General features: G+C 68.0%; 36 protein-coding genes and 1 pseudogene (2 of these 37 cut by a window edge). 17 read left to right on the forward strand and 20 right to left on the reverse strand.

From position 1 onward, the window contains the following. Positions 1-461, reverse strand: the 5' portion of a protein-coding gene (gene ctaC / locus GLP40_RS15105) for an aa3-type cytochrome oxidase subunit II (RefSeq protein WP_154788499.1). 658 nt of this gene lie to the left of the window's left edge; 461 of the gene's 1,119 nt are visible here — the first part of the coding sequence; the start codon lies at positions 459-461; its stop codon lies off the left edge, out of view. Positions 462-930: 469 nt separating this feature from the next. On the opposite strand from ctaC, the gene asnB reads away from it, so the two are divergent. After that, positions 931-2,898 carry an asparagine synthase (glutamine-hydrolyzing) gene (gene asnB / locus GLP40_RS15110; protein ID WP_328290185.1) on the forward strand — a complete coding sequence of 656 codons (1,968 nt, stop codon included), beginning with the start codon at positions 931-933 and terminating at the stop codon, positions 2,896-2,898. A 230-nt stretch (positions 2,899-3,128) separates the two neighbouring features. Here the strand turns inward: asnB and GLP40_RS15115 are convergent, their stop codons facing one another. Further along, complete coding sequence (locus GLP40_RS15115) at positions 3,129-4,748, reverse strand: amidohydrolase (RefSeq protein WP_154788500.1); 1,620 nt, start codon at positions 4,746-4,748, stop codon at positions 3,129-3,131. A 133-nt stretch (positions 4,749-4,881) separates the two neighbouring features. Between GLP40_RS15115 and GLP40_RS15120 the strand changes: the two genes are divergently transcribed. Further along, a complete protein-coding gene (locus tag GLP40_RS15120; RefSeq protein WP_154788501.1) occupies positions 4,882-6,309 on the forward strand; it encodes a DUF1254 domain-containing protein in 1,428 nt (475 codons plus the stop codon). 701 nt (positions 6,310-7,010) lie between these two features. On the opposite strand, the gene GLP40_RS15125 is transcribed toward GLP40_RS15120, so the two are convergent. From GLP40_RS15125 to GLP40_RS15135, 3 genes are all read right to left on the reverse strand, one after another. Then, a complete protein-coding gene (locus GLP40_RS15125) occupies positions 7,011-7,757 on the reverse strand; it encodes an adenosylcobinamide-GDP ribazoletransferase (RefSeq protein ID WP_154788502.1) in 747 nt (248 codons plus the stop codon). Between the two features lie 216 nt (positions 7,758-7,973). After that, positions 7,974-9,845 (reverse strand): nicotinate-nucleotide--dimethylbenzimidazole phosphoribosyltransferase, encoded by a 1,872-nt coding sequence (gene cobT, locus GLP40_RS15130; RefSeq protein ID WP_328290186.1) that lies wholly within the window; start codon positions 9,843-9,845, stop codon positions 7,974-7,976. 65 nt (positions 9,846-9,910) lie between these two features. Beyond that, entirely contained in the window at positions 9,911-10,876 is a 966-nt protein-coding gene (locus GLP40_RS15135) for a helix-turn-helix domain-containing protein (protein WP_154788503.1), read from the reverse strand. 85 nt (positions 10,877-10,961) lie between these two features. Between GLP40_RS15135 and GLP40_RS34470 the strand changes: the two genes are divergently transcribed. Beyond that, on the forward strand, positions 10,962-11,084 hold the full coding sequence (locus tag GLP40_RS34470) for a hypothetical protein (RefSeq protein WP_268867122.1): 123 nt from the start codon (positions 10,962-10,964) through the stop codon (positions 11,082-11,084). Continuing rightward, positions 11,081-11,311 carry a hypothetical protein gene (locus GLP40_RS15140; protein ID WP_154788504.1) on the forward strand — a complete coding sequence of 77 codons (231 nt, stop codon included), beginning with the start codon at positions 11,081-11,083 and terminating at the stop codon, positions 11,309-11,311. Before GLP40_RS34470 ends, GLP40_RS15140 begins: the two co-directional genes overlap by 4 nt. Before the next feature lie 68 nt (positions 11,312-11,379). On the opposite strand, the gene GLP40_RS15145 is transcribed toward GLP40_RS15140, so the two are convergent. Next, positions 11,380-12,027 (reverse strand): DUF3043 domain-containing protein, encoded by a 648-nt coding sequence (locus GLP40_RS15145; RefSeq protein WP_328290187.1) that lies wholly within the window; start codon positions 12,025-12,027, stop codon positions 11,380-11,382. 237 nt (positions 12,028-12,264) lie between these two features. Here GLP40_RS15145 and GLP40_RS15150 point away from each other — a divergent pair, with 237 nt between their 5' ends. The 3 genes from GLP40_RS15150 to GLP40_RS15160 all read left to right on the forward strand — a co-directional run bounded on the left by GLP40_RS15150 (position 12,265) and on the right by GLP40_RS15160 (position 15,039). Further along, complete coding sequence (locus tag GLP40_RS15150) at positions 12,265-12,615, forward strand: HesB/IscA family protein (protein ID WP_033089671.1); 351 nt, start codon at positions 12,265-12,267, stop codon at positions 12,613-12,615. 443 nt (positions 12,616-13,058) lie between these two features. Then, positions 13,059-14,024 (forward strand): carbohydrate kinase family protein, encoded by a 966-nt coding sequence (locus tag GLP40_RS15155; RefSeq protein ID WP_328290188.1) that lies wholly within the window; start codon positions 13,059-13,061, stop codon positions 14,022-14,024. Between the two features lie 301 nt (positions 14,025-14,325). Continuing rightward, the gene (locus GLP40_RS15160) at positions 14,326-15,039 is read left to right on the forward strand and encodes an MBL fold metallo-hydrolase (protein WP_154788506.1); all 714 of its coding nucleotides are present in this window, start codon (positions 14,326-14,328) and stop codon (positions 15,037-15,039) included. Between the two features lie 421 nt (positions 15,040-15,460). Here GLP40_RS15160 and GLP40_RS15165 read toward each other — a convergent pair whose 3' ends face one another. Beyond that, the gene (locus GLP40_RS15165) at positions 15,461-16,561 is read right to left on the reverse strand and encodes a branched-chain amino acid aminotransferase (RefSeq protein WP_154788507.1); all 1,101 of its coding nucleotides are present in this window, start codon (positions 16,559-16,561) and stop codon (positions 15,461-15,463) included. A 99-nt stretch (positions 16,562-16,660) separates the two neighbouring features. Between GLP40_RS15165 and GLP40_RS15170 the strand changes: the two genes are divergently transcribed. After that, positions 16,661-17,506 (forward strand): hypothetical protein, encoded by an 846-nt coding sequence (locus tag GLP40_RS15170; protein WP_154788508.1) that lies wholly within the window; start codon positions 16,661-16,663, stop codon positions 17,504-17,506. A 173-nt stretch (positions 17,507-17,679) separates the two neighbouring features. Here the strand turns inward: GLP40_RS15170 and gcvT are convergent, their stop codons facing one another. The 4 genes from gcvT to GLP40_RS15190 all read right to left on the reverse strand — a co-directional run bounded on the left by gcvT (position 17,680) and on the right by GLP40_RS15190 (position 21,685). Beyond that, positions 17,680-18,780: a glycine cleavage system aminomethyltransferase GcvT gene (gene gcvT, locus GLP40_RS15175; protein ID WP_328290189.1), complete on the reverse strand. Its 1,101-nt coding sequence runs from the start codon at positions 18,778-18,780 to the stop codon at positions 17,680-17,682. Between the two features lie 140 nt (positions 18,781-18,920). Beyond that, complete coding sequence (locus GLP40_RS15180; protein ID WP_154788509.1) at positions 18,921-19,937, reverse strand: alpha/beta hydrolase; 1,017 nt, start codon at positions 19,935-19,937, stop codon at positions 18,921-18,923. An 83-nt stretch (positions 19,938-20,020) separates the two neighbouring features. Further along, entirely contained in the window at positions 20,021-20,713 is a 693-nt protein-coding gene (locus tag GLP40_RS15185) for a hypothetical protein (RefSeq protein WP_154788510.1), read from the reverse strand. A gap of 348 nt (positions 20,714-21,061) precedes the next feature. Then, positions 21,062-21,685, reverse strand: a complete 624-nt coding sequence (locus tag GLP40_RS15190; RefSeq protein WP_328290191.1) for a hypothetical protein — start codon at positions 21,683-21,685, stop codon at positions 21,062-21,064. A 94-nt stretch (positions 21,686-21,779) separates the two neighbouring features. Here GLP40_RS15190 and GLP40_RS15195 point away from each other — a divergent pair. Both GLP40_RS15195 and GLP40_RS15200 read left to right on the forward strand, forming a co-directional pair. Further along, positions 21,780-22,958: pseudogene (locus GLP40_RS15195) on the forward strand (Fic family protein). Positions 22,959-23,278: 320 nt separating this feature from the next. Further along, a complete protein-coding gene (locus GLP40_RS15200) occupies positions 23,279-23,689 on the forward strand; it encodes a hypothetical protein (protein WP_154788511.1) in 411 nt (136 codons plus the stop codon). A 424-nt stretch (positions 23,690-24,113) separates the two neighbouring features. Here GLP40_RS15200 and GLP40_RS15205 read toward each other — a convergent pair whose 3' ends face one another. Both GLP40_RS15205 and GLP40_RS15210 read right to left on the reverse strand, forming a co-directional pair. Then, positions 24,114-25,907, reverse strand: coding sequence for an AMP-dependent synthetase/ligase (locus GLP40_RS15205; protein ID WP_328290192.1), 1,794 nt, complete (start codon positions 25,905-25,907; stop codon positions 24,114-24,116). A 273-nt stretch (positions 25,908-26,180) separates the two neighbouring features. After that, entirely contained in the window at positions 26,181-26,690 is a 510-nt protein-coding gene (locus tag GLP40_RS15210) for a hypothetical protein (protein WP_154788512.1), read from the reverse strand. A gap of 215 nt (positions 26,691-26,905) precedes the next feature. Here GLP40_RS15210 and GLP40_RS15215 point away from each other — a divergent pair, with 215 nt between their 5' ends. From GLP40_RS15215 to GLP40_RS15225, 3 genes are all read left to right on the forward strand, one after another. Beyond that, entirely contained in the window at positions 26,906-27,145 is a 240-nt protein-coding gene (locus GLP40_RS15215) for a hypothetical protein (protein WP_154788513.1), read from the forward strand. A 1,014-nt stretch (positions 27,146-28,159) separates the two neighbouring features. Next, positions 28,160-28,462, forward strand: a complete 303-nt coding sequence (locus tag GLP40_RS15220; RefSeq protein ID WP_154788514.1) for a hypothetical protein — start codon at positions 28,160-28,162, stop codon at positions 28,460-28,462. Between the two features lie 485 nt (positions 28,463-28,947). Beyond that, complete coding sequence (locus tag GLP40_RS15225; protein WP_154788515.1) at positions 28,948-29,103, forward strand: hypothetical protein; 156 nt, start codon at positions 28,948-28,950, stop codon at positions 29,101-29,103. Between the two features lie 11 nt (positions 29,104-29,114). Here the strand turns inward: GLP40_RS15225 and GLP40_RS15230 are convergent, their stop codons facing one another. Then, entirely contained in the window at positions 29,115-30,017 is a 903-nt protein-coding gene (locus GLP40_RS15230; protein ID WP_328290193.1) for a LysR family transcriptional regulator, read from the reverse strand. A 131-nt stretch (positions 30,018-30,148) separates the two neighbouring features. On the opposite strand from GLP40_RS15230, the gene GLP40_RS15235 reads away from it, so the two are divergent. Further along, positions 30,149-30,460, forward strand: coding sequence for an EthD family reductase (locus GLP40_RS15235; protein WP_154788516.1), 312 nt, complete (start codon positions 30,149-30,151; stop codon positions 30,458-30,460). Between the two features lie 373 nt (positions 30,461-30,833). On the opposite strand, the gene GLP40_RS15240 is transcribed toward GLP40_RS15235, so the two are convergent. Further along, entirely contained in the window at positions 30,834-31,727 is an 894-nt protein-coding gene (locus GLP40_RS15240; protein ID WP_154788517.1) for a LysR family transcriptional regulator, read from the reverse strand. A gap of 230 nt (positions 31,728-31,957) precedes the next feature. Here GLP40_RS15240 and GLP40_RS15245 point away from each other — a divergent pair, with 230 nt between their 5' ends. From GLP40_RS15245 to GLP40_RS34830, 3 genes are read left to right on the forward strand one after another with little or no spacing between them, the layout of a single operon-like run. Continuing rightward, positions 31,958-32,194 carry a hypothetical protein gene (locus GLP40_RS15245; protein ID WP_154788518.1) on the forward strand — a complete coding sequence of 79 codons (237 nt, stop codon included), beginning with the start codon at positions 31,958-31,960 and terminating at the stop codon, positions 32,192-32,194. Continuing rightward, positions 32,191-32,706, forward strand: a complete 516-nt coding sequence (locus tag GLP40_RS15250; protein ID WP_154788519.1) for a thioesterase family protein — start codon at positions 32,191-32,193, stop codon at positions 32,704-32,706. Before GLP40_RS15245 ends, GLP40_RS15250 begins: the two co-directional genes overlap by 4 nt. A 58-nt stretch (positions 32,707-32,764) precedes the next feature. Next, the gene (locus GLP40_RS34830) at positions 32,765-32,893 is read left to right on the forward strand and encodes a hypothetical protein (RefSeq protein ID WP_407671597.1); all 129 of its coding nucleotides are present in this window, start codon (positions 32,765-32,767) and stop codon (positions 32,891-32,893) included. A gap of 123 nt (positions 32,894-33,016) precedes the next feature. Here the strand turns inward: GLP40_RS34830 and GLP40_RS15260 are convergent, their stop codons facing one another. The 5 genes in view from GLP40_RS15260 to GLP40_RS15280 are tightly spaced (at most 8 nt apart) and all read right to left on the reverse strand, a layout consistent with a single transcriptional unit that may run on beyond the window. Further along, positions 33,017-40,492, reverse strand: a complete 7,476-nt coding sequence (locus GLP40_RS15260; protein WP_154788520.1) for a non-ribosomal peptide synthetase — start codon at positions 40,490-40,492, stop codon at positions 33,017-33,019. Next, on the reverse strand, positions 40,489-50,925 hold the full coding sequence (locus GLP40_RS15265; RefSeq protein ID WP_154788521.1) for a non-ribosomal peptide synthetase: 10,437 nt from the start codon (positions 50,923-50,925) through the stop codon (positions 40,489-40,491). Before GLP40_RS15265 ends, GLP40_RS15260 begins: the two co-directional genes overlap by 4 nt. Continuing rightward, positions 50,912-51,757 (reverse strand): 3-hydroxyacyl-CoA dehydrogenase family protein, encoded by an 846-nt coding sequence (locus GLP40_RS15270; protein ID WP_154788522.1) that lies wholly within the window; start codon positions 51,755-51,757, stop codon positions 50,912-50,914. The genes GLP40_RS15265 and GLP40_RS15270 overlap by 14 nt, the downstream gene beginning before the upstream one ends. Next, a complete protein-coding gene (locus tag GLP40_RS34835; RefSeq protein WP_328290194.1) occupies positions 51,754-56,124 on the reverse strand; it encodes a condensation domain-containing protein in 4,371 nt (1,456 codons plus the stop codon). The genes GLP40_RS15270 and GLP40_RS34835 overlap by 4 nt, the downstream gene beginning before the upstream one ends. An 8-nt stretch (positions 56,125-56,132) precedes the next feature. Further along, positions 56,133-57,671 carry the 3' portion of a non-ribosomal peptide synthetase gene (locus tag GLP40_RS15280; RefSeq protein WP_154788523.1) on the reverse strand. The gene runs 294 nt beyond the window's last position, so 1,539 of the gene's 1,833 nt are visible here — the last part of the coding sequence; its start codon lies off the right edge, out of view — the gene reads right to left on this strand; it ends in the stop codon at positions 56,133-56,135.

Here is a 57,671-nt window from a genome sequence, read left to right on the forward strand (position 1 = left end):
ACGTCCGGGTTGCCGACCTTGTCGGTCACGAAGTTCTGAACGACCACGGTGAAGTAGAACAGCACCGCGATGATCACGAACGGGATCGCCGTGTAGCTCAGCTCCAGCGGCACGTTGTAACCGGTCTGCCGCGGGAACTCCGGGGAGTTCGGCTTCTTGCGGTGGAACGCGACGGTCCAGAAGGTCAGTCCCCACACCAGCACGCCCATCGCGAGGGCGGCGAGCACGGACCATGTCCACAGCTCACGCATCCGGGTGGCCTGCGGCGTGATGCCCGAGGGCCAGCCGAACCGAAGCCACGGGTTGTCGATCGAGCAGCCGGAGACGAGCATCGCGGTCATTCCCAATGACACCGCCAGCCCGGCCCGCCGAAGGATGCGGCCCCGCCGACCCTGGGCGGGTCGTGCCCCTATCGCCTCGCTCGCCTTGTGCGCCACGCTCAACGCCTTCCTGGTCGCCATTCCGACACCGCGTCGCCCGGACTCCCTTCCGCCGGACGACACACTTTCAGCACAGTTTGGGAGCTCGGGGGAAGGATACGCGTGAACGCACAACCGACCCTGAGAGTTTCCCAAGTACTACGCAGCGTAGACCAAAGAACGGCCCCCGTTGTGACGGGGTCCAGTTCGACACGCTCTGTCCAACTCGCCTCCGCTTCGCTCCGGCTGTTCGCAGCCCTGTCACCTCGGTCTTCCCTTCCTCCGCTCCGCCAAGGCGCAGGTCCATGGAGCCATTCGCTCCCGCTTCCGCTCCCAGCGCGGGGAAGCGCGGCGCGGTCCGGACCGAGGCGGGGTGCGAACTTTTCGGTGTTGGATACGGGGCTGAGCGGGATCCGCCCCGGTACGGCATACTCGGGCGGTAGGTTTCGCGTCCAGCGTGCCCGTGCGGGCACGCCCCAATCCTTAGATCTGGAAAGAGGTTCTCGGCGCAGTGTGTGGTCTGCTCGGATTTCTGACAGCTACAACGGCTACTACTCCGGATGGGCGGACGGTCGAGACCACCGCGGCACAGGTGTACGAGGCCCTGCACTGCCAGCGGCACCGCGGCCCGGACGAGCGCGGCACCTGGAACGACGAGCGCATGATCTTCGGCTTCAACCGCCTGTCGATCATCGATATCGAGCACTCGCACCAGCCGCTGCGCTGGGGTCCGCCGGAGAACCCCGAGCGGTACGCCATGACCTTCAACGGCGAGATCTACAACTATCTCGAGCTGCGCGCCGAACTGAAGCAGGCGCACGCGGCGGAGTTCGGCGATGAGCCCATGTTCCGCACCGAGGGCGACGGCGAGGCCATCATGGCGGCCTTCCACTACTGGGGCGCCAAGGCCCCGAGCCGGCTGCGCGGCATGTTCGCCTTCGCCATCTGGGATACACAGCTGAACAAACTGTTCCTGGCGCGCGATCCGTTCGGCATCAAGCCGCTGTTCATCGCCACCGGAGACGGCGGCACCGCCTTCTCCAGCGAGAAGAAGAGCCTGCTGGGACTGCTTCCGGCACTGGAGCTTTCCGACGATCTGGACCCGCGCGCACTCGAGCACTACACGGTGCTGCAGTACGTGCCCGAGGCCGAGACCCTGCACAAGGACATCCGCCGCCTCGAATCCGGCTGCTACGCCTGGGTCGAGCCGGGCGAGACCCCGCGGGTGACCCGCTATTTCAACCCGCAGTTCCGGGTGCAGAAGTTCGCGGCCGGCAGCGAGGCCACGCGGTATCGGGAGATCGCGGAGGCGCTCGAGGATTCCGTCGCCAAGCACATGCGCGCGGATGTGACCGTCGGCGCGTTCCTCTCTGGCGGCATCGACTCCACCGCCATTGCGGCGCTGGCCATTCGCCACAACCCCAACCTGCTCACCTTCACCTCGGCCTTCGAGCGCCAGGGCTACTCGGAGGCCGATGTGGCCGCCGAGACCGCCGAGGCCATCGGCGCCAAGCACTACATCCGCATGGTCTCCCCCGAGGAGTACGCGGCCGCCATCCCCGAAATCGTCTGGTACCTCGATGAACCCGTGGCCGACCCGGCGCTGGTACCGCTGTACTTCGTGGCCCAGGAGGCCCGCAAGCACGTCAAGGTGGTGCTCTCCGGCGAGGGCTCCGACGAGCTGTTCGGCGGCTACACCATCTACCGGGAACCGCTGTCGCTCAAGCCCTTCGACTACCTGCCCAAGCGGCTGCGCAAGCTGGCGGGCATGCTGTCGGACCGGATTCCGGAGGGCACCCGCGGCAAGAGCCTGCTGCACCGCGGCTCGCTCACCCTGGAGGAGCGCTACTACGGCAACGCCCGCAGCTTCAACGACGCCCAATTGCGTTCGGTGCTGCGGGAATTCCGCCCCGAGTGGACCCACCAGGACGTCACCGCCCCCATCTACGCCATGCAGGGCTACCACTGGGATCCGGTGGCCCGCATGCAGCATCTGGACCTGTTCACCTGGCTGCGCGGCGACATCCTGGTCAAGGCCGACAAGATGACCATGGCCAACTCCCTGGAGTTGCGCGTCCCCTTCCTGGACCCCGAGGTCTTCAAGGTCGCCGAGAAGATCCCCGTCGACCAGAAGATCACCAAGGAGACCACCAAATACGCCCTGCGCCAGGCGCTCACGGACATCGTGCCCCCGCACGTCCTCCACCGCGCCAAGCTCGGCTTCCCGGTCCCCCTGCGCCACTGGCTGCGCGGCCCCGAACTCTACGACTGGGCCCGCGCCCAGATCACCGAGTCCGGCACCGATCACCTGCTGAACAAGCAGGCGATCCTCGCCATGCTGGAAGCCCACCGCACCGGCCCGGTCGACCACAGCCGCCGCCTGTGGACCCTCATCGTCTTCATGATCTGGCACGGCATCTTCGTCGAGAATCGCATCAAGCCCGAGATCCAGGAGCCGACCTACCCGGTCAACCTCTGATCCGACGCAACAGACGGGAGCGCCTTCCTACACGGAAGACGCTCCCGTTTGCCTTCGCGCGCCGCGCGATTCCTGCCCGGCAGACTATGGGCACCTATTCGGCAGATTATCGCCCGAGACCGCGACCGGGTGGTTCCGGCTGGCAGGTTCTCTCGAGACGAAATCGCCTACCCATCAGACCGATTCATCAATGCGGTACTCACCCACTGATCACGGTGCACGGCGCGACCTCACGCCTGGAAGGTTGGCGTGCCGGCGAGATAGGTGGTGTGGACGCCGATGCCGTGCCAGTCATCGGGGTCCACGGCGCGGGGATCGCGGTCCAGGACAACGAGATCGGCGTACTTGCCGGGGGTGATGGAGCCGGCGATGTTCTCGGCGAAGAGTTGCCAGGCCGGGTTGATGGTCTGGGCCTGGATGGCTTGATCGATGGTGATGCGCTCCTCCGGAGCCAGAATGCGGCCGGTGCGGGATTTGCGGGTGACGGCGGCGGCCATATTGCGCAGCGGCTCCTCCTGGGTGACGGGGCTGTCGTTGTGGAAGGAGATGCGGATGCCGGCATCGAGGGCGGATTTGGCCCGGACCCAGTGGCCGCCCTTGTCTTTGCCGAAGAGGTCGTCCTCGAGGACGTCTCCCCAGTAGTAGAGGTGGTCGACGAACAGGCTGCAGGTGACGCCGAGGCGGGCGGCGCGCCGGTATTGGGCGGCGGTCATGGCGCCGCAATGTTCCAGGCGCAGACGGTGATCCGGGCGCGGGTGGGCGGCGAGAGCCTGCTCGTACGTATCGAGGATCGTGTCGACACCCAGGTCGCCGTGCACGTGGCAGGCGATCTGCCAGCCCTGCGGGTAGTAGGCGCCGACGATCTCGTCGAGTTGCTCCCGGGTGTAGTTGGCGTGGCCGCGGTGGTCGTGGCCGAGGCCGAGGGCCTGGGTGGCGGGGGTGTTCAGGTACGGGAAGGAGGTGTCGATATTGCCGACCCACGGGGAGCCGTCGACCCACACCTTGATCCCGATCTGCTGGAACAGATCGTCGCCGTTGACCAGCGGGTAGTCGGTTTTCAGTGCGGTGGTGGACATTTCGTAGACGCGCATGCGGACCGTGGCGAGGTTCCGCTCGTAGAGGGCGGCGACCACGGGTCGCATCTGGGGTGAGAACCCCATGTCGCTGCACATGGTGACCCCGCGCGCGGCCAGGCTCGCCTGCTGCTCGGCCAGCGCCTCGGGCCCGGAGACCGCGCCGAACAGGATGGGCCCGGCCACCGCGAGCACACCGGGAGCCTCGTAGACCTTGCCGGTGAGATGCCCGCCGGCGTCCCGATCGAGGCTGCCGCCCACCGGGTTCGGGGTGGAGTCGGCGAGTCCGGCGTTGTTCATGGCCGCGGTATTGGACCAGGCCAGGTGGCCGGAGTTCTGCCAGATGATGATCGGCCGCTCGGGGCCGAGTTCGTCCAGCCACGCGAGGGTCGGATCGGGCAGCCCCGGCTGCAACAGCACGTCCCACCCGTAGAAGATGACCGGACGCCCGGCCGGGGCGGCGGCCAGCGCACGCTTCATGGTCCGCAGCACGTCGTCGGCGGTCGGACAGGTGGTGACCGGCCGGATGTCCACGACCAGGTCGGTGAACATCATCTGGTCCTGCGTCGGGTGCGTATGCGCCTCAACGAATCCCGGCAGCAATGTTCGGCCGCCCAGGTCGACGATCTCGGTCCCGCCGCCGCGCCGGTCGAGGACCTCGTCCCCGCCGACCGCGATGATCCGGCCGTCGGTCACGGCGATGTGGGTGGGATTCGGGTGGTTCGGATCGACGGTGACGATCGGTCCGCCGGTGAATATCGAATCGGCCGAGCTCATATCCGTGCTCCTTACGCCGCCGCGGCAGTACGGTAACCAATAGCCAACCAGTATAAATGCAGTATCTCTGCAATAGAGTGCGGGACATCCACGAAAGTGCTCATCACACCGTCGGGAAAGGAACCAAAAGTTGATGGATTTCCTGTCGAACGGCGCGCACCGAGACGCCGCGCACTTCTCGCGCCGCCAGATCCTCGCGCTGAGCGCGAGCGCCGCGGCCGCGCTGGGATTGGCGGCGTGCGGCAAGTCGAGCACCGGATCGTCCGCGACCAGCACCACCCCGGCCTCCACCGATCCCAAGGACATCGCGGCCGACGCCTACGTCTTCGGCTTTCCGCTGGTCCTGGCGGACGTCACCCGCGAGACCGGCGGCCCCGCCAACCAATTCGTCCATCAGAGTCCGCCGACCCCCGAGGACAAGCAGGTGGTCCGGCTGAATCTGGACACTCTCTATTCGCAGGCCTGGCTCGACCTACGCGCCGAGCCGATGGTGGTGCAGGTGCCCGCCATCGAACCGGGCCGATACTGGCTCATGCAGTTCCTGGACGCGTGGACCAATACGGTGCACGATCCCGGCAGCGCGAACCCGCGACTGAAGGACGGGGCTCCGCAGCCGCCGTACACGTACCTGATCACCGGGCCGGGCTGGAAGGGCACGGTGCCCGACGACATGACCCAGCTGGCGATGCCGACGGGTACCACCTGGCTACTCGGGCGCATCGAATACAAGGGCGACAACGACATTGAGACCGTGCGCGCACTGCAGCGGCAGCTGAAGCTGGCCCCGCTCAGTATCTGGGACGCCGATCCCGACGCGGCGCGGGGCGGGCCGGGCGCCGCCCCCGCGGGCGGCGGCGTCCCCGCCCAGATGGTGGCGCGGATGGACGGACCCACCTTCTTCAACCGCATGTGCACGGTCATGGCGCTCAATCCGCCCGCGCCCGAGGACGGCGACGCCATGCAGCGGTTCGCCACCGTCGGCATCACGCCGGGCGGCAACGTTTCCATCGCACCGGCGGACATGTTGACGGCCGCGGCCACCGAGGCCCGCAAGCGCATCGTCGCCTACCGGGATCCCGAGGCCCGAAACCAGAACGGCTGGACCTTCGACCTCAATGTCGGCACCTACGGCACCGACTACGCGCTGCGCGCCCTGGTCGCCTCGGTCGGTCTGGGCGCAAACCTGCCCCGGGACGCGGTGTACCCGACGGTCACTGCGAATGCCCAGGCCGGCGATCGATTCCGCCTGACCTTCGCCAAGGACAAGCTCCCGCCGGTCGGCGCGTTCTGGTCGCTCACCGCCTATGACGGCCAAAGCTATCTGGTGCGGAATCCGGCGGGCATCTACGCGGTGGGCCACCTGGTCCCGCTCACCCCGGACGCCGACGGCACCGTCGAGATCGCCATCCAGAACGCCGATCCAGGCTCGAACGCCCCGGCGGGTCACTGGCTGCCCATTCCGGAGTCCGGCCCGTTCTCCCTCACCCTGCGGCTGTATGCGCCGAAAGACGATGTGCTGAACGGGAAGTGGCAGGTGCCGAAGCTCGAGAAGCTGTCCTGACCGGTCGCTCGCAACTTTCGGTCAATACGGCAACGGCACTCGTCTCCGCCATCCCGGCGTGTTTTTGGCCGGGATCCGCCTCGAACGCCGTGGATTCCGGCCGAAGCGCGCCGGAATGACGTGGGTGCCGTCGCAGTATTCAGACAGCTCCTCGATGAGCGCGGGCGAGGCGGGCACGAGCGCCGGCGATGATGGTGATGATCATGACCGTGATGACCTGGAGCGCCGTGAGGGTGGCCGGGCGCTTGGTGCCCGCGCGAGATCGTCAGCAGATCCAGTCGCTGGTGACCGACTACACCGCCGAGGACGAGGACCCCCTACCGCCACCACCGCGAACAACGCCAGCACACCGAGCTGCAACAAGATTTCGAGCATTGCGCGACTCCATTTCCGCCACGGGGCAGTTGCGATCACGAGGTATTCGCGGCCACCGAGCGGTCGGATCGTCAACGGCGAGCGGACTGTTTCCCCTTCGCTACCGAGCCGATTCGCATACCGCGTGTTCTGGAATCTGCCGAAACCGCGGTTACGCCAACATGATTACGTACTATTCGGTTCGTCCGCATCATTCCGCCGCGCAGGCAGAACGATCGAGTTCATCCCTTCGATAGCCGCCCGTTCCCCACCAGCCAAACCCGCCACGAGTCAGCGAGTCAGCGAGTCAGCGAGTCAGCGAGTCAGCGAGTCAGCGAGTCAGCGAGTCAGCGAGTCAGCGAGAGCATGACAGCGGTGATGGTGACGCTCAATTCCAATGCCGCACCGAGCACATCACCATTCAGACCCCCGAACCGCCGCACACAGTGCCGCACCAGGACCATCGACGTGGCGAGCGCCACGACCACGGCGAGCGGACCCTGCCAGGGGTTCTCGGTGGCGAACACCGCTGCGATGCAAGCGATCCCACCCCAGACGAAACCCACGACGGGAATCTGCGTGCCCGCGACCAACGCCCCGAACCCGGCCCCCGGAGCCGCCTCGATCCCCCTCCGACAGGCCAGCACCACCGCGACCCGCCCCACCGCGACGGCGGCGACCACCGCGAGCCAGTGCCCGGCCCCTGCCAGCGCCGCCAGCGAAAACGCCTGAATTCCAATGGTGAACACCAGCGCCGCCACCCCGAACGGTCCGACGCCACCGGTCTTCATGATCTCCCGGGCCCGCTCCGGCGACCCATAACTCCCGAGCCCGTCCATGGTGTCGGCCAGCCCGTCGAGATGCATCCCCCGCGTGATCAACGCCAGCCCCGCCACCGCGAGGAACCCGGCCAGCAGCCACGAGGCCCCCAATTCGCCGAGCCCCCACAGCAATCCGGCAGCCGCACCGCCGAGCAGCACTCCGACCACCGGCGCCCAGGCGATCGCCCGCCCCGCGACCGCCCGATCCACCTCGCCCGGTCCCCGCACCGGCAGCACCGTCAACCACGAAACCGATAATCGCGCACCGTTCATGCGACGCCCCGGCTCACCGCGTCCCCAGCGCCCGCCGTTGATGCGCCCACGCCCATCGCACGGCGCGACCGCACCCGCCCGAGCGGTACACCGAGCCCGCCGGGGGCACCGTGGTCACGCACCACCGGGCACGACCGGACCGTTGCGTGCCGCCGGACATGGCTGTGCGCCGGCGAATCTCGCGGAGCGAGCCGCCGCGCCACCACGGGCGGCGTATTACGCACCGGCGGCTTCGACGTCCGCGTCGGCGGTGCTGACTCCGGCCGAGGCGAAGGTCGCCATGTCGCCGAGGGTGGCGATTGCGGCGCGCAGCAGCGGGAGGGCGGCGACGGCGCCGGAGCCTTCGCCCAGGCGCATGCCCATGTCGACCAGGGGTTCGAGATCGAGGCGCTGGAGGGCGATGGTGTGGGAGGGCTCGCTGGAGCGATGGCCCGCCACCCACCAGGCGCGGGCGCCCGGCGCGAGCTGATCGGCGACCAGGGCGGCCGCGGTGACCACGACACCGTCGAGGATCACCGGGGTGCGGCGGGCCGCGGCGCGGGCCAGGAAGCCCGCCATGGCGGCGAAGTCCGCGCCTGCGGCGGTGCGCAGCAGGGCGACCGGGTCCTTGATCACGGGCCGGGCGCGCCACATGGCATCGCGGATGGCGGCGGTCTTGCGGATCCACCCGGCATCGTCGACACCGGTGCCACGGCCCACCGCGATCACCGGCTCGGTGTCGGTGATGGCCGCGATCAGCACCGTCGCGGGCGTGGTGTTGCCGATACCCATGTCACCGGCGATGAGAAGGTCGGCGCCGGAATCGATTTCCTCGTCGGCGATGGTCGCGCCGGCCGCCAGCGCGGCCTGCACCTCGGCCTCGGAAAGCGCGTCCTCCCGATCGATGGAGCCGCTGGAGCGCCGCACCTTGTGCCGCGAGATCTCCGGCGCGGTATCGGAATCCACCGCGATGTCCTCGACCCGCACACTGGCGTCGGCCAAGCGCGCCAGCACATTCACGGCCGCGCCGCCGTGCAGGAAATTGGCGACCATCTGCCCGGTCACCTCACTCGGATAGGCCGACACGCCGTGCCGCGCCACCCCGTGGTCACCTGCGAACACCACCACTCGCGCCCGCTCGAACTGCTTGGGCGGGCACACGCCCTGACACGCCGCGACCCAGTTGCCCAGCTTCTCCAGCCGCCCCAGCGCCCCGGCGGGCTTGGTCAACTGCAGCTGCCGTTCCTCGGCGGCCGCTCGGATCGCGGTGTCCGGCCCCTGCACCGGCCCGAACGAAAGCCGCACGGGCTTTGTCAGCACCGGGGTGTCAGGCCCGCTTGCGGCCACAGCGGCCGTGCCGCTCGCGGAGTCGACCGCGCCGACTCCCGGGTCGGCGGCAGCGCCGCCCTCGGCCGACCCGGTCACGGTTGCCGCAGCGGCGGCCGCCGAAACCGGCTGCACCGCAGTCCGCTCCGCGGCGGAATCGAGGGCCTTCGCCGAAGTCGCCGGTGCGGCGGAAGAATTCATCGCGGCAGCGTCGGACAGGGCGGAGGCGAAGACGCCCTCCGGCTTGACCCGTACCGGCTGCCCGGCCACTACGAGGAAGACCTCGTCGCATACCTGCGCGAGCCGCTGATTCAGGGTGCCGATCTCGTCGCGGAAGAGGCGACCGGAGGCGGTCGCCGGTATCACGCCGAGTCCCACCTCGGGGCTGACGAGGACCAGGCGCTGCCCGTATCCGGCGACGGCGGCGACGAGCGCGTCGATATCCGGCGCGACGGTGCCGCGCGGCGACTCCCAGGCGACGCGCGCGTCCAGTCGCGCGGTGAGCCAGGTGCCGAGGTCGTCGACCAGGGTCACGGGGGTGGACTCGCCCAGTGCGGCGACGGCGTCGCCCTCCACGATCGTCCAGTCCGCGGGCCGCCGAGCCCGGTGCGCCGCAATGCGTTCGGCGAAGTCGGCGTCGGACGGGTCGGCCACCGCGGTGGCTACGTACCGCACCGCCTCCGACGCGACCAACTGTTCCGCGAAAGCCGACTTCCCGGACCGGGCGCCACCGAGCACCAGGGTCCGCAACGGCCGATCGGTTGTCTGAGCAGTGTGCGACACGTCAGCACGGTATCAATTGGACCTGTGTTCCGGCCGAGTAGGCAGGGGCATCAGGTGACCGGTGGTCAGGAGACTCTGGCGCCGAAGCGCCGCCGGTACTCCACGGGCGCGATCCCCACCACACGCTGGAAGTGATGCCGCAACAGCGCGCCGGACCCGAATCCGCAACGGTGCGCCAGCGATTCGAGATCCAGATCGGTGTCCTCGAGCAACTGTTTGGCCAGCAGCACCCGCTGTCCGGTCAGCCATTTCACCGGTGTCGTCCCGGTCTCGGCGGCGAAGCGGCGCGCGAAGGTGCGGGTGGACATGGAACTGCGCGCGGCCAGCGATTCGACCGTGTGCGGCAGTTCCAGGTGCTCGCCCATCCAGTGCAGGGTCTCGCTGAGGCTGTCGGAACTACAGTCCACCACCGGCCGCTCGATGAACTGCCGCTGCCCGCCGTCACGCTGCGGTGGCACCACCATGCGCCGGGCGATGGCATTGGCCACCGAGCTGCCGAGTTCGCGGCGAACCAGATGCAGGCAGGCGTCGATGCCCGCGGCGGTGCCGGCGCTGGTGATGAGATTGCCCTCGTCCACGAACAGCACATCCGGGTCGACGGTGGCCTGCGGGAACTTCTCCGCCAGCAGATCGACATACCGCCAGTGCGTGGTGCATTTGCGCCCGTCGAGCAGTCCGGCCTCGCCCGCGAGGAAGGCCCCCGAGCACACCGTCAGGACGGTGGCCCCGGCCTGTGCGGCATCGCGCACCGCGTCTACCACGCGGGGGTCGAGGGGGTTGCTCGCGAAGATCGGAAAGGCCGGAATGGCAACCATATCCGCGTCGCGCAGCTCCTCCAGCCCGTAGTCGGGGGATACGTGAATGCCCGGTGAGCTGGATTTCAGCGGCTTCCCGGGCTCCGCGCCGCACACCCGGAAGTCGAAGGCGGGTAGTCCGTCGGCGGTTCGGTCGAGGCCGAAAACCTCACAGACGACGCCGAATTCGAACATGGCGAGATTGTCATTGAGTACGACGGCGACCTTCGAGAGCATGATCCAACCCCTCTGGCCGAATATTTGCGAACTATGTCAGAACCGCCACTGTTGGCAGTAAATCCTCTATAGAAAACTTACTGCCATGCACGCACTGTCCGCAATCGTCGCAGCCGGAACCGCCATGGCGGCGCTCGGCACCCTAACCTTCGGCTCCATGGCCGCAGGCACCACCGATCCCATCAATGAGGGCGAGGTCCGAGCATGACCACCATCACCTCCGGCCACGGCCGCTTCCGCACCGCGACCGGCACACCCGAGGCAGTCACCATGGTCCGCCGCATCGCCGCCCTGCTCGCCGCAGCGGGCCGCGCCGTCCCCTTCCACCGCGGAAACACGTGGGAGCCGGCGGGCTCGAGAAATGCCATCGACCGCGATCGCGACCGCATGGCCCTCGAGATCCGCGCCCTGTCGAGCTATCGCGAACACAACTGACGGGCGGTTCGAAACCGCCCGTCAGAGAAAAGCAGCCAACGCCGTCGACATCGACGGCAGCGGCCCGGTCAGACCGCGTCGCCCGGGCTCACCTGCGGCTTCGGGGCACGCATACGGCGCACCTGCGAGGCGCGCACGAAGGCGTACCAGCCCAGCGAGAACGGGGAATCGGTCGCGTCCGGGAAGCGCTCCCGGACCCGCTTGTTCACGATCCGGCCGAGGACGACGCCCTCGATGATCATGAACAGCATCATCACCAGCATGGCCAGCGTGACCAGCGCCTGCAGCGCGGGCGAGAGGATCATGCTGACGATCAGCACCAGCGCCAGCGGCATGAACAGGCCGAGCAGATTGCGGCGCGCGTCCACGATGTCGCGCACGTACTTCTTGACCGGGCCCTTGTCGCGCGGGAGCAGGAACTGCTCCTCACCGGCGAGCATGCGGGCACGACGATTGTTCGCGTCGGCGCGGCGATCGGCCGAGGACGCCTTGCGCTCCGCCTTGGTCCCGCGCAGCGCCTTGCGACGAGCGCGGGCCTCCTTGGCGGTCTTCGGGGCGGGCGCGACCGGACCGCGCCGACGGCCCTCGGCCTCTCGGCGTGTCGGGGTCGGACGCCCCTTACCCGGGGTGACGGTCGCGTCCGCCACCGCGGCACCGACATCGGTGCTCGAGCTATCGGAGGTGGGGGTGGACTCGCCACGGTGCAGGAACTTCACGCCGACCAGGCTATTCGATGACATGTCTGCCGGAAAATCCCGGTCTCCCGGATTGTTGCGTCGCACACTTCACCAGCTATCTGTCAGCGACTGCACAACCGCGACAGTCCGGGGAATACGCGCCGCGTAGGATGGGGAATAGTCGCCCGCCGACAGGTGTTGCTAGCCATCGAGACGGGCTCGGAGAGGCGACGGCCACGCCTTCACGGGTTGAAACAAGGTCCCTTAGGAGAGTTCATGACTGTGCAGAACGAGACCACCACTCACGGTGTGACTCTGACCGACGCCGCCGCCAGCAAGGCGAAGGCGCTGCTGGATCAGGAAGGCCGCGACGATCTCGCCCTTCGCATCGCTGTCCAGCCCGGTGGCTGCGCGGGCCTCCGCTACCAGCTCTTCTTCGACGACCGCAGCCTCGACGGTGACCTGGTCGTGGAATTCGGCGGCGTGAAGCTCGCGGTCGACCGCATGAGCGCCCCCTACGTGCAGGGCGCCTCGATCGACTTCGTCGACACCATCGAGAAGCAGGGTTTCACCATCGACAACCCGAACGCCACCGGCTCCTGCGCCTGCGGCGACAGCTTCAACTGACAGACCGCCTGTAGCGCGGAACATCCGCCCACGGATGTTCCGCGCTGTCGCGTGTCAAAACCCAGGATCAGTCCACCGACTTGGACAAACCCCCGGCTGCGACCGCGCGGCGAAGCCCCTGCCTACGGCGAGGGTGAAGCCATAGCGGCGTCGAGGGTTGAACCCTCGGCTGTGTTGGCGTGAGGCCCTCGGCTGTGTTGGCGTGAGGCCCTCGGCTGTACTGGGCGGTGAAGTCCTCGGCTGCATCGGGGGTGCGGGGGCGGAGCCCCCGGTGTTCCTGGGGGTTCGGGGGCGAAGCCCCTGATAGCCACCGAGAGTTGGTTTAATCCGTCTCGGACAGAGTATTTTCGAAGTGCGGTCATTCCGTCCGCGTAATCCACTGCCGGCCCCCGCGTCTGCCGTCTCCGTACGTCGGTGTGCGCACGTCACCGAAGGATCGACCCGTGACCATCGCCGTGTCCGCCTCCATCGCGACCGATCACCTCATGCGTTTCCCGGGCAAGTTCTCCGATGTGCTGCTGGCAGACCAGCTTCAGCACGTGTCGCTCAGCTTCCTCGTCGATGATCTGGTCATCCGCAAGGGCGGCGTGGCCGGCAACATCAGCTATGCGATGGGCGTGCTCGGCCGCACCCCGCTGCTGGTGGGTGCGGTCGGCCAGGACTGGGGCGAGTACCGGAAGTGGTTGGAGGACAACGGCGTCGACTGCTCGGCCGTGCGCGTCTCCACCGAGGCCCACACCGCGCGCTTCGTCTGCACCACCGACGAGACCATGGCGCAGATCGCCTCCTTCTACCCGGGCGCCATGACCGAGGCCCGCGACATCGACATCACCGCGCTGGGCCGCGAGCTCGAACTGGTGCTCATCGGCGCCGATGACCCGGAAGCCATGCTGCGCCACACCGAACAGTGCCGCACCGCCGGAATCCCCTTCGCCGCCGACCCGTCCCAGCAGCTGGCCCTGCTGGACGGCGAGACCATTCTCCGGCTCATCGACGGCGCGGAATACCTGTTCACCAATGAGTACGAGTGGGGCATCCTGCTCCAGAAGACCGGCCTGTCCGAGGCGGAAGTCGGTGAGCGCGTGGGCATTCGCGTCACCACCCTCGGCGCCAAGGGCGCCAAGGTCGTGGACCGTGATGGCAGCGAACTGCATGTGGACGTTGTCCCGGACATGGCCAAGGTCGACCCGACCGGTGTCGGCGACGGCTTCCGCGCGGGCTTCCTGACCGGCCAGTCCGCGGGCCTGTCGCTGGAGCGTTCGGCCCAGCTCGGCTCGCTGGTGGCGGTGCTGGTGTTGGAAACCGTTGGGCCGCAGGACTGGAGCCTCGATCACGACGTGGCCATGAAGCGCCTGCGCGAGGCCTACGGCGCCGAGGCCGCCGCGGAGATCGAAGCCGTCCTGCGCTGACCGCCACGCACGGACGAGCCGGCTGACGTCGACGCGGCGCGCCGGATTGTGCGAAGCCAGGGGCCGCACGCTGATCCAGTTCAGCGTGCGGCCTTTTCGCATCCAGGCCTCTTCGCATCCAGGCTTGGTGAGCTGGCGCCCGCCCTGGACAACGGTGTGGCAGCCGATCTTGTAGAGCAGCGGTACGTGGCGCTCTCGCTCACGCCGGTGGCCTTCATGAGGAAGGCGAGTGCGCTTTCGCCGCCATCTCGTGGCCGGTCCGGGTACAGGGTGATACATCGCCCGCAATACGCTGTCAGGCATGGCCTCCGACCGTTTGTACTTCCGCCAGTTGCTCTCCGGCCGCGACTGGGCCGTAGGCGATCCGATCGCCACGCAGATGCGTAACTTCGCCTACCTGATCGGGGATCGGGACAGCGGCGAATGCGTGGTCGTCGACCCCGCTTACGAAGCCGGGCAGCTGGTCGATCTCGCCGAAGCCGACGGCATGCGGCTCACCGGGGTCCTGGCCACCCACCACCATCCGGACCATGTCGGCGGCACCATGTTGGGCTTCACCCTGCGTGGTGTGAAGGAATTGCTGGAGAAGACCGATGTGGCGGTCCACGTCAATACCGAGGAACTCCCCTGGGTCGCCAATGTCACCGGCATCGCGCCCAGTGAGCTGACCGGCCACTCGCACGGCGACAAGGTCCCGGTCGGCGCCTTCGAGATCGAACTCCTGCACACCCCCGGCCACACGCCCGGCAGCCAGTGCTTCCTCTTCGAGGACCGCCTCATCGCCGGCGACACCCTCTTCGTCGAGGGCTGCGGCCGCACCGACTTCCCCGGCGGCGACTCCGACGCCATGTTCCGCAGCCTGCGCTACCTGGCCGACCTGAAGTCCAACCCCACGGTCTACCCCGGCCATTGGTACTCGGAGGAGCCCAGCGCCTCGCTCACCCACATCAAGGAGAACAACTACGTCATGCGCCCCCAGACCCTGGAGCAGTGGCATATGTTCATGCCCAGCTGACCGAGTACCGAGCCCGAGGCCGTGCAGTCGTTTCGTCATTCCGGGCGTGCTTGTGGCCGAATCCACCCGAGCCCGGTGCCGCTCGGAGGGTAAGGCTCCCGGCCGAGAACGTGCCGGGATGTCGGAGGGTGACATGCCGCACGCGAGCTCAGTAATCACGCATCAGCTGAATTGCCCGCGCTGAGGCGTCCGACAGGGAGCGGACATAGCTGAGGCGTCCGATAGGAAGCGGACATATCAGACAGCGGGGCTTCGCGTGACCGGTCATCCGGATTCGACGAAGCCTGCCACGACCGCTGCGACACCTCCGGTTGGCCGGCGCGGCATCGACTCGGTGACGAGCGTCACTTCCCGCAGCATGACATGCCCAGCGCCCGCGCCGAATTCCTTCGGAGCGGGCGCTTTTCGCTCGGCGGGTCGATCAGGCCAGGGTGCGCAGCCAGCCGTGAGTGTCGGCGAACGTGCCGCGCTGGATGCCGGTGAGGCTCTCGCGCAATGCCATGGTCACCTCGCCGGGTTCGCCGGTGCCGATGATGAATTCCCCCTCCGCGGAACGGACCGAGCCGACCGGGATGACCACGGCGGCGGTGCCGCAGCCGAAAACCTCGGTGATCTCACCGGATTCGACGCCGCGCTTCCATTCGTCGACCGAGATCTTGCGCTCCTCCACCTTGTAGCCGGAGTCGGCGGCCAGGGTGATGAGGGAGTCGCGGGTGATACCGGGGAGCAGGGAGCCGGAGAGTTCGGGGGTCACGAGGCGGGCGTCGGAGCCGCTGCCGAAGACGAAGAAGAGGTTGTTGGTGCCCATCTCCTCCACGTACCGGTGCTCACAGGCGTCCAGCCACACCACCTGGTCGCAGCCCTGCTCCGCGGCCTGCTGCTGGGCCAGCAGCGAGGCGGCGTAGTTGCCCGCCACCTTGGCCTCGCCGGTGCCGCCGGGCGCCGCGCGCACGTACTCGGTGGACAGCCACACCCGCACCGGCTTCAGACCGCGCGGGAAGTACGCGCCCGCCGGACCGCCGAGCAGCAGGTACTTGTAAGAGCCGGCGGGCTTCACGCCGAGCCCGACCTCGGTGGAGAACATGAAGGGCCGCAGGTACAGCGACTCCTCGCCGCCGGCGGCGGGCACCCAGTCGGCGTCCACCTCGAGCAGCTGGCGAATCGATTCGATGAACAGTTCCTCGGGCAGCTGCGCCATCGCCATGCGGGCCGCGGAGCGGCGGAAACGCGCGGCATTGGCGTCGACGCGGAAGGTGGCGATGCTGCCGTCGGCCTGGCGGTACGCCTTGAGGCCCTCGAAGATGGCCTGGCCGTAATGGAACACCATGGTGGCCGGGTCCATGGCCAGCGGACCGTAGGCCCCGACGCGGCCGTTGGTCCACTGCCCGTCGATGTAATCGAGCGACACCATGTGGTCGGTGAAGAAGCGCCCGAACCCGGGCTCCGCGAGAATCTCCTGCCGCCGCTGCGCCGGTAGCGGCGCGGGATGCGGGACACGGGTGAACTGCGCGGTAAGTGTCATGACCTGGAGTGTAATTCGCCGCCCTCGACGCGCCGGTACGGGCTACCCCTGCCGGTCGGCCGGTTCGGTGTCCGGCCGCCGTTCACTCCCCTGGATAGGGTGGACGCCGTGTATCCGGAGCATCCGCTGTCACAGCCGCCTCGATCCAACCGTCCCCTGGTGATCGCGCTGATCGCCGTGAGCGTGGTGGGGCTGGTCGCCATCCTGGTGGTCGCGGCTCTGACCCCCGCGCACACCGTGACCGGAACCGCCCTGCCCGCAGACCAATACGGGCCGCAGGATACCGCGACGCGGACGAAACCGCTGCCCACCACCACGACCAGCGCGCCGAAATCGAATATCGCCTCACTCACGCCCGGCTGGCAGACGGCGTACTCCATCGCCCGCAACGCGGTGTACGACGTCCCGCAGGACTGGACGGTGCCGACCCCGACCACCATCGTCGGCTTCGAAGGCGGTGGCGGGCGCGTGGTGATGAGCGGCGCGTCGGAACTCCAGCCGAAGTCGTGCGATGGCCACCACTCGAAGGCCATCGCGGGCGTGACGGGCTCGAAGCTGGGCGACGTATCGGCGGCGGCCAAGGATGTCGCCGGCAGCTGGGCCACGGTGGCCGGAGCCAATGACGACCGCCCCGATTCCACCTTCACCCTCAGCGGTGTCGAAACTCTCACGGTGCAGGGCAAACCCGCCGCGCACGTGATGGCGACGCTCGCCAACCCGGGTCCGAACGATTGCTCGCACCCTGCGACGTCGGTCGTGCACACGGTCGCGGTGCCGGGCAACAAGGGCCAATCCGTGGTTCTGGTTCTCTACGCCGACCAAGGCGTGGACGGCGCGGCCGCCGATGACACGATCCGGCAGATGTACAACTCGCTGCGTCCCGCCGGCCTCGACGCCGCCGCCTGCAAGCAGGACAACGACGTCGTCGGCACCTGGTGCGGCTGAACTCATCGACAGAAGTCCCACTCCCCCATCCTGGACAGAGCTTCCACTCGCCGGCTTGGACAGAGTTCTCCGGAATGACGACGAGGAGAACTTCCGACCAAGCGTGAGACGACCACCGCCATCGGCGGGCACATCGGCCTGCCGACAGCATTGACGTCGGAGACGAATATCCGTCAGGCGGTGCGTGTTTCGACGAACGGCGGGCGGATGACCGCGCAGCGGAGGCGGCGGCCGCGCACGTCGACCTCGACCTCGTCGCCGGGCTCGAGGCCCGCGGCGGTGTCCAGCAGCGCCAGGGCGATGCCGACCTTGAGGGTAGGCGAGAAGGTACCGGAGGTGGTTTCGCCGACCTGGGCGTCACCGCGCATCACGGTCTGCCCCTGCCGCAGCACACCCTTGTCGATCGCCTCGAGCCCCAATAGGATTCGGCGCGGACCGGCGGCCTTCTCGGCCTCCAGCGCCGATTTACCCCAGAACTCCGGCTTCTTCCAGCCGATGGCCCAGCCGGTGCGCGCCTGCAGCGGCGAAATGTCCAGGGACAGTTCGTGTCCGTGCAGCGGGTAGCCCATCTCGGTGCGCAGGGTGTCGCGCGCGCCGAGCCCGGTGGGCTGCCCCTCGGCCGCCCTCACCTCGCTCACCAGCGCGCGGAAGACGGCCTCGGCGTCCGCCCAGCGGGGCAGCAGCTCGTAACCGTGCTCGCCGGTGTAGCCGGTGCGGCACACCCGGATCGGGCGGCCGTCCCACTCGGCGTCGGCGTAGGCCATGTACTCCATATCGGTCGGCAGGCCCAGTTTGGCCAGCACCTCCGCCGACCGCGGGCCCTGCACGGCGAACACCGCGTAACCGCGGTGCTCGTCGGTGACGGTGACGCCCTCCGGCGCGGCCTTCCGCAGCTCGGCCACCACCGCGGCGGTGTTGGCGGCATTGGGCACCAGGAAGATCTCCTCATCGCTCACGTAGTAGGCGATGAGGTCGTCGATGACGCCGCCCTCCGGGCTGCAGCACAGCGTGTACTGCGCCTTGCCGGGGCGAATCCGATTCAGGTCGTTGGTGAGCGCCGAGTTCACGAAGGCCGCCGCCCCCGGCCCCTTGACCGTGGCCTTGCCGAGGTGGCTGACGTCGAACAGACCCACGGTGGTGCGCACCGCCGTGTGCTCGCCCACGGTGCCCGCGTACGAAACCGGCATCTCCCACCCCCCGAACGGAGCGAAGGTGGCGCCCAGCTCGACATGGACGGCGTGGATGGGTCCCTGCAGCAGTTTCTCGTCGGTCACTCGAAGCAGCTTATCGGTCCGTTGCCGGGTGGCCGACAGCGGAACCGAACGCGTACTGCGGCGCGCCGCGTACCGGTAGCGGCGACGCGTATCGCGGGCTGGAGCGAATCGCGACCCGCGATTCGGCTCACCCGTCCATTTCAGAGGCCGAGGCTGCGCGCGATTCCGGGCCACGCACGGTGAAAGTCGGTCTGCCAGGAGGGCCAATTGTGGCCGCCGCCGGGGAGATAGTCGAAATCGGCCGGGATATTCAGGTCTTCGATATTGGATTGCAGAGCGCGGGTGCAGGTTTCGACGGTGGATTCCAGCGCGGTGCTGGATGCGCCGACCTGGCCGCCGCCCGCCGCGGCGGGGTTCGCGCCGGTTCCGGCGGCGATGTGGAGGTCGGTGCCGCGGAGTTTCTCGAGATTGGCCGGGGTGGAGGGGTCGTTGGCCGTCCAGGCCGGGGAATTGTCCAGGCCCCAGATGTTCCAGGGGTTGCCGCCGCCGGAGAGGACCACGGCCTGCAGGTATCGGCGGCCCGGGTCGCCGCTCGTCTGAGCGCAGCCGCTGAAGGAACCGACGCTCGCGTACAGACCGGGGGCGGATTCGGCGAGCGCGAGCGCGGAGGTGGCCGACATCGACACTCCCGCAATGGCATTGCGGCCGGAAGCACCGAGCACGGAATCGATGACGGGAGGGAGTTCCCGGGTGAGGAAGGTGGTCCACTTATTGCGGCCGAGCATGGGATCGTCGGACTGCCAGTCCGTGTAGTAGGTGTAACGACCGTCGAGGACGTTCACCACGTTCACGTTCCGATCCGCCAGGAAATCGACGATATCGGTACGGGTTTCCCAGGAGACCTCCCGGCCATTTCCATCGATGCCGTCTTCGGCGCCATTGAGCAGATACATCGTCGGACGCGGTGCGGAATCGTCGGCGGCGCGAGTGACCGACAGCGTGATGACCCGATTCATCGCGGCCGAATACACGGACACGGTGGACCGGCGATCGTCGAGTTGAACGACGTGGTCGATATGTGTGCCGTCGACCTCGAATTCAGCGCCGGAATTCAGCGCTTCCGCCGCGGCAGCGAGCCCCGGCGTCACACTGAAAGCCGCTGCCACCAGGGCGATCCCCGCCGCAACCCAACGGCGCCGGCCGCGTGCACTCGTCATATCCGCCTCTGACCCATCCGAACGATTCCCTTCGATCTCTTTACCGAGCCGGTCATGACCGCGCAACGACGCGCTGCTCACAGTCACCGCACCGCGAGCGGCAACGGCCGCGCGGCCGGGCCACCGAGGTCCTCCAGAAAAGGCCGGGCGAGCCGTAGCGACTCGAAGGCCGCCCACGCATCCGCCAGCTCCGCGAAACCTCGAGCCAGCGTGAGCACGGGCCGAATACCGTCGTCGACGGCATTTACCTGATAGTTCGGTAATGCCGCCTCATCCGGGGCCACGATCACCGGCCATTGCGGCCGGATGTGCTTGCCGCCCGACGCGTCCTGACGCTGGGAGAACTGCTCGTCGGCCGATTCGATTGCGGCACGAACGTTTTCCACCGTGGCGTCGACATCGACGATTCCCGCGGCCGCGGCGATCCGAGCGCGGCCGTCCGTCGCTTCGGCTCTCACAGCGGCCTCCTCGGCCGCACCGACAACCGGGGCATTCTCATCTGCATCATCGACCACCGGGGCACCCACATCCGCAGCGTCGACGAGCGGAGCGCCCTCGTCTGCCGCATCGGCTATCCGGACGCCCTCGTCCGCGAGCGCAATCGGGTATCCGCGTGTGAGACTGTCGATCTCCACGTCACGCGATCGATCCAGCACCCACGCGCCCGATAGTCGCGACTCCCCCAGCGCCGCACCCACATTCACATGCCAGATGACCACCCGCTCCCCGGTCGCACCGAGCACCGCGAGGGTATGAAGGTCGAACGAGGCAGCCATAACGCTCCACGGTCGTGGCGGACAGATACCCTGTCACGGTAGAGCATCCCGCCGACGAACTTTTCGCGAGCCCGCGCGAAAAATCAACGGAGCCAAACAGTTCCGAGCGATCAGTGTGCCACCGCACAACCCGCCCGCGCGCCCGACCCTCGCCCCACTTCCCACGGTGAATCAGCGTGCGAAGACAGCGACCCCACGATCGCCCGAAGAATCCATGTCCGAATCGCCGCCGACCGGCCGAGCACGGCCGCGCGCCGCGGCCGTGCTGCGGTGACCACCTGCTCGGGGACGAGCCCGACGCGTCGAACCTGCGGCGCCGACCTGCCGTTTCGCCGACCCCGCTCGAGGTCAGACCAGTTCGGGGACGCGCAAATGCGCTAATGCCAATTCGAATTCACGGACGTCGACGGCCTCGACGCGCGCCTGCCGGGCGGCGTCCACGCGCAACGCGGCCGACGCAATGCGGTTGCGTTCCATCGCCTCGGCATTGTCGTAGACAGTGCACGAGACGGCACGACCGGATGACCTGTTCACCATCAGGCTCGCGCTGCAGAATCCGTCGAGTTGCTGCTCCATACCGGGCAAGGTGTGGTCCCGGTAGACCTCGATGGCGCTGTCGATCCTGCTGGGATCGGTCTTCACCCAGGTGACGCGCGCACACGCACCCCGCGGCGTCACATGCGTGCGATGCATGACCGCGATCTCCCACTCCTCGACCATCGGACTGCCGCCGAATTTCTCGGTGGCGCGATCGCGAATCGGGATCACCCGCTCGGCGCTCGCCCGCAGGGCATCCTCGGATTCCCATGAGGTCGTCACGATGCACCGGCCGGTGTGCCGATCGACGAGCAAGGAAAGCCCGACACAGCCGGGAATGTCCTCGAGCGCCGGCATGACCTCGTCCCGCACATGTGCGATCCCGGATTCGAGAGCGGAAAGTTGCGCCTGAAGCGTGGTAGACCGTGCGAACACGATCCACCTCCTTTCTGCACAGAGGCAGCGCCCGGTGGCGCCACCGGTGCCTCTCACAGTGCCCCCTCCCGATCACCAAGGCAATAGCTGGCCGATAGCGAGCCGGCCCGCCCGCATCGGGCAGTCCGCACGGCCTGATCTCCGATGTCGCAATCTTCGGCGACTATCGTCACCGCTCCGGACTCTCCCGCGCCGGATCAGCGAGCTTCATTACGACCCGACCGGAACCGTTGCTCGCGCCCACGAAGCGGCGTTGATTGCCATAGCCCGACTCGAGGCCGGATTCGGTGAGCACCTGGCGCCTCTCGCCGACTTCCTGCTGCGCAGTGAGTCCGTCGCCTCCTCCGAGATCGAACATATCGATGCGGGCTGGCGAGCCTTCGGCAAAGCCGTCGCGGGAGGTAAAGCCAGCAACGAGGCGAAGTCTCAGTTGGCGGCCGTCAAAGCGCTGATCACGATGGTGGATGCTGCGGGTTCAGGCCGCATCGCGCTGGTCGATCTACTCGACGCGCATCGCTTGCTGATGGCCATCGACTACTACGCCGCTCGAGACGCAGGGCAACTGCGCGACGTGCAGAACTGGATCGGAGGCGGCGACTACACGCCGATCAATGCCGCGCATGTCCCGCCACCCCCTGAACTGGTTGCCGAGCTGATCGCCGACCTGCTGGTCTTCGTCAACCGAGACGATCTGCCGATCCTCGCGCAAGCCGCGATCGCACATGCCCAGTTCGAGTCCATCCATCCGTTCACCGATGGGAACGGGCGCATCGGACGGGCACTGATCAGTGCCGTGTTGCGCCGACGCGGTCCCACCCACCGCGTGACCGTACCGCTGGCATCGGTCATGCTGGCAGATACCGGCCGATATTTCGTTCACCTCAATCGATTTCGCGACTGCGACGTCGACGGCTTCGTCGAGTACCTGGCGGTAGGGCGGTCCACGCCAGCGAGGCCGCACAGGAATCCGCCAGGGCTCTCGCTGAACTGCCCAGGCGCTGGCGAGAAATCGCGCGCCCGCGTGCGAACTCAGCGGACGAGACGCTGCTCGGCGCACTGCTCGACACCCCAATCTTCAACGCCGACACGGCACAACGGATCTCCGGCACCACCGATGCCAGCACCTAGGGCGTTGGGACGGCTAACGGATGCGGGGATCCTCGAGCTTCTCTCGGAGAGCAAACGCAACCGAATCTGGGCAGCAATCGATGTGCTCGCAGAGCTGGACGCACTGAGCGCGGCCATTGGCCGGCGCACGATCGGTGAACTATGAATCCCTCGTCGACCTTTGTGTCCCAGAGCGTCTTTCGTCGACCCTGGTTCAGCGGTCAGCATCAGCCCGGCCGGCCCGGCCCGAAGGAATGAGTTGATCCCGTCGCCGATCCGGCCCCGAGCCGCGACGTATCCCCCCGCGCATCGATCGTTCACGCCGGACCTCACCGAAAATCCACATCTTCCTGGACGTTCCTCCGCATCGATTCGGCATGATGGCTTGCGACCGTGAGGTTTTCGCGGCGGGATCGGAGGGATACGGTGCGGGGGATACTATGGGCTGCCGCGGGAGCCGCGATCGCGGTGGTCACTGTCGCATCTGTGGTGTGGGCGAACCGACCGAACGAGCCCTATCGGCTGGCAGAGGGAATCTCCGTTCAGGGCCTTACCCGTCAGCTACTGCGCAATGACGCGAGCGGCATGGGCAATGGCGACTATCCGGTCCCCGCACAAGCCGTCTTCTACGGCCCGCCACCCGCCGATCTTCGAACGTCACTGACGGCAAAGGGTTTCACGACGTCGATCCCTGAGCGACCATCGTTCACGCTGCCGGACCCGGGATCAACCGCGGTCCTCAACGGCCGCGGGCCCGACGACTGCTGGATGAGCGTCGATCGGTACGACCGCACCGCGGTGCTCCACCCGTGGCTCGGGCTCTCCGACGATCAGCGCCGAGCCGTTCGCGACGGTAGCGCTGTCCTTCTCGACGTCACGGTGGTGTGTGGTGTCTGACCGTTCCACGCGCCGAACCCGCACCCTCGCCGCAGCAATGGCTACAGGTGAAGCTGCAGCTGAAGACGGAATGTCCTGGATGGTAAGCGCGGTCCCGCTCCTTCCGGCGTAACCCTGCTCCTATCCATCGGCGTCCCGCCGAATTCTTCGAGTGTCCGGGACCAGTGGACATCGGAGGGGCCCGACTGAAAGGAAAGCATCTTCTGTTCAGCCGGCCGGCGATTGAAGCCGAATTCGACCTGGGCAGCGTTGAGCGGCAATGGATTCCGCCTCGACCTCTGCCGTGGCGACTCCGGCTTGAGCGATGTCGAGGTGCAACTTCTCTGCGGCGAGGAGACCTTCCCGGCCACGCCGTCCGCGCCGACTCGTTGCCACCGAGTACTACCACTCTCACCACCGTGACGAGCCGAAGCAGTGGGTACGCTTACCGCTGATACAGCGCTTCTACGTCGGCGTCGAATTCCTCGAGCACCCTGGCCCGCTTGAGTTTCAACGACGGAGTGAGGTGGCCGCCCGCCTCGGTGAATTCCGTGTCGAGGAGCCGGAATTTCTTGACCGCCTCGGCACGCGAGACGGCTCGGTTGCCGTCGTCGATGGCCGACTGGATGGCGGCGAGCAGGTCCGGATCGAGAGCGAGATCGGCGACGGTGGCATCGGCGGGCTTGTGGGCGAGCTGTTTCCACACGGGGAAGAATTCGGGATCGACGGTCACCAGACAGGCTATGAACGGCTTCCGATCGCCGACGACGATGGCCTCGCCGATGATGGGATGCGCGCGGATGCGGTCCTCGATCACCGCGGGGGCGACGTTCTTGCCGGTGGCGGAGATGATGATGTCCTTCTTGCGCCCGGTGACGGTGAGATAGCCCTCGTCGTCGAGCGCGCCGAGGTCCCCGGTCGCCAGCCACCCGTCGCGGAACGCCTCCGCTGTGGCCGCGGGGTTGTTCCAGTAGCCGGTGAACACGTGCGGGCCGGACAGCAGGATCTCGTCGTCCTCGGCGATGCGGATCGAAGATCCGGGCAGCGGTTGGCCGACGGTGCCCATTTTCGGCTTGTCGTGCGGGTTGAAGGTCGCCGCCGCGCAGGTTTCGGTCATCCCGTAGCCCTCCAGAACGGTGAACCCGATGCCACGATAGAAGTGGCCGAGTCGTTCGCCCAGCGGCGCACCACCACAAATCGCGAAAGTCGCCCGCCCGCCGAGAGCCTCACGCAGCCTGCGGTAGACGAGGAAGTCGAAGACGGTGTGCGCGACTCGCAGCCGCAACGGGATCCGGCCACCGTCGAGCGCATGACTGTAGTCGACCGCGGTCTGCGCGGCTCGGTCGAATATCGCGCCCCTGCCGCTGGTCTGAGCTCGAGTGCGCGCGGTGTGATAGACCTTCTCGAACACGCGTGGCACGCCCTGGATCAGCGTCGGCCGGAAGGCTGCGAGTTCGGCGACGATCTCCTTGGTATCGCTGACGTGCCCGATTTTCATCGGAGTCATCGCCGCGGCGATTTCCGCGATTCGGCCGAACACATGCGACAGCGGCAGGAAAAGCAGAACCGACGACTCGCCGGTCCGGAACACGGGTTCCAGTCTGGCGATCATGTTGCCCAACTCGGCGAGGAAGTTCCCGTGGGTGAGCTGACAGCCCTTCGGCCTGCCGGTGGTGCCGGAGGTGTAGACGATGGTGGCGATCGACTCGGCGGTCGCGGCCGACCGGCGCTCTGTCACGGTCGTATCGGCGATATCCGCGCCCGCATCCGCCAATGCGTCAACAGCCCCCGCGTCGATCTGCCAGATATGCCGAATGTTCGGTAGGCGGTCGCGGAGTTCGGCGACCGTGGCGGCGTGACCGTCGGTCTCGGTGATCACGGCGACAGATCCGGAGTCGCTGAGAATCCAGTGCACCTGCTCGGGCGAGGACGTCTCGTACACGGGCACGGTGATGGCGCCCGCACACCAAATCGCGAAGTCCAGCAGCGTCCACTCATAGCGGGTCCGCGACATGATCGCCACGCGGTCGCCTGGCTCGATGCCGGAGGCGATCAGCCCCTTCGCCGCCGTGTGCACCTCGGCGAGAAACTCGGGGGCGGTGAGGTCCCGCCACCTTCCGGCGACCTTGCGGCTGATCACCACGAGATCTGGATATCGCTCGGCGTTGCGGTGGATCAAGTCGGAAAGGTTGACGTTGGGATCCACCTGATAGAGCGCAGGAAGGCTGAACTCTGACACGGCTGCTTCCTATCTGCGACGCTGCGGACGGCTGGTACGCGCACGATCACCTGCTGCAATCGTCCCGCAAACATCCGCTCGTCGCATGAGGAGCCGATTCGGCTGCCTCGGCATCCGATCGCGTCGGGAAACGCGGCCGGTGGGGTAGGGGTGACGCACTGCCGCGTCCGGCCCCCTCAGAGCCGGTGCGTGCCGGTCGTCCCGGCATCCGGTTCAGGACGTAAGCGGCTGTCGCTCGCGGTCGTGGCGGCGTGCAGTGGGTAGTTTCGGCGATCAGCCGTTGTAGATCTCATCGATCTCGACCACTCGGTCGGCATCGATGTGGATGTAGGCGATGGGGGTGACCTGACTCCAGTGGGCGGCATTGTCTTTCACCTGGGCGAGAGTGCACGGGCCCGCAGCGGTTTGCCGGTCGTCGCATATCGTGCCGTGCTCGGCGGTGATAGGGACGTGCTCGGACACCGTCATGGTCATCCGGTCGCCGCATGACTCCTGTGTACCGTGGGCGCCGGGCATCCTCACGTGGTGGGTCATGCTGTAGGTGAGAGTGTTGTCCGCCGACAGGTCGAGCAAGGCGACGAGGCGGGTGCCCGGTGCGGTCGCTCCGGCAGAATCGGCGCAGGGACCCACGATGTCGCCCGAAGCATCGGTGCTCGGAACGGGCGATGGATTACTCGTCGAATTTTCAGCCGTCGAGCTTGACGATTGGGTTCCGCATCCGCCCAACGTGGCAGCCATTGCAAGCGTCATGACCGGGGTCGATATGGGGCCGACAAGCTTCATTACCTGCTCCCGTGTTTCATCGAAGGCAGAGTCAGCGGCTCTGCCGGGGTGGAAGGTGGGGACCAACCACACCGTGGGTCATACCTGCGCCTCGGCGACACTCGTTGGGTAGCAGGGAAATACGCAATTTCAGCAGACTCTCGCATGTTGTGTGAATACCAGACGATCGGCCACCGCTTTGACCGCTGGGATCGAGCCGTAAGCGGGAGGAGGACTTGAACGGCGACGGCTCGGATTCGCTGTTCGACCAACTCATCGACTGGTCCGCGGAGTCCAAGGCCGACAACTACCGCCGCTATTTCGATCTGCCAGCTGATCCTGAACATGCTGCGCTGCACGCGATTATGGAGGGCGCACCGATCATGGCCGACCTCGTATATCGGTTGAATCCCGACATCGACCTTGCCATCGTGACCGAAGAGGCCGCGATCTCCGGGATTCCGGTCAGCTTCTGACAGAAGCCATCGTAGAAAACCCTCGCTCAGACAACCGGTCATCGGCATGTGCGGTCGGCGGGCGACCGTCGCGGGTTTGAAGCGGCGGACTTCCGGCATCCACCGCATATACCGTTCGACCTCGGTTCTCGCCACCGCGAGTGAGGTGAGCTGGTGGTCGGTGCACCAGTAGAAGTACAGACGCAGATCGGATTTCGTGTGGATCCTCGACACCGCGGAGAAGCGGGCGAGGTAAGCCAGGGCGGCCAGCCGGAGGACGAGGTCCTCACCGGCGAAGGTGACATCGAGGTCGGGAGAGTAGCCATCCTTCACGATGCCGGTGTCCCGGCGAACCGCCAGAGCAGAACGCGCGGGACGCGGCATGAGCTCGCGGGTGGCAGATCTCCTGCGGTCGCGACAAGAGTTCGAGGATGCGATGCTCGGGCTGTGGGTGAGTACTTCTGGCCGGACGATGAGGTGGGAGCGCGGGCACATCATGCATGGCCAGCGACGGTGGAATCGTTGCCGGTTGGCAGCCATGTGACAGGCAAGGTCATCGGACGGCAGCAGTTCGGTGTCTTCATCAGCATCGATCAAGCGCCGGATGCGTCGGTCTCGTCAGGGTCACCGCTCTGCCTCGGGACACGGATCTTCCTGCCCAAGGAGAAGCTGTCGAGGGTCAGGTGCTCTGGCACGAATCGCGAAGCTGCCACGTGATCGTGAGACCTCTGGAGAATCGTGAACTCGAACCCGACGCTGTCTCCGTCGACCGGTTGGACGCTCTGAGAAGGGCATTGAGCGGCGAGTGAGCCGCGAGATCAGCGCGCGGCCATTGGTTCTAAGATGCAACGCTGGCGGTCCGAGCAGCCCCATATGCGGCATTACCGTGCGTTCGACGAGTACCAGGATCTCGCGTATTCGTGTTACCAACAGGCTCATGGTGCGTGGTAGACATCGGGACATGGATCTCAATAGCGAGACGCCTTGCACTGCTGCGACATGCTGTAAGTCGTATTCGGGAGACAGGGCGTCGCGATGAGCACAGCCGAGGAACTGGTCCTGGAAGCCGAACCACTTCGCTATTACTCCTACAACGACGAGGCGGCATTCTTCGAATGGCTCGACAAACTCCCGTGCGTCACCTCGTACAAGGGCCGCGGTAGGGCCTTGTACATCACCGTCAACACCGCGGCGGTCGACGATGAAGCCTTCAGAGACCTGTTCGCCTTGTTCCGGCGCTATGACCTCGATCGTGAACAGCTACACAGGCTAGCTCCTGTCCAGTTCACATCGTGGTTCGGCGATGCAGCGTCTACTGATTCCGTGCCTGCTGGCTGAACCCTCGTCAGGCGGAGCGGACGTTACGGCCAGATAACCGGGGGCCGTGGAAGTTCGGCCAAGTCGATAGCCGGTGACTGGTTTCGCGTTCCCCGGCCGCACACACTCAACTCGGCCGTAGCGGACGTTCCTGTGCCGCGGCCGGTCTCGCCGCCAGCGCCTCGGGCTGGCCGGTTCGATCAGCGCGATCAGCGGCAATGTAGTGCGTTCTCGACCCCCTGCGGTTGGCGCGGGCACGCAGGGGGCGGACGTTGCGGTGAATCTGTTACTGCGAAGGTGGCGGTGCTGGCGTTAGGACACCACCCAGCGTGATTGTTATGAGTTAGCTGATGCACGATAGTTTTGGTATGTCGGAAAGCGGCGAACATGACGCCCACGAGACGGGCGGTGGTGGGCGTCCTGGTTGGCGAGGCCGGTTTCGGCGACAGGCCCCGGGGACCGGAGGAGGTCAGCGCGGTGCGCCGGCGCGGGGGTGGGTCGCACGGGTGGGCTGGCTGCTGCTGGTGGTGGTCGCTGTAGTACTCGGGATCGTGGTGCCGGTTGGGCAATTGCTCATGCTCGTACCGATCTCCTGGACACATCCGCTGTTGAAGGTTTTGGCGGGGCAGGGGGATCGTGATCGTCGTCGGCAATTTGCGTGACCTGCTGCGCGTCAGTCCGGCAGCCAGTGCAGCTCGTGTGCCAGGGTTTTGGCGACGGTACGGATGCGGCGGTGCAGTGGTGACTGCTCGCGCGGGAGGACCAGGTGGATCGTCAGGCTGGGTGCGCCCTGCAGCGGTCGCCAGGTGAGACCGGCCGGTTGTGTCGTGACCGCGGCTTCTCCGGCCGGGGCGAGGGTGAGCCCGTCGCGTAGGTCGCGCTGGGACATGTCGAAAGAGACTGCGGGCGTGTGGAATCGGGGGTGTGGTCGGGTGTCGCGGAACAATGCGGACAGCTGATCGTGGACCACGGGGTTGGCCGTACGGTCGGGGAGTCGCAGCGGATACGCGGCCGCGTCGGCGATCTCGATCTCCGGGTGTTCGGCCAGCGGATGGTGCTGTGCCAATTGGACCCCGACGCGCTCACGCCGCAGCAGGAACCGGCGCACGCCACGACCCGGCTGTTCACCGCGGGTGATCCCGGCATCGATGCGGCCGTCGGCGACCGCGGGGGAGATCTCCGGTGTCGCCATCGGGACCGCGCCGACCTCGAGTCCCGGGCTGCTGCGAATGAGCCTGTCCACCAGGGCCGGTGCCGTCTCGGCCCCGGTGCTGAGGCTGTATCCGATGCGCAGCGTGCCCAGTTCACCGGCCCCCGCATTCCGGGCGGTGTCCCATGCCCGGTCCAGCGCCGCCAGCGCGGGCGGCACGGACTCCGCCAAAGCCGCACCGGCCGTGGTCAATACGACGCTACGCGTGTTGCGAACCAGCAGGCTCGCACCGAGTTCCGCCTCCAATCGGCGTATCCGGGCGCTGAGTGCGGGCTGTGCGATACCGATCCGTGCGGCCGCGCGGGTGAAGTTCAACTCCTGCGCCAGCACCAGAAAGTACCGCAGGCTCACCGTATCCGGCGCCACATGCCCTCCCCGTCGATTGATAACGATCCGTTCTGAGCCTATCGCGTCCCGGTCTTTCCCTCGACCACACATCAAGCCCTAACCTGCGCATATGACGATTCAACCGACCGCGGTAGATGCAGGAGGCAGTCATGCATAAGTTGGTGGTCCTCTATCCCAAGCCCGCCGACCCTGACCACTTCCGCGACCACTACGTGACCAAACACCTTCCGCTGGTCATGGAGATGCCCGGCCTGCTTGCGTGGCGCTACAGCTTCGACGTGGCGGCGACCAACGGAGAACCGCCGTATTTCGCGGTCTTCGAAGGCGACTTCGCTGACGCCGCCGCCCTGGCCGCGGCGCGGGCGTCGCAGCAGGGCCAGCGGCTGGCCGCCGATGTCGTCAACTACGCCACCGGCGGTGCGGTCGTCATCGACTATTCGGTGGAGGACGGCCCCAGCTGAGGCAGGAAGGCACGCTCCGGGACGCGTTCGGCCGGCCGATGCGGCCAGGCCCGGCTATCGGCGGAACGCCGTTCCCGGTTGCCGGTTCGTTGAGCGTCAAAGGTGGGCCGATGTCCTGGCCGGATGTCACGGTGGTTGATGCGCGCGTGCGGCGCGACGGCCGGGGAGGGAGCCCGCCAACCTCGGGCAGGCCCTGCATCGCCTTTCGAACGTTCCGAACCCAGTATGGAATTCTGACTGTCATCGGCAGTTGTGGACGTTCCGTCGGCCTTGGATCGGAACGGCCAGTGGATCTTCCGATGCCCAGCGCGCTTGCTGGTTCGGGTAGCGCGGTACGCGGCCATGAGCGGAAAGCTATATCGGCGTGAAGTTCTCAATGGTCGCGGCATTGTTGTTCGACCATGTCGGCGAAGCTACTCGCCAGCGGGCTGAGTGTCTCCCAGCGGCGGACGGCCCATCCGACGGTCAGCGGAGCAAGGAATGGCAAGGGCTGAAATCGAAGTGGCCGGTGCGAGGCGGCGGCGGAGTCGTATGGCAGCGAGGGAACTATGGCGTGGCCGACACCGAGTTCGGCGAGTAGGACCGCGGTGTTCCAGTCTGCTACACCGGTTTCGGCTGTGAGCTGGATTCCGAGTCGGTTGAGCGCGGTGTCGAGGTGGACGCGGGACACGGCGTTGTCAGGTAATTGGATGTGTCGTATTTCGGTGAGGTCGGCCGGTGTGATCGAAGGCCGGTCAGCCAGGGGGTCGTCGTCTCGGGTAGCCAGTACCCAAGGCAATTCCATGACGGGGCGCTGTTCGATGCCGGGGATCGTATCGGCGATAGTCACCCACGCCAGATCGACGAGGCCCCCGGCGAGGGATTCGAAGCATCGGCGGCTGGAAATGATTGTGCGAAATTCGAGTCTGGCGTGCGGATAGCGTTGGCGGAAGTTGACGACGGCGTCGGACATGAAGTTGCGAATGGTTGTCGCTCCTGTGGTGACGCGAACGCAGCCGGTTTGGCCACGGGCCATTTCACTGAGTTGGCGTAACGCCAAATCCACACCGACGATGCCGTCGCGCGCTGCCGTATAAAGCACGAGACCCTCCGCGGTTGGCGTCACGCCGTCGGGTCCACGATCGAGCAGACGTACGCCGGTGGCCTGTTCGAGCCGTTTGACGTGCTGGCTGACCGCAGGCTGGGTACACGCGAGGTCGCGGGCGACGGCACTGAGGCTTCCAGCCTGACAGACCGCCACGAATACCCTGAGGTCGTCGAAGGTCATCCGCACGAAGCCACCGTAACGCGTGCCTGGTCAAAGCTGAATCTTGGTGATTACCAAGGTAAACCGAGGATTGACCGGTTACACGCGGGTCGTTGATGATTTTTGCGGGCCTAGGGCGGCAACCCGCCGCGCTTCTCCGGCTCATCCGGATCGGCGCGGAGCAGTGGGGCGGGTGCCGACCCGCAGATCGCAAGAATCGTCATCAACCGGCTCGGGAGGGGATATGCACCATGAATATCACTGGACAACAGGTGATCACGGATCATCCGTCAGTTCACAGGCGAGCCCTCATCACCTGGATTGCCGTCTTCCCGACCATCACGATCACGCTGGTGTTGATCGGCCCCATGACAGCACGCACACCACTTCCCTTCCGCACACTGATCCTCACCATCATCGTCGTCTATCTGCTGGTACCTGCCTTGACCGAAACCATCCGCCGACTGAGCGCCCGGATGCACAGTTGACATCCGACGGCATCCAATTACGACCATCCGGTACAGGTGGTGGCGGTCTGCGGACCCTCGAATGCGATGTCGACGCAACATGGATCGATATCAACGATCACATGAACGCCCAGTACTACGGGATCGTGATCTATCGCGCGCACGCCGCATTCACCGACGTTCTGGGTCTCGGTGACGAGTACGTCCGCAAGACGAGGTTCGGCAAGGTTGTCGTGCAGACTGCGATGACCTATGAACGAGAGGTACGGCGCGGGGCGCGATTGGCAGTCGATTCCTGGCTGTTGGGTGTGGATGCCAAACGTCTGCACTTCTTCCATGAAGTACGCAATCTCGGCGGCCAGACCCGGGTAGCCGTAGGCGAGCAGTTGGACCTGCATGTCGACCTCGAGACGAGAAGGACTACCCCGATGCCCGCCGACCTCTTCACCCGGCTGCAGCGTTTCGCTGCCGGCCAGTGTGCAGCAGGCCGACCCGAAGGCGTGGGGCGCACGATCATTGTTCCGCGGACATGACCAGCGGAGCCGATGACGACGAAGACGGTGAAGTGATCATGGATGAGCCGGTCCTCCGGTGCGCTGTTTGCCCGGCTCTTTCGACCCGATGACCAACGGCAACCTGGATACCATCGGACGCGCCGCGACGCGGTTCGCTGAGGTGATCGTGGCGGGGAGGGGCACGTCAGATGTCAGATGCCGATGAGTCACCGACCGGGTTCTTCGAACCTCTCGGCGATGGGTTCGTTGCACTCGAAGCGGCACGAGGCCCATGGAGACCCGATTCGATCGGATCGCGGCGACTTCTGCCGAGCCGCTGGCGCGGTGCCTACCGGTTCGGCACGCACAACATCTCCAACGCGGTGGTCATGGCGGTGACGATGGATTCGATGGTGGGGTGGTTGAAAAGTTCGGCGGCGTAGACCATTTCGCCGTGGATTCCGGCGGGGTCGCCGTCCGGGGTGTACTCCTCGCGCAGGTTGAGTAGGAGTTCCCAGGGGGTGTGGCGGACCGGGACCGGGCGGTGTCGGATCGTCAGTTCGGCTCCGGCTGTGGCGATTTCGACGCCACGGAGGTAGGTGACCATGACTTGGAAGAGTGGGTGGTGGGTTCGGGAGCGGGGTGGGTTGAGGAGTTCGACGAGGTTGTCGAAGGGGAACTCCTTGTTGTCGTAGGCGGCGAGGACGCGTTCGCGGACCTGTTGGATGAGGTCGGAGTGGGGTGGGTCGGCGGAGAGGTCGACGCGGACTATCGCGGTGTCGACGACGCAGCCGACCAGGTCCTGTAGACCCTCCGCGTCGCGGGCGCTCAGGGCGACGCCGATGGGCAGGTCGGGGCCCGCGCCGTGCTCGTGCAGGGCGAGGGCCAGGGCGGTGTGGACGAGCATGTAGATGCTGGCGCGGTGGGTGCGGGCGGTGTGGGCGAGGGCGCGGTGGGTGGCGGCGTCGAGGTGGACGGGGACGGCTGCCGCGGTGTTCTCGCGACGTTCGGCGCGTGGACGATCGGTGGGTAGCACCGGATGGGGCGACAGACCGTCGAGCGCGGTGCGCCAGTAGCGCGCCTGCCGGGTCAGCAGGCCGCCGTGCGCGCCGCCGGACTCCAGCGATTGCCTCAGCCACAGCGTGTAGTCCGCGTACTGTGTTGCCGGAATAGGCCATTGGGGTGCTTGCCCGGTGGCACGCGCACGGTAGGCGGTGAGCAGGTCCCGCTGGAGTACGGCCAGGGATTCCCCGTCGCCGGCGACATGGTGGAGTACGCCGAGCAGGACGTGGTGCTCGGGGCTCGAGCGGTAGAGGCGAATGCGCAGAGGTGGTTCGGTGGTGAGGTCGAAGCCGCGTAGCAGCTCGGAATCGATTGCCCTGTCCACGCTTTCGCCGCCAGAGATATCTACTATGCGGAAGTCCGGCTGTGCGGACTCCATGGGCAGGATGCGCTGGATGGGACCGTCCAGGGCGTACGGCAGAACGGTTCGCAGGATTTCGTGCCGTTCGACCAGATCGTTCACGGCCGCTTCCACCGCCGTCATGTCGAGCGCACCGTGCAGTTCGAGTCCGGTGGCGATCAGATAGTCGGGGCGGTTGCCGCTGAGATAGTTCACGGTCCACAGCCTGTGCTGTGCGGGCGTGAGCGGGATCGGGTCAGTTCGGCGCACGGCCGCAATGCTGTGCGGGACATGTCCGGGTTCGCGCCGATCGAGGGTCTGCTCGAGGGCGGCGATGGTCGGCGATTCGAACAGATCACGCAGTGAAACCGTGACTCCGAGTGCGGACCGCAAGCCCGCGACGACGCGGATCGCGGACAGCGAGTTGCCGCCGAGTGCGAAGAAGTCATCGGTGACACCGACTTCCACCACACCCAGCGCCTGCGCGAACGTCGTCGCGATGACCTGCTGCCGTTGCGTGCGAACAGGAACGCGATCACCGGCTACGGGCATGGGCAGCGCGCCGACATCGAGCTTGCCGATGGGAGTCAGAGGCAATTCGTCCATGGCCACGATGGCCGAGGGCACCAGGTACGAGGGCAGGGTCGCTGCCAGCCGGGTCCGCAGCGCGGCGGTATCGACCGCGCTGTCCCCGACGACGTGAGCGATGAGCGACTGCCCGCTCGCGGCCCGGCGCGCCGTGACGATCGCCGCGGTGATGCCGGGTTCGCGGAGGATGGCCGCCTCGACCTCTCCGGGTTCGACGCGAAAACCGTTGATCTTCAACTGTCGATCGGCACGGCCGAGGAAATGCAATAGGCCGTCGGCGTCCCAGCTCCCGAGATCACCGGTGCGGTACATGCGCGCACCGGCCGGGTCGAACGGGTCGGCGACGAAGCGATCCGCGGTGCGGACCGGATCCCGGTGGTAGCCGTTGGCCAGTCCCGCGCCGGACAGGTAGATCTCGCCGGTGACCCCGGCGGGTACCGGTCGCAGCGCCGAGTCCAGGACCACGACCCGGGTGTTGTCGGCCGGGCGTCCGACCGGGACCGGCATGTCCGGCGACATGTAGTCCGGGATCGCGAGGCCGAGCGCGAAGCTGGTCGCCTCGACCGGCCCGTACAGATTCGTCACCACCGGCGGGTGCTCGCCCCGCCGCACCGCCGCGGCGGCATGCGGCGGCAGCACATCCCCGGCGGACGCGATCATCCGCAGTTCGGCGAGCTCATTCGGAATCTGCTCGGCCAGTATGTGAAACAGGCCCGGCGGCAGCATGATCGAGGTGACCAGGCCGGCTCGCAGTACCTCGGTGTAGTCGTGCGCGTCGAGGACGCCGGATCGCGCGAGCACCACGGTGCGGCCGTTGAGCAGCGGCAGCCACAGCTCCCACACCACCATGTCCCAGGTGTACGGCAGATGCATCAGCATCCGCTGGTGCCCGTCGTTCTGGGCGATCCGATCGCGGGCGCGCGCGACGATATTGCGGTGGGTGACCTCGACGCCCTTGGATGCCCCGGTCGATCCGGAGGTGAACATGAGCGTGGCCACGGCATCGGGAAGAACGGCGACACCGAGATCACCGTCATCGAACTCCGTTGCCGCACCGTCGAGTTCACGTATCACCAGTTCGGCGCCGGTGAACGCCAGCAGCCGTCGCACGTGCGCGGGCGGGTAGCGGTCGCTCAGCGGCACGCACACCGCGCCCAGCTTGGCGATGGCGAGAAAAACGACCACGAGATCGATCGAGCGCGGCAACGCGATACCGATCGGCACGCCCGGTCCCGCGCCCCGGGTGCGCAGCCAGCGGGCGACCTGATTGGCCCGGGCGTTCAACTCGGCGTAGGTGAGCTCCGCACCGTCGCACCACAGTGCGACATCGTGTGCGTGCACTCGTGCGGTCGACTCGAAACACTGTGCGAGCCCGCCATTGTCGATATCGGCCGCCGCGCCGCGTCCGGCGGCGAGCAGTTCGGCTCGGCGCGCGGGCGGCAGCAGGTCGAGTCGCCCCACCGGGGACTGCCGCGGTGCGGTGAGCGCCGCCGCGGCGACCAGGATGCGCGACCACACCTCGTCGACATCGGTGAGGGCATCGACCTGTTCGAGCCGCACCGCGATTCGGAAGGTCAGCGTGCCCGCTGCGGGCTCCACGATGACGGTCAGCGGGAAATGGGTTCCGCCGAGGACATTCACCGACGTCACCCGGAACTCCGCGTCCGGGTCGTCGAGCAGAGCGGTATCGAGGGGGAAGTTCTCGAAGACGAGCGAGGTGTCGAACAGGTCGGTCACGCTCGCCGCCGCCAGGATGTCGGGCAGCCCGAGGTGGTCGTACTCCATCAACGCCACGCGTTCCCGCTGAATCCGGACCGCGAGCTCGAGTGGCGTCTCCGATGCGCGCGAGCGCACCCGCAGCGGCACGGTATTCATGAGCAGCCCGACGGCGCCGTCCAGATCGCCGCCATCGCGGCCGGAGACGGTGATGCCGAAAACGACGTCATCGCTTCCGGTCAGATTCGACATCACCAGCGCCCACAGCGCCTGGATCATCGAGTTGAGCGTCAGCCCGTGCGCCGCGGCCTGGTCACGCAGCGCGGTGACCGTGGCGGTGGGCAGGATGAAGGTGTGCTCGTCGGGCCGCCGCCACCGCCGCAGGTCGGCGCGCGCGACCTTGCACGGTTCGGCCCCGGCGAGGGCCTCCGCCCAGGCCCGGCGCGCACCCTCGCGGTCCTGCGCCGCGGACCATTCCAGGAATGCGGTGAACGGTGTCGCGGCGGGCAATTCGAGGCCGCGGTAGCCCAGCAGCAGTTCACGGAGCAGGATGCCCAGTGACCAGCCATCGAGCAGCGCATGGTGGTGCGTCACCAGCAGGGTGGCGGAGTGCGGTTCGGTACGAACGAGAGTGACTGTGACCAGCGGACCCGCCAGCGGTTCCATGTGGGCGTCCTCGGCGCGCACCCGCTCCACCGCGTCGTCCCGCTCGCCGGAAGGCAGATCGACGAGATCCACTACCCGCCAGGGCAACTCGACGTCAGCGCGAATCTCGTATTCCGGTGTGTCGCCATCCACGACGAACCGGCCCAGCAGGTGCGGATGTCGGTCGAGCACCGCGCGCAGGGCAGCGCTCAGCCGCTCCGCGTCGATGGGTCCGTCCACCCGCAGCGCAACCTGTACGAGATAGGGGTCCTCGCCTTCCCCGCCCTGGTACAGCGAATGGAACAACAGCCCCGACTGCAATGGCGTCGCGGGCAGGAAGGTACGGCCGTCGCGCATGGCGAGCGGGCTCACCGCCGCTCGGGCGGGCACCGGCGCAGGCGTCCCGACCGTGCGCGCCAGGGCACGAATATTCTGCTGTTCGAATACATCCCGCGGTGTGATGGCGAGACCGGCGGCACGGGCCCGGTCCGACAGCCGGATGGCGAGGATGCTATCTCCACCGACGGCGAAGAAGCCGTCATCGACACTGAAACCCTGGTGCCCGAGCACTTCGGCGAACACGGCGTGCAGCCGTACCTCGGCATCGCCATGCGGCGAGATACCGGCGGCGGACGCCGTGCCATCGATGGCGAGCGCGCGCAGGGCGCGTTCGTCGATCTTGCCGTTGGGGGTCGTCGGGATGGCGTCGACCGCCACGATGCTGGACGGAACGGCATGTGCGGGAAGCCGTTCGGCGATCGCGGTGCGCACCGCGCCGAGGTCGATAGCCGTGCCGGCGGCATAGGCGACCAGCCGCCGGTCACCCGGCCGGTGTTCCACGGTCAGCACCACCGCCGCTCGCACCGCCGGGAGGGCGCACAGGGCGGCTTCGATCTCGCCCGGTTCGATGCGGAAGCCACGGATCTTCACCTGTCGGTCGGCCCGCCCGAGGTATTCGAGTGTCCCGCCCTCGGTCCACCGCGCCACATCACCGCTGCGATACATGACGGTGCCGGGCCCGCCGAAGGGATCGGCGGTGAAGCGCGAGGCAGTGCGGCCCGGCTGGCGCAGATATCCCGCGGCGACTCCGGGACCGGCGACGTAGAGCTCACCCGGCATCCCGGGCGCGACGGGTCGCAGCGCGGCGTCGAGGATATACACGGCCGAATCCGGTATAGCCGTGCCGATTTCGCCCGTCGACGCGACCCCCGTCAGCGGCGTTCCGGTGGTGAACACCGTTGCCTCGGTAATGCCGTACATGTTGACCAGGCGTGGCGCTTGTGGATCGTGCCGCGCCCACCACTCGGCCAGCCGCCACGGCTCCACCGGCTCACCGCCGAACAGCACGTAACGCAGTGCGAGCCGGTCACTTCCGGCCGGTCGGCTCGCCTCGGCGTCGACCAGCATTCCGAAGGCTGACGGCGTCTGGTTGAGCACCGTAACCCGTTGCGCCACCAGCAGTTCGAGAAATTCACGCGGCGACCGTGCCGTCTCGGCGTCGACGATGACGAGCCTGCCGCCATGGCCCAGAGCTCCCCAGATCTCCCACACCGAGAAGTCGAATGCCGTGGAGTGGAACAGGGTCCAGACATCATCGGCCCCGAACTCGAACCACTGCCGGGTCGCTGTGAGCAGCCGGACCACATTGGCGTGTGTGACCATCACGCCCTTCGGGCGGCCGGTCGTCCCGGAGGTGTGAATCACATAGGCGGGGAACTGCGGCGAGCGCAGGACAGCGGGCTCGCTCGGAACGACCTGCGGCGGGTCGCCGATGCGCAGCACGGGCGTAGCCGAGATCCCCTCCGGGAGACCGACTCCCGCACCCGTGAGTACGAGCGCCGGTGCGGCATCCTCGAGGATCGCACGCAGCCGCGGCCGCGGATAGCTCGGATCGAGCGGAACATAGGCCGCACCCGCGCGCAGCACCGCGATAATGGCCACGACGAGATCCATGGAGCGCGGTAGCGCCAGGCCGACGAATTCCCCGGGGCCGACGCCGTATCCGGCGATGATCCGGGCCAGTACGCGAGCCCGCTCGTCGAGTTCGGCATAGGTGAGCTGCTCGTCGCCATGCACCACGGCGATGGCCCCACCGTTCGCGGTCACCACGCGGTCGAATCGATCGACGAGCGTTCCGGCCACCTCGGCGGTGGCCGATGGCCCGGCCGGATCCGGTGTGGGCCGCAGCATGCCGAGCGGGAGTTCCTGCGGGGCCGCGGCCAGGGCGGCGATGGTCTCGGTGAGCCGGTGATGGTGCGCGGCGAGGTCGCGCTCGGAGTACCGCAGCGTGGTCGATTCCAGCACCACCGACAGCGCCGGATCGCCATTGTCGTAGATGCTGATGTTCAGGTTGTCGGAGCGCCCGGCCGCCAAATGACGCAGAGAGGCGGAGGCGGATCCGAAGCGCAGATCCTTCTGCATGGGCATGACATTGACGGTGGGCCCGAGAATGCCGCCTTGGAGCCCGCTCCCGCCCAGGTCGGCGAGCATCTCGCCGTACTGGAAACGCTGGTGGCGCAGGATGATCAGAGATTCGGCGCGCACGGCGGCGAGTAGGTCGCCGACAGTGGCGGCCGGGTCGACCGTGATCCGCAGTGGCAGGATGTTCGCCGTCATGCCGAGCGCGTGCCGAGAACGCTTGGCGGGCACGGCCAGACCGAGAGTGACCGTGCGCGTGCCCGAATCCGCGTGCAGCAGCAACGCGATGGCGGCGAGCGTCCACACCGGCCACGGGGTCCCGGTGGCGTCCGCCCGGGCGCGCAGTGTCTTCCACTCGGCCTCGCAGAGCACTCCGGCCTGCCGGAGAAACCGATTGCCGGCCGCGGCCGCCGGCGCGGCGGCGAATTGCGGTGGCTCGTACGGCCCGCCGATCGCGAGACGCCGCGCCCAGAACTCACGGTCGGCCGCGAACCGCGTGGACGTCCGGAACTGCTCGTCCTCGGCGACCAGGTCCGCCAGCCGGTCGAATACCGATTCCTCGACCGGACGCCCGTCGAGCAGCGCGGTGTAGGTCTCGGCGACGCGCCGGATCAGGGCTGCCGAAGACGCCCCGTCGAGCACCACGTGATGCGAGCGAATGAACCACAGTGTGCCCGCATCGCCGACATCGAGCAGATGGTGTTCGAACAGCGGCGCGCGCCCCAGGTCGAACGGCCGTGCAAGGGCAGCCTCCATGAACCGCACCGCCTCTCCGTGCGCGTCCGCGGCGGCGCGGAAGCTGTTGCGGTGCAACGGCCAGTCCGACACCTCTTCCACCACCTGCACGACCGATCCGTCGGCCTCGGCGTCGAAGCGCACACGCAGTGACTCCGCCCTGGCGACGACGAGGCGCAGTGCCCGCTCGAACACCTCCTCGTCGAGCACGCCGTGAATCTGCACGTAACCGCCGACGAGCAGACGCTGCCCGGTGTCGTCGAGTTGCTGTGCGACCCAGACATGTTGCTGCGCGCGTGTCAGCGGTAGGCGCCGGGTCATGCTAGCTCCTCGATGGTCGCGTGGGGACGGCGGGCGATGGCGGTCAGCAGCCCCCGCATCACGGCTCCGATCTCGGCCACCTGTGTTCCGTCGAAAGCGGCTCGGAGATAACCGATTCGGACGCTCAGCGCATGTCCCGGATCGACGGTGACCGACAGCGGATAGTGTGTGGCGTCGGTGAGTTCGAGGCGCGCGTCGGTCACGCCGTCCAGGGCGGCGACCGCGGCGGTGAGTTGCTCGGCGTCCACCGGATAGGACTCGAAGGCCAGCACCGTATCGAACAGCAGATCGCGCAGGCCGGCGGCGGTGTGGATCTCGGTCAGCCCGAGTTGGTGGTGTTCGATCATCTCGGCCTGTTCGGTCTGCACCGCGCGCAGCAGATCCGCCACGGGCATACCCGGTCCGAATCGCACACGCACCGGCACGGTGTTGATGCACAGTCCGACAATGGATTCCACGCCGGGCAGCGCGGCCGGGCGACCGGAGACGGTCGCCCCGAAGACCACGTCACCGCATCCGAGCCGACGCCCCAGCAGGATCGCCCACGCCACCTGCACCACAGTGTTGACGGTGACGCCGAGTTCGGCGGCGGTCGCGCCGAGCGCGCCGGTGGTCTCCGCATCGAGGGACCAGCGGTATTCCCCTGTCGTCACCGCACTTTCGCGGGTGCGAGCGGCCGGGGCGACCAGGGTCCGCGCGGTCACGCCGTCCAGGGCTCGCCGCCAGGCCCGGGCGGATGCGGCCGCGTCCCGGTCGTGGTTCCAGGCGAGGTAGTCGCGGAAGGATCCACCCGGCGCGGGCAGCGACGCACCGGCGTAGAGCGCCAGCAGATCGCGGAGCACCAGCGGCACCGACCAGCCATCGAACAGTATGTGATGGTAGGTCACGATCAGCACCGGCTCCGCCTGCGCGACACGCGCGAGCGTGAAGCGCAGCAGCGGCGGACGGGCCGGATCGAATCGCCGTGCGCGCTCCTGGGCGGCCAGTTCCACGAGATCGGCCGCCGTGGCCAGATCTACTTCGCGCCAAGGCAGTTCGACGGTGTCGGGCACCACTTGGACGGGCTTGCCCGAACCGTCGAAGACGAAGGCCGCGCGCAGGTTCGCGTAGCGCCGCAGGATGTCCTGCCCGGCCTGTCGCAGGCGACCGCGGTCGATCGCCCCACCGGGCCGTATCACCGTCTGCACGTTGTAGACATCAGCGACATCGGCGGCGGACGGCGTGGCTATGACGGCATGGAAGAACAGCCCCGACTGTAAAGGGGCGAGCGGCCACACGTCGGTGAGGCGGCCGTAGTCCCGCTCCCAGCCGGCGATGTCATCGCGGCTCACCCGCACCAGCGGGAAATCCGACGGCGTGTGCCCGCCCGCGCGTTCATCCCGGGCGTGCGCGGCGATGGCTCCGAGCGCGGTCACCCACAGCCGCGCCAGCTCCGAGACCGCCGCCTCGTCGAGAAGCGTGGTGGGATAGGTGAATCCGGCGCGCAGCCGGCTGCCCGTCACGATCGCGTTCACGTCGATGGCGGCAGCCGCGGGCAGGTCCGGATCCGGGTCGGCATCCGGTGTCGCGAGCACTCCCGCACCGCGGTCGTCGACGCGGCCCAGGTAGTTGAAGCCGACCTGCCCGGGCATCGTTGCCGGGAGGTGTTGAGCGGCATCGGGATTCAGGTAGCGCAGCAATCCGTACCCGATTCCGTGATCGGGAATGGCACGCAGCTGTTCCTTGATCGTCTTGAGCAGGGCACCGGTCGCCTCGGTCCCGGCCAACGCCGCCTCGATATCGATATCGGCGAGATCGAGCCGGACCGGGTACAGCGAGGTGAACCATCCCACGGTGCGCGACAGGTCCGCGCCCGGCGCGAGCTGTTCCTCACGCCCGTGGCCTTCCAGCCGCAGCAGCGAGACCGGAGCGTCCGTGCCCCGCCGGGCACGCCAGACCGCGAGCGCGAGGGCCAGCGCGGCGATCAGGACCTCGTCGACACCCGCATGGAATCGTGCGGGAACGGTCCGCATGAGCGCCTCGGTAACCGTGTCGTCCACGGCGACGTCGACCGTCGCGAGCCGGGCGGCGATATCGACGGCGGGATCCAGCGGCCGAGCGCCCAGCAGGGGATCCGGTGTCACACAGATTCGCCGCCAGAGATCGAGTTCGGCGACCCGATCCGGTGCGTGCGCCGCATCGACCAGACCGTGCGCCCAGCGGCGCATGGAGGTTCCGACCGGATCGAGCCGCGGCGCGCCGCCACTCGCCGCACTCGCGAGGGCCGCGAACAGGTCGGGCAGGAGGATGCGCCAGGAGACGCCGTCCACGGCGAGATGATGGACGGAAATGATCAATCGGCCCGGCGCACTCCCCCGCTCGGCATCGATCCGGACGAACTGCGCCATCACCCCGGCGGCCGGATCGAGGCGATCCAGCGCGGCGTCGAGCTCCGCGGCTACGAGCTCTCGCAGGATATCGCCGTCCGCGGCATCCTCGAAGGTGGCGCGGTGCACCAGCTTCGATGCGTCCAGCGCGTCCGTCGGCATGGTCTCGAACCGCCATTCGCCGGAGTCGTCGCGGAACAACCTGCTGCGCAACATGTCGTGCCGGTCGATCAGCGCCGTGACGGCCTGGATCAAGGCGTCGTGCCCGGTCCGAGTGGGCAGTTCGACGGTGAGGGTCTGATGGACCCGGCGGAAACCGCCGCCACGTTCGGTCAGCCACCGGACCACGGGCGTCAGCGGCATATCGCCGATACCGCCGCCGGGCAATTCCGGCAGCAGGCGAGGCGCGTCGGCATCCGCCTCCGGTGTCCTCGCGATCGCGGCGATCCCGGCCACTGTCCGGTGCTCGAATACCTCACGCGGCGTGAAGTGCAGGCCGCGAGCCCGCGCCCGGGAGGCCAGCTGAATGGAGATGATGCTGTCCCCACCGAGCGTGAAGAACGAGTCGTCGACACCCGGCCGGTCGACGCCGAGCACCTCGGTGAAGAGCTCGGCCACCGCCTGTTCGGCGGGGGTACGCGGTGCCCGATCCGAGCGCGGCGCCACGACGGGGTCGGGCAGGCCGGCCACGTCCAGCTTGCCGTTGCCGGTCAGCGGCAGCCTTTCGACCGGCACGATGGCGGCCGGTCGCATGTAGTCGGGAACACGTTGCGCGATATGCGTTTCCAATGTCTCGACCGCGAGTGCGCCCGCGGTGGCGGGTACCACATAGGCGATCAGGCGGACCGATCCGGAATCCCCGGCCCGGGCCACGACGACCGCCCGCGCCACCGACTCGTGTTCGAGCAGCGCGGCCTCGATCTCTCCCGGTTCGATGCGGTAGCCGCGAATCTTCACCTGCTGGTCGCCCCGGCCGAGATATTCGAGCTGCCCGTCGCCATTCCAGCGCGCCAGATCACCGGTGCGATACATGCGGGCACCGGGCGCGCCGAACGGATCGGCTACGTAGCGCTCCGCGGAGGTCGCGGGGCGGGCGTGATAACCACGGGCGAGCTGGGCTCCCGTGAGATAGATCTCGCCGCGGCTGCCGACCGGCGTCGGCCGCAGCCGCGAATCCAGGACGCGCACGGTCATTCCCGGCAGACCACGACCGATCATGCTGGCATGTGTCGACCCGGCATGCCTACGGTCCACCGCGAAATGTGTGGCGTGCACGGTCGCCTCGGTGATGCCGTACAGGTTCGAGATCCGGACCTCCCCGGCCGGGTCCGTGTCGTACCATGCCCGCAGACTGCGCGGATCCAGCGCTTCGCCACCGAGCACGATATGCCGTAGCGCGGGCACGGCGGCACGGCGCAGGCCGGCGTCGAGCAGTGCGCCGAAGGCCGAGGGCGTCTGGCTCAGCACCGTAATGCTCTCGCGCGCCAGGAGTTCGGCGAACTCGTCCGGTGAGCGTGTCAACTCGGCGTCCGCGATGACGAGCGTGCCGCCACTCGCAAGCGCACCCCACATCTCCCACACCGAGAAGTCGAAGGCGTGCGAGTGGAACATGGTCCACACATCGTTGTGGTCGGTATCGAGCAGACCCCGTGTCGCGGCGAGCATGCCGACGACATTCCGGTGCGTCACGCTCACGCCCTTGGGTCGCCCGGTGGAACCCGACGTATACAGCACGTAGGCGATATTGTCCGGGCCTGAGGCGATCCCGGACTCGGCGCCGTCGGTGCCGCTGCGGTGGACGCTGTCGACCATCAGGTGCGGCCGGTGGCTCGCGGGCAGTGCCGTACGGTCGGCCTCCGTGGTCACGACGCAGACCGGATTCGTTTCCGCGAGGATGAGTTCGAGCCGCTGCGGCGGATTGCCGAGGTCGAGCGGAATGTAGCCCGCACCCGATTTGAGGACCCCCAGCAGCGCCACGATCAGCTCCACCGACCGTGAAACACCCACGGCGACCAGCGATTCCACGCCGACGCCGTGCACCGCGAGAGCGCGGGCCAGGTCATCGGATGCCGCGTCGAGTTCGCGGTAGGTCAGCGCGCGGTCGCCGAATCGCACCGCGACGGCATCCGTGCGCACCGCGGCCTGGGCACGGAACAGATCCACGAGCGTCACGTCCGGCACCGGCACGGCGGGGCGCTGCCAGTCGCGCATCTGACGGCGTTCCGCCTCGCCGAGCGGATCGATCTGCGCCACAGCGGTATTCGGATTCGCGGCGAGCGCCGCCAGCACCCGGGTCAACCGTTCGCCCAGTCGTGACACGGTCTGCGCGTCGAGCAGGTCGGGCCACCAGCCGGCCAGCAGGTGCAGGCGATCGGTGTGCCGGACGGTCAGCGTCAACGCGTAGTGCGTCGCCTCCCTGGATTGGAATCCGCCGATCGCCAAACCGGCGAATGCGAGAGCGTCCGACCGCAGTTTCGCCTCGTCGACAGGGTAGGACTCGACGACCAGGAGCGTGTCGAACAGGTCCCGCTCACCGATACCGGTCTGCGCGCTGATATCCGGCAGGCCCAGGTGGTGGTGGGAGGTCAGTTCGAACTGCTCACGCTGTACGCGACGCAGCAGCGCGCCCACGGATTCCCCCGGGGCCAGTCGGATTCGCACCGGGATCGTATTGATGAACAATCCGACGATGTTCTCGACGCCTGTGAGGTCGGCGGGGCGGCCGGAGACCGTGGTGCCGAAGAGGATGTCGTCGCGATCGGTGGTGCGCGCCAGCAGGATTGCCCAGGCCGCCTGCACGACGGTATTGATCGTTACCTCGAACTCGGCCGCCAGCAGGGTCAGCGCCCGGGTTTGCGCCTCGTCCAGGTCGAACGCCCGCTCCTGGGGCAGGCCGGCGGGGGCGTGCACCGCGGCGGTGTCGGCCAGCAGCGTCGGCTCCGTGACCCCGGCCAGCGCTTTCGCCCATACCTGCCGGGACAGCGAGTTATCCTGCCGGACAAGCCATTCCACATATCGGCGGTAAGGATGCGAGGGTTCGACCGCGAAACCGGCGTACCCGGCCATGATCTCGCGCAGCAGCAGCGGGATGGACCAACCATCGAGGAGCAGGTGGTGGCAGGTCACGGCGAACCGGGTTCGTCCGTCGCCGAGGCGGAGCAGCAGGAAGCGCAGCAGCGGCGGGGCGGTGAGGTCGAACGGCATTGTGCGTTCGACGTCGAGGAGGCGCTCGTCATCGCCGGCCGCGGCGGACAGATCGACCTCGCGCCAGGGCAGCACCGCCTCGCCGGTGACGATCTGGACGGGGACGCCGGCGACATCCACGTCGAAGGCGGTGCGCAGGTTGGCATGTCGCTCCAGCACGGCGGCCGCGGCCGACCGCAGCCGCGACGCGTCGACCGCGCCCTCCAGATCCAGCACCAGCTGCACCGTGTACACGTCGACCGCGTCCGGATCGAACAGGGCGTGGAACATCATGCCCGACTGCAGCGGCGTAGCCGGCCACACCTCGCTCAGCGTCGGATACCGCTGTTCCCAGGTGTCGATATCGCCCTGTGTGACGCTCACGAGTGGGAAGTCGGATGGGGTGTACCCGCCGGTGGTATGGGGATCGCGCGCGTGCTGCGCGAGGGCGCGCAGCGCCGCGCGCCACAGCTCGACCAGTTCCTCGCCCGCAGGCTCAACGAATATGCCACGCGCATAACCGAAGCCGGTCACCAGGCGGTGGCCGAGGACGATGGAATCCACCTCCACAGCACCCCACGCGCCGCGGCGGGCGTCGGGACGAATGGCCAGCATGCCGAATTCGGTGGAGGGCAGGAAGCCGATTCCGGCGAGTTCCTCCGGAATGTCGAGGCCGGTGATATGCCCGAAGTAGTTGAACGAGATCTCCCCCGGCTCGCCCGGCGGCAGTGCGGCCGCGGTGTCCCCGTTCAGGTATCTCAGCAGGCCGTAGCCGAAGCCGTTGTGTGGTGCCGCCCGCAGCTGTTCCTTGACGGCCTTGATGGCGGCTCCCATGGCCGGGCCGCCGCCGAAGGCGTCATCGAGATCCACTCCCGTCAGGTCCAGCCGTGCCGGGACGATGGAAGTGAACCAGCCGACGGTGCGAGACAGTTCCGTCCCGGGCACCGCGTCTTGCTCGCGGCCATGGCCTTCCAGGCGCAGCAGCACCGACCGCTCGTCCTCGCCGCGCCGCGACCGCCAGCGCGTCACCGCCAGCGCGAGCGCCGTCAGCAGCGCGTCCGCGACGCGGGCCCGGTAGCGGTCCGGAATGACGGTGAGAATGGCGGAGGTATCGCGTTCGTCGAGTTCGACAAGGGTGTGCGCTACGTCGGCCGCCATGTCGCGGTGCGGATCGAAGGGCCGCTCGCCGAAGGACGGCGCCGGGCCCTCGACGATCTCACGCCACAGCGGTAACTCGGCGGTGAGCGCCTCGGTGTGCGCGGCGTCGACGAGCGCGTGCGCCCAGCGTCGCATGGATGTTCCGACCGCGGGCAGCCGCGGCGTGTTCCCCGCCGCGACAGCCGCCCATGCGGCGATGAAGTCGGGCAACAGGATTCGCCAGGAAACGCCGTCGACGGCGATGTGGTGCGCGGCGATGATGAGCATTCCGGGGGCGGTGCCCGAATCCGGTGTCAGCCAGACGAACCGCAATACCGCGCCGACGGACGGATCGATCCGGTCGACGGCCGCGTTCAGTTCGGCTTCGGCGACTACCCGGAGTTCGTCACCGGTGAGGTCGGCGTCGTATGTGACCTGGTGGATGAGGGAGTCCACCTCGACGCTGCCGGGCGGCGTGACCTGCGCATGCCAGTTTCCCGAGCCGTCGCGGTAGAGCCGCGAGCGCAGCATGTCGTGGTGATCGACGACCGCGGAGATGGTCGAAACCAATGCGCCGCGATCGATTCCGGCCGGCAGATCCAAGGTCATGGACTGGCAGAGACGGTCGAAGGCGCCGCCGCGCTCGACCAGGAACCGGAGGACCGGGTTGAGCGGGAATTCGCCGACACCGCCGCCCGGCAGCTCGGCGAGCGGCGGAATCTCCTCTCCGCCGGCGGTTTCGGCGATGGCCGCCAGGCGGGCGACGGTGCGGTGCTCGTAGACCTGTTGAGCGGTCACCGCGATACCGCGCGACCGCGCCCGGGACACCAGCAGGATCGACATGATGCTGTCGCCGCCGAGCGCGAAGAAGGATTCGTCCACACCGATGCCGTCTCGGCCGAGCACCTCGGCGTAGGCGGCGGCGAGCGCGGTTTCGGTGTCGGTGCGCGGGGCACGGAAGGCCACCGTCTCGACAGCGGGTGCGGGCAGGGCCTTGCGATCCACCTTGCCGGAACGGTTCACCGGTAGTGCGGGCAGACCGATGATCGCGGCGGGCACCAGGTGCCTGGGCAGGGCCGCACGCAACCGCTGGTCCAGAGCGACCGGATCGATGCTGTGCCCGGCGGCCGGGGTGACATAGGCGACCAGGCGACCACCGGCCGCACCGGCATGATTGCCGTCATGAACGACGGCAACCGCCTGGGCCACCGATTCCTGTGCGGCGAGCACCGATTCGAGCTCGCCGAGTTCGATGCGCACACCGCGCAGCTTCACCTGGAAGTCGCTGCGGCCGAGGTACTCCAGCTCGCCGCGACCGGTCGACCGCACGATGTCGCCGGTGCGGTAGAGCCGCTGCCCGGAATCGCCGAACGGGTCGGCGACGAAACGTGTGGCGGTCTGCCCGGCCCGGCGCACATACCCGCGCGCGAGCGTCACGCCGCCGAGATAGAGCTCGCCCGGAACGCCCGCCGGTACCGGCCGCAGAAAGGCGTCCAGCACGTGGGCATGGACATGCCACGCGGGTGCGCCGATGGGCACCGCGGCGGTGTCGTTCTCGCCGATCGCGTGCCGGGTCACGGCGACCGTCGCCTCGGTCGGACCGTAGAGATTGTCGTAGCGGGCGCCCGGAGCGACAGTCGGCAGAGCTGCGGCGAGTGCGGGCGTCAGCGCCTCACCGGCGAGCAGTATGCGACGCACACTCGGCGCCATCGGCGCGGCCGCCTGCCGGTGCGCCGCGAGCGTGGACGGCGTGAACTGCACCGTGGTGACATCGTGTTCGATGATCGCCTGCGCCAGCTCGCTCGGGTCGCCGTGCGCACCCGACCCGTCGACCACCAGCCGAGCACCGGCGGTGAACGGCCACAACACTTCCCACGCGGAGACGTCGAACGTCAGGGCGGTCTTGCGAATAACGGCGTCGGTGTCGTCGAGGCCGTGCAGGTGCTGCATCCAGGCGAGATGAGCGCACACGGCCGCGTGGCTGACGCCCACTCCCTTCGGCTGCCCGGTGGAACCGGACGTGAACAGCACGTACGCGAGATTTTCCGGACGCAGCGGGGCGATGCGATCACCATCGGTGACCGTGGCGCCCGATTCGGCGGCCAGGTCGAGGTCGTCGATGTGGATCACCCGGATGCCATCGGGAGCGTCGAATCCGTCCCGGCGCGTGGTGAGGACGCACACCGGCCGCGCGATATCGAGCACCTGAGCATGACGCGACCGCGGATGCTCCAGGTCCAGCGGCAGGTATGCGGCGCCGGTCGCCAGCACCGCGTGCACCGCGAGGATCTGCTCGGCTGAGGGTCCGAACGCGAGCGCCACCACGTGTTCCGGTCCGACACCGAGGTCGATCAGCTTGCGCGCCAGACGATTCGAGTCACCGTGCAGGTCCGCGTAGGTCGTGCGGGTTTCGCGTCCGACGATCGCCCACGCCTCCGGCGACCGGGCCGCCTGCTCGGCGAACAGAGCCGTGAGTGTCGTGGACGCCGCGACCACGCCGGCGGGGGGAGTACCGATGAGACGCTCGATCTCCGCCGGTGCGGCGATCTCGACCCGGGCGATGGGCGTGTGCGGCGCGCGGACCAGCCGCTCCAGCAGCCGAACCAGCCGGTCCCGGTGCGAACGATGCGCGCCGGCGACGGCGATCCGCCATCCACCGGCCGCCTGATCGTCGACGCACACGGTGAACTCGTCGCCGTTTCCGAAGCACTCGGTCACCGATGCCGTGCCGACACTGTCGATCGCGGCACCGCCGAGCATGCGTACCGCGAGCGGCCAGTGCCCGTGCACCGGCGAATCCGCCCACGGCTCATCGATATCGGGAATGAACCTGTGTCGCCGGGCCTTGCGCAACTCCCGCCCCACCTGTGTGGCGATCGAGTGGAACCCGGCTTGTGCCGTGACCGGAATCCGCAGCGGCACAGTAGTTTCCCCGGTATCGAGTGCGACCACGCACTCCCCCGCCGACGCCGTGCGACACCCGTAGACGGCCAACGCGGCCAGCATTACCGCGGGCGCGCCGCCCCCGCACGCCCGCGCGATCCTGGTGAGTTCCGCCGACGCCCCCACCGCTGCCCAGACCACCTCGTCCGCAGTGCCGGCGGAAGGACGCGTAATGCCCGCGGCGGGAGATTCGGGCCGGGCGGCATCGACGAGGGTTTGCTCCCAGTAGTCCCGGTCGGCGGACCATGCGCCTGATTCGCGGTATCGGCGTTCGTTTTCCAGTTGGTCCCCGGTCGCGCCGAACGGCGGATTCGAGCCGGGGATCGGGGGCGCGCCGCCCAGGAGGTCACGCACTCGGGCGAGGATCGCGAGTGCTCCCGGGTGGTCGTTGACCAGGCGGTGGTAGCGCTGGTACCAGCCGAGTCGGCCGTCCGGGAAGCGGAAGACGGCCTGCCGGTACAGCGGCCCGTGCGCGATATCCATGGCACGCGCACGTTCTTGCGCGATCCACTCGGCGACGAAATCTCCCGGTCGGGTCCCGTCGGCGCTGAGCACGGCGGTCGGCGCGGGCGCGTTCTCGCGCACCTGGATCGCGCCGGCGTCATCACCGAACACACTGTGCAGCACCCGACATTCCGTCATGACCGTGTCAACCGCTCGGCGCAGGGCGTCCGCGTCCACCGAGCCGGTCAGTTCGATGTAGAGGTCGACGTAGCGATCACCGGCCGCGAGGGCGGCGCGTTGCGCATCGCTCGGGACTCGTAGTTCGGCCGTCGCGGTGGGTGTGGTCTCAGCGATAGTCATGGAATCCTTGTCCGGTCTTGCGGCCGAAATGTCCTGCGGCGACGAGCGTCGCGAGGGCGGGCGGAATGCGATAGTGGTCCTCGCCGGTCTCGCACCGCAGTACCTCGATGGTGTCGGCGACGTTGTCCAGGCCGATCAGATCGGCGGTGCGCAGCGGGCCCATGCGGTGGCCGAGGCAGCGTTCGAAGAGGGCGTCCACGGTCGCGGCGTCGGTGCCGGTGTCGAGGGTGGCGGCGGCTTGCGCGATGCTCAGCATGAGCAGGCGGTTGATGACGAACCCGGGACGGTCGCCGACGACGAGGGCTTCCTTGCCGAGAGCGGTGAGCAGGTCGGTGGCGCGCGCCATGGTGTCGGCCGAAGTCTGTTCCCCGCGAACGACTTCCACCGCGTCGGTCAAGGGGGCCGGGTTCATGAAGTGCAGGCCGAGCACGCGATCCGGGCGACCGGTCGCGGCGGCGAGCCGGGCGATGGGGATGGCCGACGTCGCGGAGGCGAGCACGGCGTCGGCCGGGCAGACGCGGTCCAGTTCCGCGAACAGCTTCTCTTTCAATTCGATCTGCTCGACCGCGCACTCGATGACGAACTCGACCGCGTCGAGGTCGTCGATGCGGTCGGTCCAGCGCACCCGGCGCGCCGTCTCGAGCGCCGCGCGCCGATCAGCGCGGCCCAGCAGCAGCGCCAGGCGCACCGCTTCGTTCAGGCCACGGCGCGCCCGCTCCGTGGCGGCCGGATCGGGTTCGACCACAATGACATCGCGTCCCGCCTGTGCGAGGCATTGCGCGATGCCGGCGCCCATGGTGCCCGCGCCGATGACTGCCACGGCCTCGGTCATCGGATGACCTCCGCTTCCGCGATGCAGCGCAGCGCGATATCCGGCACCGGATCGTTCGGCGTCTCCAGCAGGCCGTGCAGCAGCCGGGTCAGATCCGAAAGCATCCGCTGCGCGTTCGATTCGTCGAAAAGTTCTGTGGCGTAGACCAGTTCCAGGATCGCGCGGTCACCGACCTGCCGGTCGAGCGCCAGCTCCGCGGTGTCCGGCCGGGTGTCGCCGAACCAGATGGCCCCGGCGCCCGCGGCGGTCGCCGGGGCGGCCAATGCCGCGGCGGCTCGTTCGAGCAGTTCGGCCCCGGTGGGTTCGTCGGCGAGGTCCACTCGGGCGGTACCGGTCGCCAAGCCGACAGCTACCTCATCGGAGCCGGAGTACCAGCTCAGCAGGGCCACCCAGGCGGCGAGCAGATCCGCATCGCCCGCCACGACATCGAGCCGCTCACATACCGTCCCCGGTGTGTATCGGGCCGAACCGTTTCTACGCGGTCTATCTGTCGGAATATTCAGTGCCACAGCCTGTTCCGCCGCAGCCGCGTCGGCGGCCGACGGCACGGTGACGACCAGTTCCTCGATCGAGCGATCGGGTGCCGACTCCACGATTTCGGCGAGGATCTCGAGGTAGGCCGCGGCGAACCCCGCGGCGGTGCGCTGGGTGAACAGCTCGGTGCTGTACTCGAAGCAGGCCAGCATGTCGTGGTCGTCGCTGCGGTCGTAGGTGATCAGGCTGAGGTCGAATTTCGCGGTGCCGGGCGGCAATCCGCCGAAGGCGTTGTGGATGGAGTGCTCCGAGTCGAAGAACTCCATTGCCCCGCCGCCGAGTGGGTTGACCGATCCGGTGCCGGTGAGGTCCTGGTGGACGTAGAGCACATCGAAGATCGGGGTGCGGGACATGTCGCGCTGATCGTCGAGGGCGTTGACCACCCGCTCGAAGGGGATCTGCTGATTCTCCAACGCGCCCAGCACGATTCCACGCACTCGCTCGAGCAGATCGCCCAGCGTCGCGGGACCGGAGAGGTTGGCGCGCAGGGCGACGGTGCTGTTGAAGAAGCCGATGAGCCCCTCCAGCTCGCGGCGGGTGCGGCCGGTGGCCGGTGTGCCGACCACGAGGTCGCGCTGACCACTGCGCCGGGCGAGCAGCAGATAGAAGGCGGACAGCAGCACCACGAACAGCGACACCGACTCCCGCTTGGCGACCGTGCGGGCGGCGGCGAGCAGCGTCGCCGACACCGTGAACGGCTCCAGCTCACCGGCGAACGTCTTACGCGCCGGTCGTGGGAAGTCGGTGGGCAGCCGCAGTTTCGGCGCGCCACGCAGCATATGCACCCAGTATTCGAGCTCGTGATCGAGCGCACCGGAGTCGAGCAGCTCCCGATGCCAGCGCGCGTAGTCGCGGTAGCGGATCGGCAGCGGTTCCAGCTCGGCCGTGCGTCCCTCCCGCCGGGCGGCATAGAGCACCGGAATCTCCCGCGCGAGGATCCCCGGAGTCTGGCCGTCGGTGACGCAGTGATGGCACACCACCTGCAGCACATGCGTATCCGGAGCGAGCTTGACCACCAGCACCCGCACCATGGGGTCGCGGCCGAGATCGAACGGCCGGAGGGCGGCCTCCCGGATCAGCTCGCGCGCCATGGCGACCGAATCGGTTTCACCGGAAACATCGATGAACCGGAAGAACTCACCGAGAGCGGGCCGGACCCGCACCCCCGGCAAACCGTCGGCCTCGACGAGGTTGTAGCGCAGCGGTTCGTGCCGCTCCGCGAAATCCTCGAAGGTTCTCTTGACCGCGTCGACGTCGATCGGCCCGCGCAGCACGTTGACCACCGGATAGTTGTAGAGCGTGGTGTCCGGAACAAGCTGATGATGGAACCACATCCGTTCCTGCCCCGGCGACATGACCAGTTCGTCGGTGCGCGTAATGGCCGCCGGCATGATCTCGGGTGCCGGGCGCGCCCCTTCCCGCAGCAGTTGCGCGAACTCGGCCACCTTGGGCCGCTCGTACACATCGAGCAATTTCGGCCGGAACCCGAAGGCCTCCTCCACCCGCTCGACCAGCTGCACGGCGATGATCGAATTGCCGCCCAGGTCGAAATAGTCTTCCTCCAGCGCGATTTCGGTCTCCGAGTGCAACAGTTCGCGCAGCACTGCGCGCAACCACTCCGCCGCATCCGACGGCACAGCAACCACCGGACGCTCGGGCGCGACGACAGCTTCGACGGTCTCGGACGCGATCTCGGCATGCGATGCCGCCGTGGGCAGTTCAACCCAGCACCGGGTGCCGCGCAGCGGGTGCCCGGGCAACCGCACCCTGCGCCCGGCCCCGTCCTGCACCCGCGCCCAGTCGAGGTCCACTCCATGCTCGTAGAGCCGCCCCAGGATGCCGAGCGCCCCCGCGGAATCGCCCGAGCCGAACAGAACTTCCGCATCCGCGCGCCCCGCGAGATCCTCGGTCAGGTACCGCCCGAGCATGCCGTCCCGACTCGGATCGACGAAGACGACCGCCCCATCCCGCAACAGCGTTTCCGCCGCCGCGAGCAGACGCGACCGGTCCACCGTGGGCCTCTGCGCGGCCGCAGCCAACTCGCCCGGGTCGACGGGCTCTCGCGACCCGAGCAGATAGCGTGCCGCGAACTTCGACGCTCCCCCGCTGAGCACGGCCGCGAATTGAATCCCACCGGCACGCAGCCGATCGTGCACGGCGAGCTGTGCCGCGAGCACCTCGGCCGTCTCGCCCTTAGCGGGCAACTGTTCGGGCAGTTCGGCGCCGCCTTGCTCGGTCGGTAGAGCACCCGGCGAGAGGAGCAGCGCCACTCGCGGCGCGACCGGCCTCACACCGTCCGAATTGACGGCAGCGCCACGTGTTTCGAGCAGACCTGCCAATTCCGTTGTATCGCTGGCATAGACCGCGATCCGATGGGCGAAGTGCGCACGGCCCCGACCGAGCGTGAACGCCGCATCCGCGAGATCGATCGAACCGTCCCGCAAACGCCCCGCCAGCGTGCCGCACAGGTCCGCGAGCGCCGTCGGCGTGCGCGCCGAGACCCCGATCAACCAGGGCACCGGCTTTGGACTCGCCTCGGCGAGTGCAGCTTCCGGCTGCGGTATCGCATCCGGGGCCTGCTGCACGACGCAATGGGCGTTGGCGCCGCCGAGGCTGTAGGAGCTCACACCCGCCAGGCGCGGGCCGTCGCTGCGCCACGGTCGCGGTTGTGTGACCACTTCGAGATTGGCCGCGGCCAGGTCGAGATCGCCCGTGGGACGGTCAAAGTGGAGGGAAGGGAACAGTTGCCCGTCGGCGACCGACAGAATCGCCTTCACCAAGCCGGCCACTCCCGCGGCGTGATCGAGGTGGCCGATATTGGTCTTCACCGATCCGATCGGGAGGGCGATGACGCGTTCGGCGAACGCGGTGCGCAGCCCCTCCAGTTCGACGGCGTCGCCCAGCCGGGTGGCGGAGCCGTGGGCTTCGAGGTAGCCGGCATCGCGAGGATCGGCTCCGGCCTTGTGCCAGGCGCGCGCGATGACCCGGGCCTGCGCGGCGGCGCTCGGGGTGCTGATGGTCACGGCGGAATGGCCGTTGTGCAGGACGGCGCTGCCCCGGATGACCGCGTAGATCGGAGCACGGTCGGCGCGGGCGCGCTCGAGGGTGGTCAGCAGCAGCGCCGCACCGCCTTCACCGGGGACTGTGCCGTCGGCGTCGGCGTCGAAGGCGCGGACCTGGCCGCCGGGCGAGGCGATCTCTGTCATGGTGTGCGCTGTCCAGGCCGGAGCGCCGTGGGCGCGGACGCTGACTCCGCCGGCCAGCGCGTAATCGGCGTCGCCGCCGCGCAATTCGCGGCAGGCGTGATGGACGGCGATGAGGGAGGCGTTGCAGCCGCTGTCGACGGCGTAGCAGGGGCCGTCGAAGCCGAGCAGGTGCGCGATGCGGGCGGGGACGCCGAAGGGCAGATTGCCCAGCATGGCGAGCGGTCCGGGGTCGGCGGCCATGGCGTGATAGCTGGGCATGGGCGCGCTGAACACGACCGCGGTCGTGGCCGCGCGCAGCTCCGCGGGTGCGTAGCCGGCGTCCTCGATGGCGCGGTGCGCCAGTTCCAGGGCGATCCGTTGCTGCGGATCCATCAGTGCCGCTTCGCGTTTGGACAGGCCGAAGAACGCGTGGTCGAAGGTGTGGATATCGGTCAGGTGCCCCATGGGCAGGTACCGGACGCGGCGGTCCAGGGCGGTCGCCTCAGCGCGGGACTCCGGCATGGGGCCGATCGAATCCCTTCCGGCCGCGAGGTTCTCACGGAACTCGTCCAGATTCGCCGCGTCCGGGAACCGCGCGCCGATGCCGATGACGGCGATGTCGTCGTCGCGTAGAGCTGGTTCGGTCACGATGTCCTTCACACTTCGAATGCCATGGGAATGTCCGCCGGTGCGGCGGGCCGCGCCGGGTCGGCGGACAGTGCGGCCGCCTGCGCGGCCACGGTGTCCAGATCGAACAGCAGGCCCACCGAGATGGCGCCGGGCCAGCGCGCCTGCAAGCGCATGTGCAGGGCGACCACGCGATGAGAGTTGCCGCCCACGTCGAGAAAGCGGTCCGTACGCTCGAATTCGTCGTGCAGCAGCACCTCCGACCAGATCTCGCCCAGGGCGCGCTCGGTCTCGGTCCAGTCGTCCCGCGACACCGGCCGCCCGACCGTGGAGCCGGTCAGCAGCGCGCGCAGGGCCGCCTCGTCGAGCTTGCCGCTGCCCGGTGTGATGGGAAGGCCCTCGATGATCACGAACCGTGCCGGAATGGCTTCCGGCACCAGATGTTCGGCACAGAATCCGGCCAGCGCGCTCGGCGCGGGCGTAGCCGCCGCGGTGTCCAGGGGCACCCAGAAGGCGGCCAGGTACACGGAGCCGTCGACATCGGCGACGGGCAGCACGACCGCCTCGCGTACGGCGGGATGGTCTTCCAGCACCGCCTCTACCGCCCCGCGTTCGATCCGCACGCCACGAACCTTGACCTGATTGTCGACTCGGCCGTGGAATTCGATGTCGTCGTTCGCGTCGGCGAGGGCGAGGTCGCCGGTGACGTACATGCGAGCACCCGGTTCGGTGGCGAAAGGGTCGGCCACGAATCGAGTGGCGGTCAGTCCGGGACGGGCCGCATAGCCGTCGGCGATCTGCCCGCCGCCGAGGTACAGATCGCCGCGAGTGCCGCGACTCACCGGGGACAGCTTGTCGTCCAGGAGATGAGCTGTCGTGCCCGCGGCCGGCTTTCCCATCGGGATGACCTGCCGCGGCGTGTCCGCGACATACGGGCCGATGCAGGTGATCGTCGCTTCGGTGGGGCCGTATTCATTGTGCAGCGCCACGGCGGGCAGTGCTTCGCGGTGCTCGGCCACCAGGCGCGGCGGGACCGCCTCCCCCGCCAGAATCACCGTCCGCAATGTCGGCCACGGCTCGGCCAGCCGTGGTAGCGCCAGCCGGTAGAGCGACGGTGTCGCGATGAAATGCGAAACACCCTGGCTGCGAGCGAGTTCGACGACGGCGTCGATATCGCGGACCATCCGGGCATCGGGGAACACGCTGGTGCCGCCGACCGCGAGCGGCCAGACCAGACCCAGCAGGGAGCCGTCCCAGATGAGCCGCATGGCCGAGAAGGCGACCAGCGCACCGTCGGCGTGCGAGTTGTTCCGGGACCCGATCTGGGTGGCGAGGTTCGCGCGGGATACGACCACCGCCTTCGGCACACCGGTGGAGCCGGAGGTGGTGATGGCATAGGCCGGCGCGCGCCGCGGCGGCGGGCCGGGCAGCGGGATCTCGGGTGGATTCACCTGCGCCGCGATGTCGATGACCGCGGGACCGTTCGCCGCGCCCGCCAGCGCCGCCGCCGCATCGCCCGGGGTGAGCGGATCCCGGCCGTCGATGAGCACCACGGCACAGTCCAGCGC

Origin of the sequence: Nocardia aurantiaca (assembly GCF_009708175.1) — a bacterium.
GTDB classification, from domain to species: domain Bacteria; phylum Actinomycetota; class Actinomycetes; order Mycobacteriales; family Mycobacteriaceae; genus Nocardia; species Nocardia aurantiaca.

What these genes read in the sequence shown, in the direction of transcription:
- GLP40_RS15210 (WP_154788512.1), bottom strand. Translation starts at nt 26,690, where the DNA reads ATGAAGCTTGTCGGCCCCATATCGACCCCGGTCATGACGCTTGCAATG.
- GLP40_RS15120 (WP_154788501.1), top strand. Translation starts at nt 4,882, where the DNA reads ATGGATTTCCTGTCGAACGGCGCGCACCGAGACGCCGCGCACTTCTCG.
- GLP40_RS15235 (WP_154788516.1), top strand. Translation starts at nt 30,149, where the DNA reads ATGCATAAGTTGGTGGTCCTCTATCCCAAGCCCGCCGACCCTGACCAC.
- GLP40_RS34470 (WP_268867122.1), top strand. Translation starts at nt 10,962, where the DNA reads ATGCACGCACTGTCCGCAATCGTCGCAGCCGGAACCGCCATGGCGGCG.
- GLP40_RS15140 (WP_154788504.1), top strand. Translation starts at nt 11,081, where the DNA reads ATGACCACCATCACCTCCGGCCACGGCCGCTTCCGCACCGCGACCGGC.
- GLP40_RS15165 (WP_154788507.1), bottom strand. Translation starts at nt 16,561, where the DNA reads ATGACACTTACCGCGCAGTTCACCCGTGTCCCGCATCCCGCGCCGCTA.
- GLP40_RS15160 (WP_154788506.1), top strand. Translation starts at nt 14,326, where the DNA reads ATGGCCTCCGACCGTTTGTACTTCCGCCAGTTGCTCTCCGGCCGCGAC.
- GLP40_RS15265 (WP_154788521.1), bottom strand. Translation starts at nt 50,925, where the DNA reads ATGACTATCGCTGAGACCACACCCACCGCGACGGCCGAACTACGAGTC.
- GLP40_RS15240 (WP_154788517.1), bottom strand. Translation starts at nt 31,727, where the DNA reads ATGACCTTCGACGACCTCAGGGTATTCGTGGCGGTCTGTCAGGCTGGA.
- GLP40_RS15150 (WP_033089671.1), top strand. Translation starts at nt 12,265, where the DNA reads ATGACTGTGCAGAACGAGACCACCACTCACGGTGTGACTCTGACCGAC.
- GLP40_RS15220 (WP_154788514.1), top strand. Translation starts at nt 28,160, where the DNA reads ATGAGCACAGCCGAGGAACTGGTCCTGGAAGCCGAACCACTTCGCTAT.
- GLP40_RS15260 (WP_154788520.1), bottom strand. Translation starts at nt 40,492, where the DNA reads ATGACCCGGCGCCTACCGCTGACACGCGCGCAGCAACATGTCTGGGTC.
- GLP40_RS15180 (WP_154788509.1), bottom strand. Translation starts at nt 19,937, where the DNA reads ATGACGAGTGCACGCGGCCGGCGCCGTTGGGTTGCGGCGGGGATCGCC.
- GLP40_RS15270 (WP_154788522.1), bottom strand. Translation starts at nt 51,757, where the DNA reads ATGACCGAGGCCGTGGCAGTCATCGGCGCGGGCACCATGGGCGCCGGC.
- GLP40_RS15135 (WP_154788503.1), bottom strand. Translation starts at nt 10,876, where the DNA reads ATGCTCTCGAAGGTCGCCGTCGTACTCAATGACAATCTCGCCATGTTC.
- GLP40_RS15125 (WP_154788502.1), bottom strand. Translation starts at nt 7,757, where the DNA reads ATGAACGGTGCGCGATTATCGGTTTCGTGGTTGACGGTGCTGCCGGTG.
- GLP40_RS15185 (WP_154788510.1), bottom strand. Translation starts at nt 20,713, where the DNA reads ATGGCTGCCTCGTTCGACCTTCATACCCTCGCGGTGCTCGGTGCGACC.
- GLP40_RS15245 (WP_154788518.1), top strand. Translation starts at nt 31,958, where the DNA reads ATGAATATCACTGGACAACAGGTGATCACGGATCATCCGTCAGTTCAC.
- GLP40_RS15115 (WP_154788500.1), bottom strand. Translation starts at nt 4,748, where the DNA reads ATGAGCTCGGCCGATTCGATATTCACCGGCGGACCGATCGTCACCGTC.